Origin of the sequence: Parabacteroides sp. AF21-43, from assembly GCF_003635435.1 — a bacterium.
GTDB classification, from domain to species: Bacteria; Bacteroidota; Bacteroidia; order Bacteroidales; family Tannerellaceae; genus Parabacteroides; species Parabacteroides distasonis.
Genome location: NZ_QTMG01000017.1, coordinates 57672 through 107813 on the forward strand (window position 1 = coordinate 57672; position 50142 = coordinate 107813).

A 50142-nucleotide genomic window follows, 5' to 3' on the forward strand; every position below is an offset into this window, starting at 1 on the left:
AAGCTTTGTATCATTTGGCTTATTTATGCGGGAAGGTGGGCGCCAGTCATGTACCCGCTTTCTTCCTTAGAGGCAACCACGAGATACGCAACGCTTACTCGATCGGCCTGCGTGCCTTGTTTGACTATGTGGGCGATAAGACGTATGGGGCGTTCAACTGGGGAGATACCCGTTTCGTCATGCTGGATTGCGGCGAGGATAAACCGGATAGCACATGGGTGTATTATGGCCTGAACGATTTCACCGGTCTCCGGAAAGATCAAGTGAGTTTCCTCTCGAAAGAATTGAGCGGCAAGGAGTTTAAGCAAGCCTCGAAGCGGGTTTTATTGAACCATATCCCTATCTACGGAAACGGGGATGCCTATGAGCCTTGTCCGGAGCTTTGGGGAAGCCTGTTGGCGAAAGCCCCTTTCAACGTGAATATATCCGCCCATACGCATCAATACGCCTTCCACCCGAAAGGCTCGTTGGGAAACAACTTCCCGGTGATCGTAGGCGGGGGGTATAAGCTCGATTCGGCTACGGTGATGGTATTGCGGAAGAAAGGAGACGAGATGAGTGTACAAGTGTTGAACGCAAAAGGGGAGACCTTATTAGACTTGAAATTATAAGAGACAGGATGAATACGGATTTGATTTACGGGATCGATGACCGTCCGCCTTTGAAAGAGACGCTTTTTGCCGCCATCCAACATCTGCTGGCTATTTTCGTTGCGATCATAACACCTCCCTTGATTATCGCCGGGGCGCTGAAACTGGATCTGGAGACGACCGGTTTCTTGGTTTCCATGGCCCTATTCGCCTCCGGGGTATCCACATTCGTTCAATGTCGTAAATTAGGACCGGTCGGGGCGGGGCTGCTATGTATCCAAGGAACCAGCTTCTCGTTTATCGGCCCGATTATCACGGCTGGTTTGGCGGGAGGGCTTCCCCTTATTTTCGGCGTTTGTATCGTCGCCTCTCCGGTAGAGATGATCGTGAGCCGTACTTTTAAATATCTGCGCTCGGTGATTACTCCCTTGGTATCGGGTATCGTGGTGTTGCTCATCGGCTTGAGCTTGATCAAGGTAGGAGTGGTCGCTTGCGGCGGGGGGTATACGGCTATGGATAACGGTACGTTCGGTAGTTTGCGTAATATCGGAGTAGCTGTGTGCGTCTTGTTGAGTGTCTTGTTCTTCAATCGTTGTAAGAACAAGTACTTGCGGATGAGTTCCATCGTGCTAGGGTTGTGTATCGGTTATGCGATCGCTTTCGCCATGGGGATGGTGGATATGGAGGCTGTCTCCTCGCAAAACCTGAGAGGGTTTAATATCCCGGTTCCTTTCAAATATGGATTGGATTTTAATATCTCTTCATTCGTGGCGATCGCATTGATCTATCTGATCACGGCGATCGAGGCTACGGGGGATATTACGGCCAACTCGATGATATCGGGAAAATCGATCGAGGGAGAAGGCTACCTGAGGCGAGTCTCCGGCGGGGTGCTGGCGGATGGGGTGAACTCATTTATCTCCGGTGTTTTTAACTCTTTCCCGAACTCTATCTTCGCCCAGAATAACGGGATCATCCAGCTGACGGGAGTCGCCAGCCGGTACGTGGGGTATTATATCGCGGGTATGCTGATCCTGTTGGGATTATTCCCGGTTGTCGGCGTTATCTTCTCCTTGATGCCCGATCCGGTGCTGGGAGGAGCTACCCTGCTGATGTTCGGTACGGTGGCGGCAGCAGGTATCCGTATTATCGCCGCCCAAGATATCAACCGGAAGGCCACGTTGGTGTTGGCGGTTAGTTTGTCCTTGGGGTTGGGGGTGGAGCTGATGCCGGATATTCTAGGGGCCGCTCCTCAAGTGATCCGTGGCATTTTCTCCTCCGGCATAACGACGGGTGGCTTGACGGCCATTCTGGCGAATTTATTTATACGTGTAAAAGAAGATCAAACAGAATAACAAATTATGGAATTATTGAAGCAACGCATCTTGCAAGACGGCCGCTGTTATCCCGGCGGTATCCTTAAAGTGGATAGTTTTATCAACCATCAAATGGACCCGATGTTGATGTATAAGATCGCCGAGGAATTTATCCGTCGTTTTCAAGATCGTAAGATAAACAAGATCGTGACCATCGAGGCGAGCGGTATCGCCCCGGCCATTATGGTGGGTTATATCATGCAGTTGCCGGTGGTCTTCGTAAAGAAGAAGAAACCGAAGACGATGGAGAACATGCTCTCTACCGTGGTCCATTCCTTCACGAAGGATCGTGACTATACGGTATGTATCAGCAATAACTTCTTAACCCCGGAGGATCATATCCTGTTTATCGATGATTTCTTGGCTTACGGAAACGCCGCCATGGGAATGGTCGAGTTGGCGGAGCAATCGGGAGCCGTGATCGAGGGTATGGGTTTTATTATCGAGAAGGCGTTTCAAGATGGCGGGAACCTGCTGCGTGAAAAGGGCATACGTGTGGAGAGCCTCGCCATTATCGATAATCTGGATGATTGTAAGATAACGGTTCGTTAAAGGAAAAGATATGGATGAGAGAATAAAAGAAAAGTTGATTAACCGTGCGAAGACGAATCCTTATGTGAATTTTCTGGGGATCGACTTCACGGTTATCGAGGAAGGTCGTGTAGAGGCGCATATGCCCTTGCATGACGAGCAGAGACAATATAGCGGCGTGACGCATGGGGGTGTCTTGGCTGCTTTGGCGGATACGATCGCCGGTTTCGCCGCCTATACGATGACCCCGCTGGAGAAAGACGTGCTGACGGCAGAGTTGAAAATGTCTTTCTTACGGGCCGCTTGGGGTAATGAGCTGATCGCCAAGGGTACCGTGATCAAGGCGGGACGGAATATACATTTTTGTGAGTGCGAGATTTATTGCGACGATAAGTTGGTGAGCAAATCTTCCGGCACCTTTTGTGTGGTCCATCCCCAAGTATAGAAAAGATGTTACTTATTTATCAATATCATGAAGATTTCAAATGTAAAAAGAATCCTTTGCGGCTGCCTGTTGTTCGCCGCTACGTGGCCGGCATTCAGCCAGCCTGCCACGAATCCCCGCCTGATCATCCGTGCGGATGACATGGGGTCGTTCCGTTCCGCCAATATAGCGTGTATGGAAGGGTATAAGAATGGGGTGGAGACCTGTATAGAGGTTATGGTTGTCACCTCGTGGTTCCCCGAGGCCGCCCGACTGTTGAGGGAGAACCCGGGGATAGATGTCGGGCTTCACCTGACGCTGACCAGCGAATGGGATAACGTGAAATGGCGTCCGCTGACGCATTGTCCCAGCTTGACCGATAGCAATGGCTATTTTTTGCCGATGATGTCTCCGAATCCCGCCTACCCGGGTCTGGCCATTCTGGAGAATACATGGAGCTTGGCCGAGATCGAGCAGGAGGCCCGGGCCCAGATAGAGATGGCCTTGAAGAACATTCCCCAGATCAGCCATATCTCCGGTCATATGGGATCGACCGGTTTCGATCCGGAGGTGGTGAAGTTGATGCGCCGCTTGTCCGAGGAATATCATCTGCCGGTCGTGGATCGGGTAGAGGCGATGCAGGAATACGATTTCACCTATTCCGGGTATGATGGAGCCTCCAAGACTCCGGCCGAGAAGGAGGCCAGTTTCATCCGGATGTTGGATAAGCTGGAACCCGGTAAACGCTATATGTTCTTGGATCACCCGGCCTTGGATAACGAGGAGATGAAAACCGTCGGGCATATCGGCTACGAGAACGTGGCGATGGACCGTCAAGGCGTGACCGATCTTTTTACCAGTCCGAAGGTGAAGCAAGCCTTGAAGGATAAGAACATAGACCTGATCAGCTATAACGACCTGACCAAGGAACTCCCTCGTGCGGAAGCCTCGAAAACCTTGGATAAAGCGTTTGGCAATTACCTGCGGGCGGTGAAAAAGGCGGATCAAGACTTGCATAGTATCATGATCCTCCAGCATGGAAAGGTCGTAAAGGAGCAATGGCTGGGTGAGGGCGACCGCCATACGCCGCATGTCTTGAACTCCGTTAGCAAGACCTTTACGGCTACGGCTATCGGTTTCGCCGTCGCGGAGGGTAAATTGAAGGTCACGGACAAGGTGATCTCCTTCTTCCCCGACCAATTACCGGCCGAGGTAAGCCCTTGCTTGAAAGAGCTGGAGATACGTCACCTATTGACCATGTCCTCCGGCCATGATGTCGATCCCACCGCTTTAGTACGGCAGAAGGGGAACGAGAAGGCCGATTGGGCAAAGCTCTTCCTCTCGGCGCCGTTGGTACATAAACCGGGAACCTATTTCGTATACAACAGCCTCGGCACGTATATGCTTTCCGCTATCATCCAGAAGGTGACGGGGGAGAAGGTGATCAATTATCTCTATCCCCGTCTGTTCCGTCCGCTGGGTATCGTCGGCGCTACTTGGGAAGAGAGTCCCCAAGGCGTCAATTGCGGTGGTTGGGGTTTGTATCTCAAGACCGAGGATCTAGCGAAAATGGGTCAGTTTTTCCTGCAAAAGGGAAAATGGAACGATAAGCAATTGCTCCCCGAAAGCTGGATAGAGGAAGCCACCACCTCCAAGATAGCCTCTTTGCCCGCCGGTATGAGACCGGAGAACTTGAAGATGAAGCCGAAAGATAGCGACTGGTTACAAGGCTACGGTTACCAGATGTGGCGTTGCCGCCATAACGCCGTTCGTGCCGATGGAGCCAATGGACAATACATTATTATATTGCCCGAGCAAGATGCGGTAATCGCCATGACCGCGAATATCGGCGATATGCAGGCCGAGATCAACTTGATATGGAAATATATCTTGCCTGCCTTGAGATAGGAACTGTAGGCCCTACGTCCGGGAAACCAATAAGAGGCCCCGGACGTAAGCCTATGTGACTTGTTGGGCGTAAGCGAATGGTTTACGGTATGTAAGTCAATGGATTACGGGAAAAACTCAATGATTCCCACCCCGTAAACCATTGGGTTACAAAAAAAGAAAAGCCTTCCGGTCTATGACCAGAAGGCTTTTTTAGTTGCGGAGGCAAGACTCGAACTTACGACCTTTGGGTTATGAGCCCAACGAGCTACCACTGCTCCACTCCGCGATATAGTTGCTATCATTTCTTGATTGCGAGTGCAAAGGTAGGGATATTTTCTTACAAAACAAATTTATTGCAAGTTTTTTTTAATATACTTGGTAGATACGATCTTTTTTAAGTACTTTGCGCACAGTTTTAATCAAAATGTGCAATACAATGCCGATGACAGTTTCTAAAACACGTGACATGTTGGTGGATGTGGCCAGACAATTGTTTGCCCGCATGGGGGTTGATAACACAACGATGAACGATATTGCACAGGCATCTCGTAAGGGGAGACGTACGCTTTATACGTACTTTAAAAGCAAGAACGAGATCTATTTGGCGGTAGTGGAGTCGGAGCTGGACCAGCTTCATAAGATGCTGGTGGACGTGGCCAGCAAGGATCTGCCGGCGGACGAGAAGCTGCTGACGTTTATCTATAGCCGCTTGGACGCTGTAAAGGCGTTGGTGTTTCGGAACGGTACGTTGCGGGCTACCTTCTTCCGTGATATATGGCGGGTGGAGAAGGTACGCAAGAGCTTCGACCTTCGGGAAGTGGAGATCATAAAGGGAATATTGGACGATGGCGTGAAGGAGGGTATATTCAGCATGCCGGACACGGACATTACCGCCCTCGTGCTCCATCATGCCTTGAAAGGGCTGGAGGTGCCCTATATCCGGGGGATCATGGGTGATAATATCAGCCAGCGGATTAAACGTAGAGACAATGTGATGAATTTAATATTCAACGGAATAAAGATTAAGTAAATCAAAGACACTAAGGAATGTTTATTAATGCGACAGGGTTTTATGTGCCTGAAGAACGGGTAGATAACCAACATTTTCTTGAATTGAGCGGGTTGACAAGTGAGTGGATTGAGCAACGGACGGGAATTCATACCCGCTCGAAAGCGAAAGAGGGGGAGAATATCAATACCATGAGCCTTGAGGCCGTGAAGGACGCTCTTCCCAAATTGCCTTACGATATCACGGAGGTAGACTTGATCGTCTCCGCTTCGTATTCTCCTTATGATACGGTTGCGACGGCCGCGCATACGGTTCAACATGAGTATACTATCGCTGACGCGAAAGCTTTATATCTATCCTCGGCTTGTTCTTCTTTCTTGAACGCCTTGGAGGTTGTGGAGGGATATTTCGCCATGGGGAAGGCTTCCAAGGCTTTGGTGCTTTCCGCTGATAAGAACTCCGCTTATTATAATGAGACAGACCCGAAGGCGGGCCATTTATGGGGTGATGCCGCTGCCGCTTTCTTTATCTCCAAGGAGCGGATCGGTGAGGGCGACGCTGAGATCGTAGAGGTCTACACGCAAGGTCTCGGCCATTTGTCGAAAGCGATGGAGGCGGTTCACTTGCGTCCTCGTGACGGCGGTATCTTGATGCCGGAGGGGCGTGACGTATTTATCCAAGCTTGTACCTATATGCCTAAGAATGTCCTTCATTTGTTGGAGAAGAACGGTTATACGCTGGATAACCTTACTTATTTCATCGGCCATCAGGCGAATATGCGTATCATGGCGAATATCGCCAAGCAATTGAACTTGCCGGACGAGAAATTTTTGCACAATATCGAGGAGCTGGGAAATACGGGTTCCGTAAGCTCGGCCTTGGTATATGCCCAGAACGATAAGAATTTCAAGAAAGACGACTTGATCGCTATCACGGTATTCGGCGGTGGCTATTCAACGGGAGCTTGCTTGATTAAACATTGATATTAAAAAATTTGAGTAATATGAAACTATTAGAAGGTAAAGTGGCTGTCGTAACAGGTGCCGCTCGTGGTATTGGTAAGGCTATCGCCTTGAAGTTCGCCCAAGAGGGCGCTAACATCGCTTTCACGGATCTAGTGATCGATGAGAATGGCTTGGCTACACAGGCCGAGATCGAGGCCTTGGGCGTAAAGGCGAAAGGATACGCTTCTAACGCCGCTAACTTTGAGGAGACTCATAACGTGGTGGCCGAGATCGTAAAGGATTTCGGACGTATCGATATCTTGGTGAACAACGCCGGTATCACGAAAGACGGCTTGATGATGCGTATGAGCGAGGGACAATGGGACGCTGTGTTGAACGTGAACTTGAAGTCCGCTTTCAACTTTATCCATGCTTGTACCCCGGTCATGATGAAGCAACGTGCGGGTAGCATTATCAATATGTCTTCTGTCGTAGGTGTTCATGGCAACGCCGGACAAGCGAACTACTCCGCTTCCAAGGCCGGTATGATCGGCTTGGCTAAGTCTGTCGCTCAGGAGTTGGGTTCTCGTGGCATCCGTGCGAACGCTATCGCCCCGGGATTCATTATTACGGATATGACCGCTCAGTTGTCTGACGAGGTACGTGCCGAGTGGTGCAAGAAGATTCCTTTGCGCCGTGGCGGTACGGTGGAGGATGTGGCTAATATCGCTACCTTCTTGGCTTCGGATATGTCTTCTTATGTATCCGGACAGGTTATTCAGGTTGACGGCGGTATGAACATGTAATATGGAGGTTATTTACGAGGATAATCATATTATAGCGGTAGATAAGACCTGCCGTGAGATCGTGCAAGGCGACAAGACGGGCGATAAGCCTCTCTCGGAGATGCTGAAGGCATGGCTGAAGAAGAAGTATTGCAAGCCCGGTAACGTCTTTGTCGGTGTCACGCACCGTCTGGATCGTCCGGTGAGCGGGGTCGTGATTTTCGCCAAGACGAGCAAGGCCCTCTCTCGCTTGAACGAGATGTTTCGTGTCGGTGAGGTGCGCAAGACGTATTGGGCGATCGTCAAGAACCGTCCCCCGCAGGATGAGGGTGAGTTGGTGGATTGGCTGGTGCGGAACGAGAAGCAAAATAAGAGTTACGCTTACGATACCGAGCGGCCGAATGCCAAGAAAGCCATCCTGCGTTATAAATTGATCGCCCATTCGGATCATTATTATCTGTTGGAGATCGATTTGAAGACGGGGCGGCACCATCAGATCCGCTGTCAGTTGGCGAAGATGGGATGTCCGATCAAGGGAGATCTGAAATATGGTTTCGATCGTTCCAATAAGGATGGAGGCATTAGCTTGCACGCACGTAGTGCGGAGTTTATCCATCCGGTTTCAAAAGAGAACGTGCGAATTGTCGCTCCCGTACCGGACGATAATTTGTGGAAAGCGTTGTCGGTTGATCAATAAGATAATAGATGAAGATCTGGTATCTGTGAAATCCTTTCGGATGGAAAAAGCATTTCATTCGAAGGGATTTTTATTTTTAAGTGTAGACTTTCCCGGCTGGTTGTGGATTTATTCCCCAGTTGGATATGCCCTAATTTTAGTATAAATGTTAACATAAACGCTATACGGTTTGTTATTAAGTGAAGTAACGTTAATTATCGATGTCCTCGAGAAAAATGGAATGATTCTTTCTTTCTTAAATGACAAATGTGACATAAGTAATTTATATAGGTAGAATGAGCAAGAAAAGATTGGCAAAAGTACAGGTTATCTTGATAGCCCTTGTAGTAGCGATGACGGGTTGCCACCATAAGGAAGAGCAGCAATTGCCCATCGTGATCGTAGACAAACCCTCAAAAGAAGACGTGCAGATTTATGGTGAGTACGTGGGACGTATCCGTGCCGCCAGCTTTGTCGAGGTACATGCCCGTGTGGAGGGATTCCTAGAGAAAATGTTGTTTGAGGAAGGTAAACGGGTGAAGCAGAATGAGCCCCTGTTTATGATTAATCCCGATAAATATCGTGCTAGGGTAGAGAAGGCGAAAGCCCAACTGAAGAAAAGCCAAGCCCAAGCGGCCAAGGCCCGGCGTGATGTGGAACGCCTGAAACCGTTGTACGAGCAACACGCCGCCAGCCAGCTGGATTTGGATAACGCCACGGCCGCTCTGGAAGACGCCGAGGCGAATATCGCCATGAGCAAGGCGGATCTGGATCAAGCGGAGATGGAGTTGAGCTATACGGTAGTGACCTCGCCGCTGTCCGGGTATATCAGTGAGCGTTTCGTGGATGTGGGCGCTTTGGTGGGCCCGGGTGTCAATTCGAAATTGGCGGCTGTCGTGAAGAGCGACACGGTATTGGTCGATTTTAAGATGACCGCCTTGGATTACCTGCGTGCCGAGCGTCGTAACGTGAAGTTTGGCGAGCGGGATACGACCCGTTCGTGGCAGCCTACCGTGACGGTTACCTTAGCGGACGACTCTGAATACCCGGTAAAAGGTATCGTGGACTTCGCCGATCCGCTGGTGGACCCGAAGACCGGTACGTTTGGCGTTCGTGCGGAACTATCCAACCCGAACCAGAAATTATTGCCCGGACAGTTCACGAAAGTGAAGCTCCTGCTGGATGTCCGAGAGCGTTCGATCGTCGTTCCCCGGAAAGCGCTCTCGATTGAGAAAGGAGGTGCGTTCATCTATATCATCCGTAGGGACGATATCGCCGAGAAGCGTTTCGTGCAGACCGGCCCGGAGATCGGCAACAAGGTCGTGATCGAACGGGGCTTGGGCGAGAACGAGCGAGTGGTGGTAGAGGGTTATCATAAATTGGTGCCGGGCGTGAAGGTACATGCGGTAGAGGCCGGCGACGAGAAGGCTATCCAAGCGCTTAGAGAGGAGGAAGAACAATGAAACCGGGATTCTTTATAGACCGTCCTGTCTTTTCGACCGTCTTATCGATCCTGATCGTGATTGTCGGAATCATCGGACTGGCATTATTGCCTGTGGACCAGTATCCGCAGATTACGCCCCCCGTGGTGAAGATCAGCGCCACGTATCCGGGAGCGAGCGCCCTGACAGTGTCTCAAGCGGTCGCTACCCCAATCGAGCAGGAGCTGAACGGTACGCCCGGCATGATTTATATGCAAAGTAGTAGCTCGAACTCGGGTAGCTTGAATATTACGGTGACCTTCGATGTATCCGCCGACGCGGACTTGGCGGCTGTCGAGATCCAGAACCGTGTGAAACTGGCCGAGAGCCGTTTGCCCGCCGAGGTGATCCAGAATGGTATCACGATCGAGAAGCAGGCACCCAGCCAGTTGATGACCTTGAGCTTGATGTCCGACGATCCGAAGTTCGACGAGATCTATCTGAGTAACTTCGCCACGATCAACGTGTTGGACGTATTGCGCCGTATCCCGGGCGTAGGCCGTGTATCGAATATCGGTAGCCGTTATTACGGTATGCAGATCTGGGTATATCCGGATCGGTTGGCCAATATGGGATTGACGGTAAAGGACTTGCAGGATGCCTTGAAAGACCAGAACCGGGAATCGGCGGCGGGCGAGCTGGGTAAGCAACCTGTGCTGGACGTGGATGTCACCTTGCCTATCACGGCCCCGGGACGTTTGTCCACCGTGAAGGAGTTTGAGGATATCGTGGTGCGGGCGAACCCGGATGGCTCGATCGTCCGGATGAGCGACGTGGCCCGGGTATCGCTGGAGGCTTCCTCGTATTCTACGGAGAGTGGGATCAACGGGAAGAACGCCGCTATCTTGGGTATCTATATGTTGCCGGGAGCGAACGCTCTGGAGGTCGCCACGAAGGTGAAAGAGGCGATGAAGGATATCAGCAAGAACTTCCCGGAGGGCTTGGAGTATAATTTCCCGTTTGATATGACGGAGTATATCTCCCAGTCCGTGCATGAGGTGTATAAGACCTTGTTCGAGGCCCTCTTCTTGGTTGTTCTCGTGGTGTTCCTCTCGTTGCAGAATTGGCGTGCGGCCTTGATCCCGACGATCGCTGTCCCGATCTCCTTGATCGGAACGTTCGGTTTCATGTTGATCTTCGGCTTCTCGTTGAATATGCTAACCTTGCTGGGATTGATCTTGGCGATCGGTATCGTGGTGGACGACGCTATCGTGGTGGTGGAGAACGTGGAGCGTATCATGGCCGAGGAGCGTGTGACCGCCCGTGAGGCTACGCATAAGGCGATGCGGGAATTATCCGGCGCCTTGATCGCTACCTCCATGGTATTGGCCGCCGTGTTCGTGCCGGTGAGTTTCTTGGGAGGTATCACGGGGCAGTTGTACCGTCAGTTCTCCGTCACGATCGTGGTTTCCGTGTTGCTGTCCACGGTAGTGGCCTTGACGTTGAGTCCGGCGATGTGCGCCATCATCTTGCGTCCGTCTCATAAGAAGAAAGCGTTTATTTTCCGTAAGATCAATCTGTGGTTGGCGAAAGGAAATAAGAAATATACGAAGTTGTTGCGTATCTCCATCGCTAATCCCCGCCGTATCTTGGCAGGGTTCGGGATGGTACTGGTGGCTATCTTCGTCTTGAACCGGGTGTTGCCTACCAGCTTTATCCCGGAGGAGGATCAAGGATTCTTCACCGTAGAGCTGGAGATGCCCGAGGGTACTACCTTGGAGCGTACACGTGCCGTGACAGACCGTGCGATCGAGTTCCTCGACCATCATCCGGCCGTGGCCTACGTACAGAACGTAACCGGTAGCAGTCCCCGTGTCGGTACGAACCAAGGGCGTGCCACGCTGACGGTGATCCTGAAACCGTGGGAAGAGCGTAAATCCTCCGGTATGAAGGTAGAGGACGTGATGGCCGATGCCCGCCGGGAATTCTATTATTACCCCGAGGCTAAGTCGTACGTGAACCGTCCGCCGGTAATCCCGGGCTTGGGCGAGAGCGGTGGCTTGGAGATGCAGTTGGAGGCTAGGGGAGACGCTAGCTGGGATAATCTGGTAAGCGCCACGGATACCTTCCTGTATTACGCCTCGCAGGCGCCGGAGCTTCAAGGCGTATCTTCCGCCATGCAGAGCGAGATCCCGCAGTTGTATTTCGACGTGGATCGTGACCGGGCGAAGTTCCTCGGCATCCCTTTGTCCGATATCTTCTCGACCATGAAAGCTTATCTGGGCTCTGTGTACGTGAACGACTTCAATATGTTCAACCGTATTTACCGTGTATATATCCAAGCGGAGGCGCCTTACCGGGCTACCCGGGATAATCTGGACTTGTTCTTCGTGCGCAGCAAGGACGGGGCGATGGTTCCATTGACCGCCTTGGGTACGACCCAATATACGACCGGTCCGGGAACGATCAAGCGTTTCAATATGTTCACCACGGCCTCGATCAATGCCGTAGCCGCCCCGGGATATAGTACGGGCGAGGCGATGGCGGCGATGGAACGGATCGCTAGGGAGCATCTGCCCGATAATATCGGTCTGGAGTGGAGCGGTCTTTCCTATCAGGAGAAACAGGCCGGCGGGCAGACGGGATTTGTCTTGGCGTTGGTATTCTTGTTTGTCTTCTTGTTCTTGGCGGCCCAGTATGAGAGCTGGATCGTGCCGATCGCCGTATTGCTTTCCTTGCCGGTCGCCACGCTGGGTGCCTACTTGGGCATCTGGACGACGGGGTTGGAGAACGATATCTATTTCCAGATCGGTCTGGTAACCTTGATCGGTTTGGCGGCGAAGAACGCTATCTTGATCGTCGAGTTCGCCAAGGTGCAGGTAGATAACGGGGTAGATGTGGTGAAAGCCGCTATCCATGCCGCCCAGATGCGTTTCCGCCCGATCTTGATGACCTCGTTGGCTTTCGTGTTGGGTATGCTTCCGATGGTGTTGGCCAGCGGGCCGGGCTCGGCTTCCCGCCATAGTATCGGTACGGGCGTGTTCTTCGGTATGTTGGTGGCGATTACGGTAGGTATCGTGTTGGTTCCCTTCTTCTTTGTCTTGATCTATAAGATAAAGGGAAAGATGCGGATGGAACGTATCGCTCAAAAGAAAGAAGTGGTAACCGTGGTGTGTGTCGTTTCTATGCTGGCGTTCTCTTCCTGCAAGATCGGAAAGCGGTACGCACGTCCGGAGTTGAACCTGCCGGACCGGATCGAGGCTTATACGGATACGACCGATACGGCGTCCGTGGAGAATATCCCTTGGGAGAGCCTTTACGCCGATGAGACCTTGAAAGATTTGATCAAAAAGGCTCTGGATAATAATAAGGATATGAAGATCGCCGCCGCCAAGGTGAAGGAGATGATCGCCGCCAAACGGATCTCTTTCGCGAATATGCTGCCGGAGGTGGGTGCGAATATCTATGCGCAAAAGGAACGCTTGAACTATGGAGGGGATGATCCGAAGCCCGATCCGGAGTTTGGGGCGAAGTTGACTTTGTCTTGGGAATTGGATTTATGGGGTAACCTCCGCTGGGCGAACGAGGCTACCATCGCTTCCTATATGCAGACCGTGGAGGGGCAGCGTGCCTTGCGATTGACCATCATCGCCGAGGTAGCCGCCAATTATTATCAACTTTGCGCCTTGGACCAAGAGTTGTCGATCGTACAACAAACCTTGGACGCACGTCGTGAGGGTGTCCGCTTGGCGAAGCTTCGCTATGAGGGCGGACTTACTTCCGAGACGGCTTACAACCAAGCCCAAGTGGAGTTGGCCCGTACCGAGACCTTGATCCCCTCGCTGGAGCGTCAGATCAAGATCAAGGAAAGCGACCTCAGCATGCTGTTGGGCGAATATACGGATGATATCCCCCGTGGCCTCTCCTTGAGCGACCAGCACCTGCCGGATGCCTTACCGATCGGCTTACCGTCTTCTTTGCTGGAGCGCCGGCCGGATATGCGTCAAGCGGAGTTTAAGCTTCGGGCGGCGAACGCTCAGGTGGGTGTGGCGCAAACGGACTTATTCCCGAAGATCCGTTTGACAAGTAATTACGGTTTCGAGAGCGATGAGTTAAGTAGTATCTTGAAGAGTCCGGCAGGTTTTATTGCCGGAAGCCTGTTGCAGCCGATCTTCGCCATGGGGAAGAACAAGGCGAAAGTGAAAGCGGCGAAGGCTCGTTACGAGCAAGAGGTCTATAGTTACGAGAAGAGCGTATTAGGCGCTTTCAAGGAGGTGAACAACGCTATCGTGACCGTCCGCAAGGTGAAGGAGATCCGTGCTTCCCGCATGAATCTGGAAGCCTCCGCCAGTAAATATCTGGAACTCGCCCAATTGCAATACATCAACGGTGTCATCAGCTACATGGACGTATTGGATGCCCAGCGTGGTTTGCTGGACGCCCAGATCGGTTTGAACAATGCCGTGCTGGATGAGTTGCTGTCGGTGGTATACCTGTATAAGGCTTTAGGGGGAGGGTTTTGATAGCGCATCCTCCTCATAGAGGAAACTATCTCAATGGAATATGCCCCGTAAATCAATGGAATCTATTTCGTATTCCACTGATTTACGGGGCATATTTTACTTGTTTTATAATTATGTATCAAGTAAAATATCAACCTCTTGCCTTAATAAAGGCAGATGGTTGACAACGATACTCCAAAGAATATCAACAGATAGACTGTCATAACCATGTATAATGTAGTTTCGGGCATCTACTATCTTTCGGGAATTGGTGATCGCTATTGTCGGAGACGTTTTTAATATCCGGTTCATGGCCTCTCCGATAATCTCGATATTTCTTTCTATTGCCCGTCTAAGACGTAAGTCTTTGCAGAAGTTTTCAAATAGCTTGGGCTGATCATCGAAAAAACTTTCGATCTCGTCAATCGCCGTAGCTATATCTTGTAAATGCTTTTTGATGAAGTTATCCATAGATTAACATCTTTGTGGTATCAATATTTTCCTTGAGATAAGGATTATGGATCGCTTGTTCTTCCAGCAAGTCTACTTCTCTTTCGAAAAGACTCTCCAAGGCATATTTCAAGTCAAAGAAATTAGAGAAGTAATCATCTACGTTGGTCTTGTCAAAATCGACTACCAGATCTATGTCGCTTTGCTCATTAAAGCGATTGGTAAGGACAGAGCCGAAAGCAAATAGCTTTTTTACTTTATGTCGTTTACATAAAGCGATGATCGCTGGAAGATAATTGCCGGGAAAGTTCATGCCTATATATCCTTTTATTAATCTGTTCAACGCTCCAAATATAATGAAAAATCTCATTACTCTACCTATTAAGAGCAAATTCTATCAAGATATGGGTCTGGATATGTTTTGGGTGCGGTTTCTCTTTCCCGTGGTATGCGCCGTTTATTTCGTCTTACCATCGTTGAGAGTCCGTAACTTATTCCTGCTTTGTTATTGCTGACAAGTACGGTTATCACTTACTTGGCTGCTCGTGGAATCGGGCATTTTCCGGATCACTGGAAAAAACGTGCTTGCTTGGTGATGAGCTTGATTCTACGGAGCCATCTTGCGATACGGTTTATGCAGACCGTAAAGAAAGAGTTGAACTTGGCGATGATGGATACCTACTCGCCAACCTCGTGGACGAGATTTTCGACCTCACGGTCTTCAATAACGACGAGATCGCCTTCACGTGGCGGATAAATACCCCCGAACTTGTCGAGGCCTATCAAGAAGGACACCTCAAAGGCAAGCTAAAGGAGATCGCTGCGGGTATGCATGAGGAGGATAACCCGGTGATCATGGTGGCGAAGTATAAGCGATAATGAGAAAATTCTCATTATCTTTGCGCTCATATAATAATCAGAGATAGAAAATGCCATTAAATTTACAAAAGAACTTACCGGCTATCGAGCTGCTGAAGAAGGAACATATCTTCGTGATGGATTCCTTGCGTGCGTCGGAGCAGGATATCCGCCCCCTTCGGGTAGTCGTATTGAATTTGATGCCCCTTAAGATAACGACCGAGACGGACTTGGTTCGCCTCCTCAGTAATACACCCCTGCAAGTGGAACTTGATTTCATGAAGATCAAGGGACATACGCCGAAGAATACGCCCATCGAGCATATGCAGGAATTTTATAAGGATTTCGATGAGATGGCGGATGATTTCTACGACGGGATGATCGTGACGGGCGCTCCCGTGGAGCAGATGCCTTTCGAGGAAGTTAGTTATTGGGAGGAGATCACGCAGATATTCGATTGGGCCCGTACGCATGTTACCTCCACGCTCTATATCTGCTGGGCGGCGCAAGCGGGGCTATACCATTTCTATGGGGTGCCTAAATATGATTTGCCGGCCAAGATGTTCGGTGTCTTCCGTCATTCGCTCCGGGAACCGTTTGTTCCGATCTTCCGGGGGTTCGATGACGAGTTCTTCGTGCCTCATAGCCGTCATACCGAGATTCGCCGGGAGGATATCATGAAGGTGCCCGAGCTCACCTTATTGTCCGAGAGCGAGGAATCCGGCGTCTATATGGCGATGGCTCGTGGCGGACGGGAATTCTTCATCACCGGCCATTCCGAGTATTCGCCCTATACGCTGAATGATGAGTATATGCGTGATTTGGGGAAGGGATTGCCCATCAACAAGCCTCGTAATTATTACCGGAACAACGATCCGGCGCAAGGCCCGGTGGTACGTTGGCGGGGGCACGCGAACCTGCTGTTCACTAATTGGCTGAACTATTACGTATACCAAGAGACCCCGTTCCGCCGGGAAGATATCAAAAAACTAGGAAGCTTGTAAATGAGAAAAGAACCCCGTTCGATAGAACTGTTATCTCCCGCTAAGGATCTGATTTGCGGCAGGGAGGCGATTAACCATGGTGCCGATGCCGTGTATATCGGTGCCCCGAAGTTTGGAGCCCGTGCCGCCGCTGGTAATACGCTGGACGATATACGGCAGCTTTGCGATTACGCCCATCTCTATTCGGCTCGTATTTACGTGGCCTTGAACACTATCTTGAAAGAAGAGGAGCTGGCAGAGGCCGAGCAAATGATCTGGCAACTTTACGAGGCCGGGGCGGATGCCTTGATCGTTCAAGACATGGGTATCACCCAGTTGAACCTTCCGCCTATCCCCTTGCACGCCAGTACGCAAACGGATAACCGTACGCCGGAGAAGGTGAGATTCCTGCAAGAGGTAGGTTTCACGCAAGTCGTATTGGCGAGGGAGCTATCGCTGAACCAGATACGGGAGATCGCCGAGCGAACGACCGTGCCTCTGGAGGTCTTCGTACACGGGGCGCTGTGCGTAAGCTATAGCGGCCAGTGTTACCTGAGTGCCGCCTTGAGCGGACGAAGCGCCAACCGGGGGGAATGCGCCCAGTATTGCCGCCTGCCTTATAGCTTGATTGACGCGGACGGGAAGGAGATCGTATCGGGTAAGCATCTCTTATCCTTGAAGGACATGAACCGGGGCGAATACTTGGAGGAGTTGTTGGATGCCGGTGTCTCTTCCTTGAAGATCGAGGGTCGTTTGAAGGATGTATCTTACGTGAAAAACGTAACGGCTTGGTACCGGAAGAAACTGGACGCTATCTTGGCCCGTCGGCCGGAATACCGTCGTGCCTCGGCCGGGCATAGCACTTACACGTTCGAACCTGTGGCGGAGAAAAGCTTCAACCGGGGTTTCACGCCTTTCTTATGGAAGGAGCGCACGAAGGATATCACCAGCTTTGATACGCCTAAGTCCTTGGGGGAGCCGGTGGGTACGGTGAAGGAACTGAAAGGAAACTCTTTCACGATCGCCGGACTGAAACAATTGAATAATGGCGACGGGCTTACCTTCTTCAATGAGAAAGGGGAGTTGGAGGGCTTCCGGGTAAACCGTGTGGAGGCAAACCGGATCTTTACGCTGGATCGCCCGGCGATCCGTCCGAAGATGCCTTTGTACCGGAATTTCGATCAAGAGTTTGATAAACTGCTATCCAAGCCATCCGCCGAGCGGAAGCTCTCTGTCCGGATGGAATTTCAAGATAATGCCTTTGGCTTCACGTTAAGTATGACAGACGAGACAGGAGCCCGTATCATGCTTACCCAGCCGTTCGAGAAAGAACCGGCCCGGCGGGATCAGGCGGAGAATATCCGTACCCAGCTCTCTAAGTTGGGAAATACGCCTTTTGAGGCGGCGGAGGTCACCGTGGCGATGTCCGATAACTGGTTTGTCCCTTCTTCTTTATTGGCCGAGATGCGTAGGCAAGGGGTGGAGAGGCTTATCTCTACCCGGCGGATTCGTTACCGCAGGGAAGAGGCTCGTCCGGTAAAGCCGTGTGTAGGCGAGACTTTGGAAATCCCTTTCCCAGAGAAGCGTCTGACTTATTTAGGGAATGTCTCCAATAGCAAGGCTGGTGCCTTTTATAAGGCGCATGGCGTGACTGCCGTGGAAGACGCTTTCGAGTTGTCTCCCCGGAAGGATGTTCCTTTGATGTTCACGAAACATTGCCTGCGGTACAGTATGGGATGGTGCCCTACTTACCAGAAGCAGAAGTCTCCCTATAAGGAGCCTTACTTGCTGTGCTATAAGGAAACGCTCTTGCGTTTGCGCTTCGACTGCAAGAATTGCCAGATGTTGATCTATGCGGAGGAATAACCGGCTTTGTAACTACTTAATCCGATAAATAAAACAGGTATGAAACGACAAATTTTCTCGCTGTTCCTGCTCTTGCTCACGTTGGTAGCTTGTGGGGATAAGCCTTTGGACCCGAATAAACCCGTATATGTGAAAATCAAGACGACGATGGGAGACGTCACCGTCCTGCTATACGACGATACGCCTCTTCACCGGGATAACTTCATCAAGCTTTGCCAGTCGAACGAGTATGAGGGTATGCTTTTCCACCGTGTTATCAAGGAGTTTGTCGTGCAAGGTGGTGATCCGGAGAGTAAGGCGCATGAGCCGGGTGCCTTGTATGGGGATGGCGATGGTGGTTATACCGTTCCCGCCGAGATATTACCCAATCATTTTAATAAGAAAGGCGCTTTGATCGACGCGAAAGAGATCGATGCCGTGAATCCGGAACGTGCCTCCGCCGGTACGCAGTTCTGTTTTGTGCAAGGGAAAGTCTTGGACGACAAGGAGCTTGCGGAGAAAGAGGCTCGTATCAATGAGATCCGCCGCAACTGGTTGTACTATAAATTCCGGGATGAGCTGAAAAAGCAAGATCCTTCCTTGGCCGCCGATTCCTTGGAGAATGAGTTACATGCCCGTGCGTCCATCTTGGTAGAAGATACGTTGGCGGTATTAGGCCCGGTAGTGATCCCGGCCGAACGGCGTGAGATTTATAAGACGATCGGTGGCGTTCCGCATCTGGATGGCTCGGTAACGATCTTTGGCGAGGTAGTGGAAGGCTTCGATATCGTAGAGAAGATCTCCGTGGTAAAGACGGATAAGAACGATCGTCCTTTACACGACGTGATGATTAAATCGACGAAGGTTTTCCAGAAATAATAACAATGCCCATTGTAAGCTCCTTATAATGGGCATCGTAAGGTCTTTACAATGGGCATCGTAAACACTTTAGAATGGGCATTGTTAAAACCATCGGATAGCTCTTGTTATACGAGGCTGATCGCTAGCTTGTTATACTAAAAGTTTCATCGATCATATTTGGCTCTCGAGCCATTCCAGATACTTCTTTACTCCCTCCGTATCTTCCGCCTCGGGGCTCCAAGGCGCTAGGTTCTCCGGTGCTAGCGGTGCGAACGGCCCTTGCTTTATCTCATAAATAACCGATCCGGATTCCAGTACCAGAAGCCCGTGCCATGTTCCGGCCTTGATCTCCGCTCCATAAGCGCCTTCCTTTGGATTCAGTATCGTTTTCTCCGTGATATTCCCTTCCTCGTCAAACAAGAATACCGCTACCTTCCCACGTAGCAACAAGAAGATCTCGTCTTTCGCCGGATTTAAATGCCGGTGCGGACGCAAATACGTACCGGGCTCCATGGCATTCAGTAACCGATTGATCGGATCATCCAATCTCTCATGGAAATTATAGTTCATTCGCAGGCGGGGAGACTGCAAGGCTTTGGCCTGGGTCTCGTCGAGTAATTGTTCGTTGATTATCTTCATCTCTGTATCTTATTGTATTTCTGAGCCACGAATATACGAAATATTTATTGGTCAATGCTTGATATTCCTTATCTTTGCGCCTTGATGATACATATTCTTGAGTCTGAAAATTAAATATTTATGTTATTTAATTCCATAGAGTTCCTTATATTCCTGCCATTGATTTTCTTTGGTTACTGGTTTGTTTTCAAGTCTTTGCGGTGGCAAAATCTATTTGTGGTAGCTGTTAGTTACCTGTTCTACGGATGGTGGGACTGGCGCTTTTTGCTGCTGATCCTGTTTACGTCGTTATGCAGTTACTTGAGTGGAGTCTATTTGGAGAAATGCGCTGGCAACCGGTCGGTCCAAAAGTGGATAAGTGCCGGCAATATTTTACTGAACCTTTCGATCTTGGGTGTGTTTAAGTACTTTGATTTTTTTACCGAGAATTTGGTAAATGTCCTTCACCTATTGGGCTGGGATGCCGATTACGTGACGTTGAATATCTTGCTCCCTGTCGGGATCAGCTTTTATACGTTTCAGGCTTTGAGCTATACGATTGATGTTTACCAAGGTAAAATCAAGGCGACTCATGATATCGTGGCATTCTTCGCTTATATCAGTTTCTTCCCCCAATTAGTGGCGGGCCCGATAGAACGGGCTACCCATTTGTTGCCTCAGTTTCTCCGGCCTCGTAATTTCGATTGTGATCTGGCGTTGGATGGTATACGCCAGATGCTTTGGGGATTTTTCAAGAAAGTGGTGGTTGCCGATAACTGCGCTTTGTTCGTGAACGGTGTGTTTGAGAATTACCAGACGTTGGATGGGAGTACCTTGTTTCTGGGGGCTTTCTTCTTTACGATACAGATTTACGGTGATTTTTCCGGATACTCGGATATAGCGATCGGCTGTGCCCGGTTATTTGGCATAGACCTTATGCAGAACTTTAAGTATCCTTATTTCTCCCGGGATATAGCGGAGTTTTGGCGGCGTTGGCATATATCGTTGACGACTTGGTTCCGGGATTATATCTATATACCGCTAGGGGGGAGCCGGGCCGGAAAATGGAAGAGCTTCCGGAATACCCTTGTTATTTTCTTGGTAAGTGGATTCTGGCATGGGGCTAACTGGACGTTTGTGGCATGGGGAGCGTATCATGCGTTGTTGTTTCTGCCATTGCTATTGTTGGGTCAAAATAGGAGGTATAGAGATTCCGTGGCGGAAAACAGTTTCCTTCCCTCTGTGAAGGAATTGACACAGATGGGAGTTACGTTTCTACTGGTCTTATTGGGATGGATTCTGTTCCGGTCGGAAGATATATCTCAAGCGGCTGTGTACCTCGAGCGGATGTTCAATGCCTCATTATTCTCGGCTCCTCAACTTGTGGGCTTGGGATTCGGGCAACTCCTGCTGAAGAAATGTTTCTTTTTCACGGCTCTTATGTTCGTCGTGGAATGGATCGGCCGAAAACAGGCGCATGGGTTGATGATAGAGGACCTGAGCCTTCCGGTTCGGTATGTTATCTATACGGTATTGCTGATTATCATCTATGGTTTCGACGCCAGTAATCCACAAGGTTTCATTTATTTTCAATTCTGATAAGTATGAGAAGGTTCTTTATAGCTATATTCCGGTATTTAGGGGTGGTAGGATGTTTAGGGTTGCTTAGTTGTCTGTTGATCCGCTCCTATTTTCATATAAGCGTACCCAGCCTCAAGAGTGATCCGGAAGTAGAGGTATTGATTTTGGGAGATTCCCATCCTTTACATTCGATATCCGCCGATATGCTGGGGAAATCGAGGAATGACGCTAAATCCAGTGAGAATTATTTCAATACCTATATCGATTTATGCTTGAAAGCGCCTTACCTTCCCCATTTGAAAACCGTGATATTGGGGTTTGGTTATCACACGTTTACCGTGGCCGATGATTCCTATCAGGATGAGTTTCCTGCCTATATGTCTATTTATCCCCATCTGAAGGAGCGGGAGGATTTGCGACCCTTGGTACAGGAGGCTGTTTCGCCGGTAACCCGTAAGGAGGTCATGTATTCATATGAGTTTGGCGTTCCGTTCAAGAATTGCGTAGCTGAGATTAAAAGGAATGTGATCGAGCGTATTTTCACAGGGGCGACCGGGGGAACACTAGACGTTATTATCGATCGTCATTACTATGATGATAAGGGTGCTTATTTATTGCCATCCTCATTTCAACAAGAGATGTTGGGGCGAATCGTAGAGGAATGTAAGAAGCGGGATCTGTCTCTTATTTTGTACAATGCCCCTGTTTCCACGGAATATATGGAACGGGTTCCTCCGAGTTATCGAGAATTGACGGATTCTTTGGCTCGGGAATACGTGGATGATAAAACGGTCTTTTATTTAAATTATACGGCTGTATCGCTACCTGATTCTTGCTATAGGGACGCTGATCATTTGAATGAAATCGGTATCCATAGATTTACCCCGTTGTTAAAAGATACCTTGACTTGTTTGGGGGTAATTTCGGAATAGTTTTCGTATATTTGTAGAATAAACGATCGAATTAAATATACCACATGAAAGGAAACCCGCTTTATATCCTGCTTTGGCTATCCCTTATTCTTTGCTTTGCCTGTTCGCCCGGTAAAAAAGAAAAGAAATATGTCATCGGTGTATCTCAATGCTCGATGACGGATATTTGGCGTCAATCCATGATACGTGATATGGAAGTAGAGGCTTTAAATCATCCGGAGATCGAGCTGGTCGTAATGGATGCTAGTCAGGATAATGATACTCAGATCAGCCAGATAAAAGGTTTTATCAAGAAAAAGGTGGATTTGCTGATTATATCGTCGAATGAGACCGAGCCTGTTACGCCTGTCGCTGTTGAGGCGTACAGGGCTGGTATTCCCACTATCATATTGGACCGGAAAATTAATAGCGATGAATATACGACGTATATTGGAGCGGATAATTACGAGATCGGTCGCTCGATCGGAATGTACGTCAGCTCCTTGATCAAGAAGGAGACAACGATTTTAGAGATATGGGGGCGGAGAGGCTCTTCCTCCGCTACAGAAAGACATCAAGGTTTTGTCGATGCGATGTCTATTGATCCGAATGTGAAGATCCGGGAGTTGGATGGGTATTGGTACAGGAAGAATGCCTATGAGGAAGTCTTGAAGCTGGATTCCATAGAGGATGTCGATATCGTTTTCGCTCATAATGATATGATGGCCTTAGGGGCCCGTGAGGCGATTGAGGAGCGAGATTCGTCGCTGGTGGGGCACGTGGAATTTATAGGCGTGGATGGACTCTTGGGAGGAGGCTTGGGCGTGGAGGCGGTTGCGCAGGGTAAGTTGGATGCCTCTTTTTATTATCCGACAGGTGGTGGGGTGGCTATTAAGGTAGCTTGGCAGATCTTAAGCGGACAAGCTTATACGAAAAAGTATGCGTTAAGCACCGCTATGATCGATAAGACCAACGCCGGTACCCTTTATTTACAATCAGACCGGTTGGCAGAATATCAACGCCAGATCGAGAAACAGCGTGCGAATTTGTCGCAATTGCTCTCGAAATATAACTTTCTTTATAGTTCCTTGATTATTATCTTGATATTGGCGCTTTTATTGGGTGGTTCTGCTATTTACATGGTTTATATTAATCGTAAAGTGCGCCAGAATAATCTTTTGTTGAATGAGAGAAATCGTTTGGTACAACAACAGAAAGAGGAACTCTCGGTAGCAAACCAGCGCATCGAGCAAGTCACGACACAGAAATTGCAGTTCTTTACGAATGTATCTCACGAGATAAAGACTCCTTTAACCTTGATTCTCGGGCCTCTGAACAAGATGGCGCAAGATGCCCCGGCAGGCGCTTTCGCGGATGATATCCGCATCGTTAAGAAGAATGCGGAACGCTTGAAACGTGTGATCGACCAATTGCTGGATTTCCGGAAGATAGAGAATAATAAGATGGGATTGCGGGTTATTAAGATGGATTTGGTCTTTTTAATCCAAGAGGTGAAATCTTATTTTAATAATCTGGCCCAGAGTAAGCGAATTGATTATACCTTCCTGCATGAAATGGATTCTCTTTTTGTTTGGGTGGATACGGACAAGATGGAGAAGATATTAACGAACTTGCTCTCGAACGCCTTTAAGTTTACCCCGGAGCAGGGGAAGATTACGATTCGTTTGCGGGAGGAGGAGACGGAGGTTGTCTTATCGGTGGAAGATAATGGAGAGGGTATTCCCCCGGAAAACCTAGCCTCCGTATTCGAGCGCTTTTTTACAAGCGGGCAAAGCTATGCTCCGGGAACGGGTATCGGACTGCATTTGACACGGGAATTTGTCCTTATGCATAAAGGCTCGATCCACGTGGAAAGCGAGCAAGGCGAACGGACAGTGTTTACCGTTCAGATCCCGAAAGGTAAATCTCATTTTGATGAATCTTGTGTCTTTCTGTCGAATGCGACGGAATCGTCCTCTGGTGTAGCGCATTTGGATATATCCCAAGTTCAAGAAACGTTGAATAAGAAATATGATTATACGATCTTGATCGTTGAGGATGATTGGGATATTCGCGCTTATTTACAGCATGAGTTGTCCGGGAATTTTAATGTACTTGTAGCGGAGAATGGTGCCAAGGCCTTGGATATTCTATTGAAGGAAAATGTATCACTGGTCGTCAGTGACGTGATGATGCCGGAGATGAATGGCTTCGAGCTTTGCCGCCGGGTTAAGTCGGATATGGCCCTCAGTCATATCCCGGTAATCTTGCTTACGGCTCTTTCGGATGACAGTCAACGCTTGTATGGATTTGAGGGGGGAGCGGATGAGTATATCCAGAAACCGTTCAATATCGAGATCGTGAAATTACGTATCATTAAGTTGTTGGAAGAACGTAATCGTTTGCGGGAGGTTTTCTTGAAAGAGTCTCAATCGCCTGCGGGACTTTCCATCGAGACAAAAGGGAAGGTGGAGAGTCTGGATGATTTGTTTATGCGTAAGTTTATCGCTTTAATAGAGGAGAATTATAGCGATCCCGATTTCAGTATAGAGAAAGGCAGTGAGAAACTGGGCCTGTCTCGTGTGCATTTATATCGAAAGGTGAAGGAGTTGTCCGGGATTACCCCTACGGACTTTTTGCGTAACTATCGTTTGAAAAAGGCATCCGCCCTATTGAAGCAGCGATCCGGAACGATTAGCGAGGTTGCTTATGCCACGGGATTCGGCTCGCCGGCCTATTTCTCCAAATGCTTTAAGGCGGTTTATAATATAACGCCAACCGAGTTTATAGAGTCTTTGTAAGGATGCTGCTAGTACAGATGTTACATGCGGGTAACGTCTGTTATTGTCCCTTGGAAATAAATCTTTTATGTAACTTGTGTGATTTATCTTGTAGCTATAGTTATCGTTGTATTTATAACGATGATATACTTTTGCGGTGTCGATAAGTACGAAAGTTGTTTTTAATAGAAAGACCATGGAACAGGTGACTGAATCAAGACGTAAACCAATTGTCGTTGGGATTGGAGAATTATTATGGGATATGCTTCCTTCCGGGAAAAAGGCTGGGGGTGCCCCGATTAATTTTGTCTATCATGCGTCTTGCCTAGGTGCTGAGGGATATGCTATCAGCGCTGTCGGAGATGATGAGTTGGGTAAAGAGATCGTTGATGAGTTGGATAAGAATCATATCCAGCATTTGATCGAGAAAGTGCCTTACCCGACGGGAACCGTTCAGGTAGAGTTACGAGAAGGTATCCCTACTTATACGATTCATGAGCGAGTGGCTTGGGATCATATATCGCCTACATCCGATGCGATTGATTTGGCGGAGAAAGCGGACGCTATTTGTTTCGGTACATTAGCCCAGCGTTCCCGTCAGTCCCGGGAGACAATACAAGCGATCTCGTCGTTTGCGCCGAAAGACGCTTATCGTTTGCTGGATATCAATCTTCGCCAGCGATACTATGATAAGGAGTTGATCGAGGAGTCTTTGTACTTAGCGAATGTGCTGAAGGTAAATGATGAGGAGTTCGATGTACTTCGGGATTTGTTCGGTTTAGAGGGAACCGAGAGGGATATCGCTTTATGGTTTATTGAGAAGTATGACCTTCGGATATTTGCCTTGACTGCGGGGAGTTCCCATAGTACTATTTATACGAGGGAGGAGACTTCTACTTTGCCAACGCCGGAGGTCACGGTGGCGGATACGGTCGGGGCGGGGGATGCTTTTTCGGGGGCTCTAATCATCTCGCTCTTAAAGGGGAAGTCCTTAAGCGAGGCCCATCATTTCGCTGTAAAGACAGCGGCTTTCGTTTGTACGAAAGAAGGTGCGTGGCCTGTTTATGAAGAGTAATTCGTTTATATCATATGTGTTTAGATGTTTTGAGTTTATACAATTTCGAATAGGTATTACGTTTTTAAGGTAAAAAGGTTGTTAGGATATAAGAAGAGAAAGGCAAAAAGAAAAAGATGGTTTTTGTTTTAGGTTAAGTTAGATTAGATTGGTGAAAAGTGGCTCGGCTGTTGAAGTCGGGCTATTTTTATGTCCTTATGTTTCCTTCAAATAGAATGGTCTCGATAACCTGCAAGATTCTTCTTACAGGCTAACGAGACCTTCCGCTTTTATCTTTTCTGATAGCTTACAATTAATAAGCTCTCTCCAATAACCAAGCGTCTTGGAAGTTAGGAGCGTATTTCGCCTTGATGGCATCACGGCTATCGGCGGCGTCCGCTTTATTGTCGAAACTAGCGACGATCACACGCAACATACCTTGCTCGTTCTCGCCCAACACTGCGTTATAGCCATCATTCTGCATACGTTCTTTTAATGCGTAAGCGTTTGTCTTATTCTTGAAACTACCGACAACAACGCTATAACGTTTCAGACGGCTAGCGTCCTCGCCTTGAGCGGCGTTGATTTTTTCCGTACGAGTGGTAGCCGTAGAGGTTCTGGGTTTTGAGACAGGAGCGACCTCAACAACTTCTTCCTCTTGTTCTACAACCTCAACAGGAGCCGTCGACTCTTTTTCTTTGGCCTGTTCGTAAGCAGCCTTGTACGCGCTCTGTTTAGGTTTACATGAGCCGAGTGCTAATACCATACATACAGCGGCTCCAAATAACCAAATCTTATTCATACTGTTCAGTTCTTATAATTAGTAACGCGAAGATATAAATTATATTTAGTACTTTCGCACTCAAATTGTAATATATTATAACGGCATGAATAAATCTATCGGAACAATGATTATGGCAACATCTCTACTGTTAGGTGCTTGCAATCCGGCTACGGATGTGAACGTGAAGGAGACCGGTGATAAGAACCTTATCGGGAAGTCGGACATCCGGATCAAAGACGGTCGCATGACCCCGGAAGCTTTGTGGGCCATGGGACGTATCGGCGGTATGAACGTATCTCCGGACGGGAAAAAAGTGGTGTATACGGTGGCGTATTATAGCGTACCGGAAAACAAGAGCAACCGTGAGGTCTTCGTGATGAACGCTGACGGATCGGATAATAAGCAAATCACGAAAACCGGATTCGCTGAGAACGAGGCCGTATGGATCAAAGGAGGAACCAAGATCGCTTTCTTATGTAACGAGAGTGGTAGCAGCCAGCTTTGGGAAATGAATCCGGATGGGACGGACCGTAAGCGACTTTCCGATTATGGTAAGGATATCGAGGGTTTCGCTTTCTCTCCCGATGAGAAAAAGGTCTTGTTTATCTCGCAAGTGAAAACCGTGAATAGTACCGCTGATAAATATCCGGATTTGGATAAGGCGACAGGTGTTATCATTACGGATTTAATGTACAAGCATTGGGATGAGTGGGTGACTACCGCTCCGCATCCTTTTGTCGCCGATTTCGATGGCAAATCGATCAGCAATCCTGTGGATGTAATGGAGGGCGAGTTGTTTGAGAGCCCGATGAAGCCGTTTGGCGGTATCGAGCAATTGGCTTGGAACACTACCTCGGACAAGATTGCCTATACCAGCCGCAAAAAGACGGGTAAAGAATATGCGATCTCTACGAATTCGGATATTTATGTATATGATCTGAATACGAAGCAAACGACCAATATAACGGAAGAGAACAAGGGATATGATACGAATCCCACCTATTCTCCGGACGGAAAGAGTATCGCTTGGCTAAGTATGGAACGTGATGGTTACGAGGCGGATCAAAATCGCTTGATGGTAATGAATCTGGAGACGGGTGAGAAAACATTCGTAAGCAAGGATTTTGACTCCAACGTGGATTCTTATTGCTGGAGCGCTGATTGCAAGCGTATCTATTTCACGGGCGTTTGGCATGGCGAGTCGCAGGTTTATCAGATAGACTTGGCGAATGGCAATAAGATTACCCTGCTGACCGAAGGTATGTACGATTACGCCTCTGTCGCTCTTCTGGGCGATAAGCTGATCGCTCAACGTCATTCCATGAGCATGGGAGACGAGATCTATTCGATCGATTTGACAGGGGATCATACGGTAACTCAACTTACGTTTGAAAACAAACATATTTACGACCAGCTTACGATGGGTAAGGTAGAGGAACGTTGGATGAAGACGACGGATGGCAAGCAGATGCTAACGTGGGTTATCTATCCGCCTCAGTTCGATCCGAATAAGAAGTATCCTACCTTGTTGTTCTGTGAGGGTGGCCCGCAAAGCCCTGTGAGCCAGTTCTGGTCTTACCGTTGGAATTTCCAGATCATGGCGGCTAATGACTATATTATCGTGGCACCGAACCGTCGGGGTCTTCCCGGATTTGGCTTGGAATGGAATGAGGCTGTCAGCGGCGATTATGGCGGACAATGCATGAAAGACTATTTCACCGCTATTGACGAGGTAGCCAAGGAACCGTATGTAAATAAGGATCGCTTGGGTTGTGTAGGCGCCAGCTTCGGTGGATTCTCCGTATATTGGTTGGCAGGTCATCATGATAAACGTTTCAAGGCGTTTATCGCCCACGATGGTATCTTTAATATGGAAATGCAGTATCTGGAAACGGAAGAGATGTGGTTCGCCAATTGGGATATGGGTGGAGCGTACTGGGAAAAGCAAAACGCTACGGCTCAGCGTACATTCGCGAACTCCCCGCATAAGTTCGTGGACAAATGGGATACGCCTATCCTTTGTATCCATGGAGAGAAGGATTACCGGATCTTGGCTAATCAAGGAATGGCAGCGTTTAACGCCGCGGTTCTTCGGGGGGTACCGGCCGAGTTGCTGATTTATCCGGATGAGAACCATTGGGTATTGAAGCCCCAGAATGGCGTTCTATGGCAACGCACATTCTTTGAGTGGTTGGATATGTGGTTGAAGAAATAAAATTTGAAGGCCGTCCCCAAAGTATATAGCTTTGATGGACGGCCTTCTTTTCTCAACGCAATAACAAACTAAGCGATAGTAATATCCTTATCCAAATAAATATCTTGAATTGAATGAAGTAACTCCACGCCGTCTTTCATCGGACGTTGGAACGCCTTTCTTCCGCTAATCAGCCCCATGCCACCCGCACGTTTGTTTATGACAGCGGTGACGACAGCGTCTTTAAGATCTGAGGCGCCATGAGATTCCCCACCGGAGTTGATAAGCCCGACACGTCCCATATAATTATTAGCAACTTGGTAACGGCAGAGGTCGATCGGATGTTCTGTCGTTAACTCTGTGTACATCTTTTGATCGATCTTCCCGAAATTGATAGCGGTGAAACCTCCGTTGTTCTCCGGTAGCTTCTGCTTGATGATATCGGCCTTGATCGTGACGCCAAGGTGATTAGCCTGTCCGGTCAAATCGGCTGCCGCGGAATAGTCGATGCCATCCTTTTTAAAAGAGCTGTTTCGTAAATAGCACCATAATACGGTCGCCATACCTAGTTCATGGGCATACTCGAATGCGTCGGCAATCTCGACTAGCTGACGTCGGCTTTGCTCTGATCCGAAATAGATCGTGGCCCCTACAGCTACGGCGCCCATATTCCATGCTTCCTTCACCGTGCCGAATAAGATTTGATTGTAAGAATTCGGATAAGTAAGAAGCTCATTATGATTTAGTTTTACCAAGAATGGAATCTTATGGGCATATTTTCGTGCGACTGACCCTAGTATGCCGAACGTAGAAGCGACTGCGTTGCAACCACCCTCGATCGCTAATTTTACGATATTCTCCGGATCGAAATAAATGGGGTTTGGAGCGAAGGAAGACCCTGCGGTATGCTCGATATCTTGATCTACCGGGAGGATAGAAACATATCCGGTGTTAGCTAATCTTCCGTGCCCCAACAAGGTTTGCAGACTATTGAGAGTCTGTATGTTTCTATCTGAATTGACCCACACATCGTCCACGCAAGTGGGTGATGGAAGATGAAGCAGCGATTTATCAATAGTCTTACATACGTGATTTAAATAATAATCACTTTTGTCTCCTAATAAACTAATAATCTTAGATGTATCCATATAAATAAATATTTACTTAGTAAACAATCACTGTCAAAAATAAGTTCCATAGTTTTTATCGATTAACACATAGAATTAATCTATCGATGAATTATGGTAGTATCGGATAGTTTAGTTAATTTTGTGCCATACAACCAATAAAAATTTTGCGATATATGAAAAAGAAATGGATTTGCACAGTATGTGGTTATGTACACGAAGGTGATGAGGCTCCTGAGTTCTGCCCTCAATGTAAACAACCGAAAAGCAAATTTAAGGAATTAGTAGAGACAGAAGGTGCGTTGCAGTTCGTTGACGAACATGTACTAGGTGTTGCTAAAGGTGTAGACCCAGTGATTTTGGAAGGTCTGAACGCTCACTTTATGGGAGAATGTACCGAAGTTGGTATGTATTTGGCCATGAGCCGTCAAGCAGACCGTGAGGGTTATCCTGAGGTAGCTGAGGCATTCAAGCGTTACGCTTGGGAAGAGGCTGAGCACGCTGCTAAGTTTGCGGAGCTTCTTGGTGACGTTGTTTGGGATACGAAGACTAACTTGAAAAAGCGTATGGAAGCTGAGGCTGGCGCATGCGAGGACAAGAAACGTATCGCTACATTGGCTAAACAACAGAATTTGGATGCGATCCATGATACCGTACATGAGATGTGCAAAGACGAGGCACGTCATGGCAAAGGATTTGAAGGTTTATATAATCGTTATTTCAAGTAATTTAGAGGTATTAGTTATATGTTTTAAAGAGGGGCGTTCTGTGAAGAATGCCCTTTTTTGTATTTGATAAAGTAATTTTAGCCTTTCAAGAGAATAACGATACTATATTTTATGTACTTTTGTACACGTCAACCACAAGGAAAGATGCCGGAGTGGTCGAACGGGCCGCACTCGAAATGCGGTGAGCGGGTAACCGCTCCCTGGGTTCGAATCCCAGTCTTTCCGCTTGATAACTATAACTTATTCACGCAGAATACTAAATGAAGCATATCGATATTGCGATAATGTTTTATGAAATTTGCGATTTCCCTCATATCGTTTCTTAGTGCTACTTTTTGAGAGGGGATATTTGTGTCCCGTATGATGGAGTATACTTTGTCGAAGTTAAGGATATTGAAGGCGTATTCCTTACAAGCTATGGCGGCTTCGGTAGCATAACCTTTATGCCAGTATTCCGCCCTAAGCAAATAACCGATCTCCGGAACCTGTTGACCATTGAATTCTTGATAGGTGAGACCACATTGACCGATAAGCTCTCCGCTGTCTTTCTCTATCATCCCCCATAAACCAAAACCATCGTTTTGATACCTCCTTAATTGCTTATCAAGCCATTCTTGTACCTCTTTTTTACTGAACGCTCCCTCGTAAGCGTACATTACAATCGGATCTTGTAAAAGCTTACAGATATTATTAAAATCATCTTGTTTTAATTCCCTTAATAGGAGTCGCTTTGTCTCTAATATCATCTCTTTCATACGATATTTCTTTTTGTCTTCTCAAATTGTTGGATGACTAGTTAGAATATATCGCTCAAGGAATACCGGAGTTGATCCATCATCAACGGCACTTCCGCCTCCTCGATTCCCGCTACAAGAAGATCGGGAATATCTTGATTGAACTGCTCTTGGAACTTCGAGAAATCACCGGACTCTTTCTCCACGGCTTTTTTATAAAAAGCAAGCGCTCCCTTGATATTCTGTAATGCCCATTCCGTATGTCCCGCATTCAAGAAATCTTGGGTGTTGGGTTGATTATCCATGATCTTTTTGTAATAATTACGGGCCTGATCGTATTTACCGGTCAAGAAAGAACACCAAGCTATTGGACGCCAAGCCTTCGTACTTTTATTGTCCAGATAATCTACCTTGAAATAATATTTCAGCGCCTCATTATAATTCTTGAGTTCAAGATGGCAGTGGCCGATACATATTTGGATCGATAAATCATCCGGATTGAAAGCCTCGTAACGATGATAGTATTTCAACGCTTCTTCCGGTTGCTTTAAGGTACGGTAACAACCGGCGATCCGGCGAATAACCCATTTACTGTCTGGATTGATAAGATCCGCATGTAAATAAGCCTCCAAGGCGCCTTGTATATCGCCATTCATTTGTTTGCAGTAACCGATTTTCTGGAATAAGATATCACTTTCTTGATTTGCGTCGGATAAGCGATTGTAGATCGTGAGTGCGTCAAGGAAGTAATTCTTCCGGAGATAATACTCCGCTATAGTTGTCAAACTTTCCTCATCACTGACGTAAGGCTGCAAAATTGGCAGGTTATGAAAGTCTAGCGCAGATGTAAATATGTCATCAAAATCCAGATGTCCCGGATAAAGTTTGAAGAAACGATACAAGTCCTGTATGTACTGTCCGGATATGATTTCCAGTTTTCCCCGTTTACTGATTAATTCCTCCTTTGTTTGCTGAATCATCTCGGAGGCTTGACTACCAAACTGTCCCATCATCATTTGACGGGCTTGATCCGGCAATTGCATCATACTGAAATATAAGGAATATTTATCGGAATTACACATGAATGCCGCAAGAGTCATGGAATCTAGCATATCCTTTTCCGTTTGATTCTTGCTCAACTGATTGCCAAAAGCGGAATGCTCGGTCGTGAATGGCATGAACCAGTTACCCAGTTCCCGGAAAAAGGGGAAATGCTTTAGATGCACGAAAGTAGAGTGCATTACGTCCGCGCCTTCTTGTTGCAGTTCGCTGAACTCCTCCATTTTCTTCCCTAAGGAACTGTTCGATAACATATTCTGCCACTCCGGATTCATCTCGTTTCCGAGAAGTTCCGGATTGATATCCTTTAAGTTTATCTTTTGACTGATTTTAGGGCCTAGCTTGATCATCTCCGGAATGATCTCGTCTTGTAGCTTACGGGTGATCTTCTCTGTCTCACGGGCTAGGATAAAACGAAGGGTAATCGTGCGGATCGCTTTCGTGAAATTAGGAAATCCCTCGGATAAAGCCGCTAGTCGATCCGCTATCTGCGGATATAACGCCGTACGTTTCCTATAGGTATAGAGCGTCAAGAGAATCCCGATCAACGCGCGGTAACGAATCTCATCTTCTTGGAGATTGGCCGCATCGAATAATAATAGCAGTTTCTCCTTATCGAAAGCGGCTTGCAATCCCAACATTAATGCCGATACGATTTGGCTACCGATGATAAAAGGCAACTCTTGGTCATTCAATAGGTTCCTGATGGAGGCTATTTCTTCCTTATTGAGAGGATTCGAGGTCCAGATCTTATTGAATAATAGGATCGTGGCGGATTCGATTTGCTGCTGCTCCGTGATGGTTCCGGTCGGAGTCTCTATCTTCACCAGAGAGGCGTTTCTCAAGACCTTGTGGAGCTGGTCATAGTTGGTAAGCTCCTTTTGCATCATTCGCCTACGGCTATAATAGGAGAGAGGCGAATCTACCGATAAGGCCTTGTGCTTCACTATATCCGCGAACTCATAGCTGGATGCGATCAAGTTGTTGTATATCTGGTCTTGCATCGGATCTTTAGCCCCCTCGATCCGGTATCGCAACATATATTTATAAGTATCTTGTAGCTCGTTCAACCTGTCTTGGAATGAGTACTCACGTATTCCCGCTATTAGACTTTGGAGAAAATCGAACGCGTTCTTTAGCTCCTTTTCGTCTAATGAACCGATAATTCGGTTGTATGCTTTATTTATTTCTTGTATTGTCATATACTATTAACAACAAATGGTATGCCAAAAGTATAGTATTTAGGCTAAATTTCCTATCTTCGCGTACCTAAAAATAAATTTAGCAGATGAAGAATATCCGCAATTTCTGTATTATTGCTCATATTGACCATGGGAAAAGTACCTTGGCAGACCGTTTGCTTGAGTATACCAAGACAGTAGAAGGTAAAGACATGCAAGCTCAAGTCCTTGACGACATGGATTTAGAGCGTGAGCGTGGTATTACGATCAAGAGCCATGCGATCCAGATGAAGTATAATTATAAGGGTGAAGAATATATACTGAACCTGATCGATACTCCGGGGCACGTGGACTTCTCGTATGAGGTTTCCCGTTCTATCGCCGCCTGCGAGGGTGCGTTGCTGATCGTGGATGCGGCCCAAGGTATTCAGGCGCAAACCATCTCTAACCTGTATATGGCGATAGAGAATGACTTAGAGATTATTCCGGTGATGAACAAGATCGACCTGCCTAGCGCCATGCCGGAGGAGGTAGAGGACCAGATCGTGGAACTGTTGGGCTGCCCTCGTGAGGATATCTTACGGGCGAGCGGAAAGACAGGTGAGGGAGTGACTGAGATCTTGAATACGATCGTGGAGAAGGTCCCGGCCCCGAAAGGTGATCCGGAGGCCCCGTTGCAGTGTCTGATTTTTGACTCCGTTTTTAATCCGTTCCGTGGTATTATCGCTTACTTCAAGGTGGTAAACGGCGTGATCCGTAAAGGTGACCATGTGAAGTTTATCGCTACAGGAAAAGAGTATGACGCCGACGAGGTAGGTATATTGAAATTAGATATGTGCCCCCGTGAGGAGATCCGGACGGGAGACGTAGGATATATCATTTCCGGTATCAAGACGTCCCGGGAGGTGCGTGTCGGTGATACGATCACTCATGTGTCTCGCCCGGCTAAAGACGCGATCGCCGGTTTTGAGGAGGTGAAGCCGATGGTCTTCGCCGGTGTCTATCCAATTGATAGCGAGGATTTCGAGAACCTTCGTGCGTCATTGGAGAAATTGCAGTTGAACGACGCTTCCTTGACTTTCCAGCCGGAGAGTTCCGCCGCGTTGGGTTTTGGGTTCCGTTGCGGTTTCTTGGGCTTGTTGCATATGGAGATTGTTCAGGAGCGTTTGGATCGTGAGTTCAATATGGATGTGATAACTACTGTACCGAACGTTTCTTATATCGTGCATACAAAGAAAGGGGAGGAGATCGAGGTACATAATCCGGGAGGCTTGCCGGACCCGACTTTGATTGATCATATCGACGAGCCGTTTATCCGTGCTTCCGTGATCACGAACACTACCTATATCGGCCCGATCATGACACTCTGTCTGGGTAAGCGTGGCGTCCTGCTTAAGCAAGAATATATTTCAGGTGATCGTGTCGAGATTCATTATGACTTGCCGTTGGGCGAGATCGTAATCGACTTTTATGATAAGTTGAAGAGTATTTCAAAAGGGTACGCTTCTTTCGATTACCATTTACATGATTTCCGTCCCAGTAAGTTGGCTAAATTAGATATCCTGTTGAACGGTGAGCCGGTAGACGCTTTGTCTACATTGACGCACGTGGATAATAGCGTTACTTTCGGACGTCGTATGTGCGAGAAACTGAAAGAGTTGATCCCCCGCCAGCAATTCGATATCGCTATCCAAGCGGCGATAGGCGCTAAGATTATCGCTCGTGAGACAATTAAGGCTGTCCGTAAAGACGTGACGGCGAAATGTTATGGAGGCGATATCTCCCGTAAGCGTAAATTGCTGGAAAAACAGAAAGAGGGAAAGAAACGAATGAAGCAGATCGGTACGGTAGAAGTTCCGCAAAAAGCGTTCTTGGCCGTATTGAAGCTGGATTAGAAAGTCAATGGAATCCGTTCGCTAACTCAATGGATTTATAAAGAAAAGTCAATGGATTCTGTAACGGATTCCATTGACTTTTTTTATATAAATGGGTCACTTCTCGTTCACGAGCCGTATCCCGCCATCTTCCAGCGTGATAAGATGTTGCTTATAGAGTGCCCCGATCGCTTGTTTGAAAGCTTTCTTGCTACAGCGGAATAAGGAATAGATCACGTCCGGATCGCTCTTGTCGTGTACCGGGATGTATCCCCCTTGTGTTTTCATCGCTTCCAGAATGACGCCGGCGATCCCCTCTACCTTTTGGTAGCCTTGCGGCGTTAGGCTTACGTCTATCTTATCATCCTCACGTACCTCTTTTATATAGCCTTTCAGATGCTCACCTTTCTCAAGACGCTGGAATACCTCATTATAATAGATCAATCCCCAATGCTGGTTATTGATGATCACCTTATAGCCAAGATCCGTCTCATCGGCTACCAATAACTGAACCTCTTGATTCTGCTCGTAATCGATAGGGGTATTGTTCAAGAACTTCTCGATACGTGCGGATGCCATGATACGTCCTGTCACATGATCCAACCGGACGTAGACTAAGTACCATTTTCCCTCTCTCATCGGCATTTTCTGCTCCTTGAAAGGAACGAGCAAATCTTTCATGATACCCCATTCCAGAAATGCGCCGGCATTATTCACGTCTTTTACCTCCATGAACTGGAACTCCCCGACCGTTGCCAGAGGACGTGCGGTAGTAGCGATCAACCTCCCTTCATTATCATGATAAATAAACACCTCGACCTCATCCCCGGGTTTCACGTTTTTAGGTACGTAACGAGTCGGCAACAAGATCTCCACCCCGTTACCTCCATCCAGATAAATCCCGAAGTCAAGGTCTTTCACTATTTTCAGCGTGTTGTATTTTCCTATCTCAACCATATGTTTTTGTTTTGTCACAAACTTACGCAATAATCATGAAAAAGCGGTAAAAACAACTATAATTTTGATTTAGCATGCAGCAATATCTAGACAATTGCATCGTTATAGAAGTATCTTTGGACTTACGGGTGCTTTATGCCCTTGAGTTCAACTAAAAATTGTATATTTGCATCTTATTTGAAGAAAACAAAGATTATGAGAATTAAATTAATATCAGTAGTGATATTGTTTGTCTTGTTGCTAGGGGCTTGTTCCGCACCTAAAGACGTAGTGTATTTGCAAGGAGTAGATACTTTGACTCCAGAACAGATTAGTCAAATGAATCAAACTTATACGTCTCGTATCAGTAAAGATGATTTACTGGCGATATCTGTTACAGCTCCGGATCCGTCCGTGACGACGCCATTTAATCCCCCTGTTTTTGCGTATGCGCAGCAAGGTGACCAACCTATCGCTGCCTCTCAATCAATGTATACTTACCTTGTTGATTCGGATGGTAATATAAATTTCCCAGTATTAGGGAAGATTCATGTCGCAGGTTTATCAAAACAAGAACTGTGTGATGAGCTACAAAGTAAATTGTCAAAATACATAGAAAACCCATTGGTTAACGTGCAGATTACAAATTATAGAATTACGGTAATGGGAGAGGTAAATCGTCCCGGTACTTTTACTATAAAGAATGATCGAATCTCTATTTTAGATGCGTTTGGGTATGTTGGAGATTTGGCGATTACAGCCAATAGGAAGAATATTTTGCTGATAAGAGATAATGATGGGCAAAAAGAATTTGTTCGTATGGATATAACTGATCCTTCGCTATTTACATCTCCCTATTTTTATTTAAGGCAAAATGACGTTATTTATGTTGAGCCCAATTTGGCAAAGCAGCGTAATTCTCGATTTAGTCAAAGCAAACAGTATAATATAACTGTGTTCTCCTCGATAATTAGTGCGATTTCTGTTATTTCTTCGATGGTGATCACGATTATTAATATTAAGAAGTAATTGTTTAGCTATGGATTCAACAAATATAGGAAATGAGACTATAAGTTTAAAGTCTATTCTAATAGGGTATCTGAGGCACTGGAGATTATTTCTAGGCACTTTTGTTATATCTCTAATACCAGCTGTATTATATTTGATTTATTATCCGACAACTTACGAAGTAATGGCTCGTTTTAAAGTTCAAGATGATACTTCCATGTCCTCAGGAAATATGTCTTTGGGAGATGCGGCAGGTTTGATGAAATCTTTTGGTTTGAATGGAGGAGGTAGTGCGGGTATTGTTATTGATGATGAATTAGCGGTGTTAAAATCTCATACTTTATGGTATGAGGTTGTTTCAAAATTAGGCTTAAATGCAGAGTATGTTGAACCGTTAACTTGGAAATATAAACAGTATGTAAATACCCCTTTTCTGATGGTTGCAGATTCTAGTACATTGAAATCTCAAGAGGAAACAATAGAGTTTTATGTCCGGGAAGATCGTGAGGGAAAAATAAAGATCGAAGGGAAGACAAAAAGTCAGAAGCGGTCTTATGAGTTTTCTTCATTACCTGCGATCGTTGAATTCGGTGATAATCGGTTTGTCCTAAGTTATGGAACTAACCATAAATTGGGAGAAAGCATGAAACTTTATATAACCATGAGGCCGGCTGGTTTTGTTGGAGATGATTTTGCGCAGGATATAGAAATTGAGACTTACTCAGATAATTCAAATGTTATAGAATGTACTTTGAGGGAATATGAGAAAAAACGAGGCATTGACGTTTTAAACGCATTAATGTTTGAATATAATAATCGTGCCGATTCAATAAATAATAAAGAAGCTCGTGCTACAATACAGTTTTTGGATGAGCGAATCAATAAGGTAATATCGGATTTAGCTAATGCTGAACGATCTATAGAGATCTATAAGAAAAATAACCAAATGACTGACTTGACAGCCGATGTGCAATTTTATGTGGATCAAATGAAAGAGATCCAAACGAAAATTGTTGAGATGGAGGCTCAAGGGCATGCTATTAGATTTATGGAAGACTTCGTGCAAAATCCTGCTAATAAGTATAATTTGGTACCCGTATTGATGAATGTCCAAGAAGGAGAGAAAGGCGGTTCCATAACTACTTATAATGAGTTGTTGGTAAATCGTCAGCGAATGTTGCAAAACTCGAAAGAGGACAACCCTTTATTTACTGTGATGGATAAGCAATTAGATCAAATGCGTAAGAGTGTTGCCCTTACGATCAAGAATGCGCAAGAAAGCCTGAATTTGACATTGAAAGATCTCAAGTCTAAGGAGAAGGCTATTTTGGATAAAATGGGTAACGTTCCAACTCAAGAACGAGAATTCATGAATTATAAGCGTGATCAAGAGATTGCTCAAGGTGTTTATTTGATATTATTACAAAAACGAGAAGAGGCATTATTGAAATTAAATAAAAGTATGAATAGGGCATTGATTGTTGATGAGGCATTTGTGAAGAGTACACCCGTGGCCCCTCGTAAACTATATGCTGCTCTCGCCGTGTTTTTATTGACAATTGTGGTTCCTGTCGTATATTTATTCTGTAAAGAGCAACTTATAGAACTAAAAAGAGAATACGATAAAATAAGGAAACAAGCTGGCGTGATATAATGGATACTGATATATATATATGTTCTAAGCCATTGCAATATTTTAATGTAAGAAATATTGGATATGGAAATGCATCTTCAAAAAAGGTTCTAATTATTTTAGGACATTTTAGGGATGCGGAATTGTTCTTTCATCAAGTTAAGACATTTGATGATACATGGAATGATATATTATATTTCAAAGATTTGTTTCATTTGGATTTATATTTGTTTTTTCACCCAGTAAATACGTTGTTCGTAGAGGTAGATGCTTCTTTTGTTTATGGAATATTTTTTAAGCTATCCCGATTTAAACGAATGTATATGTTTGAAGAAGGATTCGGAAGCTACAGAAGAGATCGTTTTGATAATTCAAAAGGCTTGAAGAATATAATAAATAAGCTTACGGGTGTTGGTGACCATATTGGTTTTTCAAAGTTTCTTACGGGGCAGTTTCTTTATTTGCCGGATTTGTATAGGTCTCAGTTCCCAGGATATTCAAAATCTTTGAAATCATTCCAGAAGCCCTTTGTTAAGAGGTTAAGGGAAGAATTACCATTGTTTTTGAATTTTTCTACGGGATATGAAGAATTTTTATCTGTGAAAAATAAATCGGTTGGAATTTATTTAACTAATCATCAAATTAATGTAAACATATTGAAAGCTCTGGATAAAGAGAAAAATGATTTTGATTATGTTTATGTGAAATTGCATCCTCATATAAAAAAAACAGAGGATTTGTATCAATATGGATTAAAAATAGTACAATCAAACATAATGGTTGAGTTTTTAATTCTAATCTTGTTGGATAATGGAAATAAACTTTCTGTTTTTCATGAAAATAGTACATCAGTGATTTGGTTTCAGGATCGTATTATTAATAAAAATATGGGACAACCATTTGAAGAGTATGATATTGTAGCTTCTTATATACAATCGAAGGAGTTATAGAATAGATATAAATAGAAGTAATATGTTAAATGAAAAGTCTGTTTTAATTACTGGAGGAACAGGTTCTTTTGGTAAAAAATTCGTGGAGACAATCCTTCGTGATTATCCTCAAGTGAAAAGAATTGTTATTTATTCACGTGACGAGTTGAAACAGTTTGAGCTGAAGCAAAAATACCCTGCGTCAAAGTATCCTCAATTACGTTTCTTTATTGGAGACGTCCGGGATGGAGAACGTTTGGAACGTGCTTGCGAAGGCATAGATGTAATTATTCATGCTGCGGCTATTAAGCAAGTGGATACGGCCGAATATAATCCGGATGAATGCATAAAGACAAATGTACATGGAGCTCAAAATGTGATTAATGCAGCCTTGCGTACAAAAGTAAAGCATGTTGTGGCTTTATCTACGGATAAGGCTTGTGCTCCGATTAATTTATATGGGGCTACAAAGCTGACTTCTGATAAGTTGTTTGTTGCCGCAAATAATATTAGTGGTCCGCGGGATATCAAGTTTTCAGTGGTCCGTTATGGCAATGTTATGGGATCAAGGGGCTCTGTTATTCCTTTTTTCATTAACAAGAGAGATTCAGGTGCGGTAGAGTTACCTATTACGAATATGAAGATGACTCGTTTCAATATTTCGTTAGAAGCGGGAGTTGCTTTGGTCATGTTCGCTATCGGTCATCATTTAGGAGGTGAGATTTTTATTCCTAAGATTCCATCTTATCGAATAGTGGATGTTGCGAAGGCTATTGCGCCTAACCTTCCATTGGTGGAGGTCGGTATACGCCCCGGGGAAAAATTGCATGAGGAAATGATTACGGTCACGGATGCCATGAATACTATAGATCTAGGTCCTTATTATGCGATCTTGCCCTCTGTTGCGTTTAATCATAAATATGAAGACTATGTAAATCATCATAATGCGGTTAAGGTTCCAGAGGGATTCCATTATAGTTCTGATACGAATACGGAATGGGAGACTGTAGAGTCTATGCGGGAAAAAATAAAGAAATATGTAGATCCTAATTTTGAGATAAAATGATTACTAAACCTATTCCTTATGGACGTCAGCATATTACGGATGAGGATATTCAATGTGTAATAGATGCCTTAAAGTCGGATTATTTAACTCAAGGGCCAAAAATAAAAGAATTTGAGGAGGCTTTTGCCTCTTATGTCGGCTGTAAATATGCTATAGCAGTTAATAATGCTACGGCGGGTCTTCATTTAGCGGCTACGGCACTTGATGTGAATCTGGGTGATAAAGTGATTGTGACTCCTTTGACTTTTGCGGCTAGTGCTAATTGTATTCGCTATCGGGGAGGCGAGGTTGTCTTCTGTGATGTAGAAGAAGATACCTATTTGATGGATATAAAGAAATTAAGCCGTTTATTGTCGCAATCTCCTAAAGGCACTTATAAAGGAATTGTTTTGGTAGATTTTGCGGGTTATCCAGCCAATTTGGAGGCCTTTCGTCAATTGGCGGATGAGTACGGCTTATGGATTATAGAAGATGCTTGTCATGCGCCAGGTGGATATTTTATTGATAGTAAAGGTGAGAAGCAGCTATGTGGCAATGGGAACTTTGCGGATGTTAGTGTTTTTTCGTTTCATCCGGTAAAACATATTGCGACTGGCGAGGGGGGGATGGCTACGACAAATTGTAAGGAATTATATGAAAAACTTTGTCTATACCGTACACACGGCATTACCAAGAACCCGGCACTTTTACACGAGAACCATGGTGGCTGGTATTATGAGATGCAGGAGCTTGGATATAATTATCGAATTACTGATTTTCAGGCAGCTTTAGGGATATCTCAATTGAAAAGAGCCGATATGGGATTAGCACGGCGGCAAGAGATTGCCCGGCGATATAGGGAAGGTCTTTCCGATCTGAAGGGGGTTAAGCTTCCTTTTGTATCGGATCAGGTCTTTCATGCCTATCATTTATTTATAATCCAAGTGGAGGACAGATTAGGATTATATGATTATTTGCATAAAAGTAATATTTATGCGCAAGTTCATTATGTTCCTTTGCATCTGACCCCTTATTATAAGCAATTAGGAAATAAAGAAGGCGATCAACCTGTAATGGAGGAATACTATAAGCATTGTTTGAGTCTGCCGATGTATCCGACATTGACGGATGAAGAACAGGAATATGTAATTGTGAAGATCAAAGAATTCCTTTCTTAAAAAGAAATTGTAAGATGAACCAAAAAAATCCTGCGGTAAGTATTGTTATCCCAGTATTTAACGTGGAAAAATACATTGGGAAATGTTTGGATTCATTGATATCCCAAACATTGCATAACATTGAGATTATCTGTGTGAATGATTGTTCTACTGATAAATCATTAGATATACTTCGGGATTATGAGGCAAAGGATAATCGTATTGTTGTTATTGATTTACCTCGGAATATAAAACAAGGGGGAGCCCGTAATGCCGGGATAAAAAAAGCGAGGGCTCCTTTCCTTGGTTTTGTTGATAGTGACGATTGGGTTTCTCTTGATATGTATGAAAATCTCTATACATTAGCGGTTACGCATGATGCGGAAATGGTTTGTGGTGACTATTTTCAGTATTATAGTGAACAAGATATTCGTTTACGGATTAACTGTAAGCCTGAATGGTTTTCATTGCCTGAACATGAGAGAAATAAGCGTTTTATTGAAGGTGAATGTCGGATTTGGACTAATATAATCAAAAAAGAAGTCTTTATCAGAAATAAAATAGAATTTCCTGAGGAGTTATTCTATGAAGATAATGCGATTGTAACTGCTCTATATTTGAGCGCGAGAAAGATCGTGAAGGATACCCATCCTTATTATTATTATCGTTGTAATAATATTTCTACGACTCGGAGTATTAATAACTATCGCTTTTTTGACCGTTTGAAGACTTCTAAAATGTTTTTGGATAATATGCGTAGATTAGGTATCTATGAGATATATCCGGAAGAAGTAGAGTTTCGATTTACTGAGCTTTTTTATGTAAACTCAATTCTAGGTGCCATATCACAGTTTGATCCTCCTGAGAAAAAGTATGTGAATCAAATCAAGCGGGAGATGGAAGAGATATTTCCTTGTTTCATGAAGAATAGTTATTACAAGACAAAAGTTCCATTGAAACTTCGTATATTGCTTCGTGCTATTTATTTTCAGACTGATTTGGGCATAAGCTTGTATCAGATTTTGGTTAAATTAAGATCATAAAAATAACGAAAAAATGAAATGTTTGGCAATAATACCAGCACGAGGAGGTAGTAAACGGATTCCTCATAAAAATATAAAACCTTTTTTGGGCAGACCGATAATAGCATATTCAATAGAGGCCGCTCTTGGTACCGGACTGTTTGAGGAGGTGATGGTTTCGACGGATGATGTGGAAATCGCCGAGATAGCCCGTCAAGAAGGGGCTTCTGTCCCTTTTCTGCGTTCTACGGAAAATGCTAATGACTATGCTACATTGGCGGATGTATTGGTCGAGGTTGTCAATGCCTATAAAGGGAGAGGGTATGAGTTTGACTTGATCTGTTGTTTGCTTCCAACAGCCCCATTGATTTCTTCCGAGGATGTTCGTTCTGCTTATGATCAGTTAGTTATGTCTACCTTTGATTCTATCTGTCCGGTGGTCGCTTTCTCATATCCGATACTGCGTTCTTTATCGATAGATGAAAAAGGAAATTTAAACATGAATTGGCCAGAGTATAGATTTAGCCGGAGTCAAGATTTGCGCCCCGCCTATCATGATAGTGGTACGTTTTATTGGATAAAGACCTCTTCTCTATTAAAAGATAAAAAATTGCTAAGTGAGAATGGCACGGCGATTGTTCTGGATGAGTTTCGTGTACAAGATATTGATACGGATACAGATTGGGCTTTAGCGGAGATGAAATATAAACTACTTCATATGAGTTGATATGAGAGTTCTGATTTTAACTGAGGGATATTCGCACACAGGCTATGGGCATATTTCCCGTTGTACGGCTATTGCCCAAGTATTTCGGGAGAGAAACGCAAATGTAACCTTTATTGTGAATGGGGATGAGAGTGTAAAAAATTTAGTACAATCTTATCCTCTGTTTGTCTTTAATTGGTTGGAGAACACGGAACGTTTGCTTGAGTATCTATCTCAAGATGACATAATAGTTATTGATTCCTATTTGGCAGGAAAAGGACTTTATACCGAAATAAGACAGCGGGTAAAGGTTGCTGCTTATTTAGATGATTTTAATCGTTTGGAATATCCGGAGGGAATCATCATAAATGGGACAGTCGGTGCGGAATTGATTCCCTATAAACGGAATCTTGGACAACGTTATTTGTTAGGAAAGGATTATGTGATTTTACGTGAGGTATTTAAAAACTTATGTGGTCATAGAGAAATCCGGGAGAAAATAAAGACTGTCCTAATTACTTTCGGAGGTAGTGATCCTTTAAATCTAACGCCAAAAATTTTGGAGAAGTTGACGAATTGCTATGCTAATTTGAGGAAAATCGTTATCTTAGGGCCAGTATTTTCTCATAAGGCAGAAATAGAGAGGATGGCGGATGATAATACGGTTATATACCGTAATGTAGAGGCTGAAGTGATGAGAGATTTGATGTTAGCTGCGGATCTTGCGATCTCTGCGGCTGGACAGACGATAAACGAATTGGCGATAACAGGTCTGCCATCCGTTATCTTTAAGGTGGCTGAAAACCAAGGTAACAATATTGCGGGGTGGAAGAATATTGGCTTTGTCGATGAATTTATTGATGCCACAAAAGATTGGCATATAGATGATCTGGATAAGATTATATTAAAATTTGAGAACTCCGAATATCGGCGGGAGATTTTTTGTCGGGGGATAAGTCAAATCGATGGAAAAGGGGCTCATCGGATTATGAAAGCTGTAACCCGGATGTTTTATGAGATGAATATGGATATGAGATTGGCTAAAGAAGAAGACTTACTACCTCTGTTCGAGCTTACGAATGATCGGATGGTACGGCAAAATTCTTTTTCGACCCATGCTATATCATTGGATGAACATAGAAATTGGTTTTATGCGACCTTAAAGAATAGAGCGAGAAGACTATTTGTCTTTTACGAGAAAGAGAAATTAATTGGACAAGTCCGTTTCGATATTGAGGAAAATAACAGTGCGGTGATTAGTATAAGTATTGGAGCTAACTACAGAGGATTTGGACTTGCTCCTTGCTTATTGGAAAAGGCTTTGAGACATTTCCATGACCGTGAAAGGCAAATAAGTAAGATTTACGCATATGTGAAAACCGAGAATATGGCTTCAAGATATGCGTTTATTCGTGCTGGTTTTAAGGATTGTGTTAGTGATAATAAACATGCGTTGAAGTATTGTTATGTGTATGGAAACTAATTTATTCGAATATTTTGGTCTTGATCGGGAAGATTCCGATCGGGTATTTATTATAGCGGAAATGTCTGCGAATCATAATCATGATTTCAACATCGCCGTAGAGACCGTGAAAGCAGCCAAGGCTGCTGGTGCGGATGCCATCAAATTGCAAACCTATACGGCGGATACTCTTACATTAGATTGTGATAATGCTTATTTTCAAATAAAGCAAGATACTTTATGGGATGGAACCACATTGTATAAATTATATCAGAACGCCTTTACTCCTTGGAAATGGCAACCTGAATTAAAACGTATTGCGGAAGAGGAAGGTCTGATTTGTTTCTCATCTCCATTTGACAAAACATCTGTGGATTTCTTGGAGGCTATGGATGTTCCGGCATATAAGATCGCTAGCTTTGAGATTACGGATATTCCTTTGATCGAGTATGTGGCCTCAAAGATGAAACCAGTCATAATATCAACGGGAATAGCTACTTATGAGGATATTGAGGGGGCGATAGCCGCTTGCAAAAGAGTCGGTAATGATCAGATTGCCTTATTGAAATGTACATCTTCTTATCCGGCTCCTGTGGCGCTTGCGAACTTAAGGACGATTCCCGATATGAGAGAGCGTTTCAAACTTCCTGTAGGACTTTCAGATCATACGATGTCTAGTTCGGTGGCGATAGCCTCGGTTGCGTTGGGTGCTCGAATTCTCGAGAAGCATTTTATTTTGGATCGGGGTATTGGAGGACCGGATGCGGCCTTTTCTATGAATAAGGAGGAGTTCTCCGAAATGGTTCGATGTGTAAGAGAAGTCGAGATGGCATTGGGAAAGCCAACCTATGAGTTGACTGAAAAGGTGAGGAATAACAGGAAATTTGCCCGTTCCTTATTTGTCGCTCAAGATATGTATGCTGGTGATACAGTAACAGAAGAAAATGTTCGTTCTGTTAGACCCTCTGATGGTCTATCGCCTAAGTATTTACCGGATATATTGGGCAAAAAGGTGAAATGTGATATAAAAAAAGGAGAACCTTTCAAGCGGGAGTATTTATCAGATGATTAACTAAAGTTAAAATATATGCTTTATGAAACACCATCTACTTTTATTTATTATGGTATTTTTATTTCCTTTTATGGCTTGTGGTGATGATGAGCTAAAGGAAATATATAACCCGAATTTGCTTCGCAGTACGTCTATTGACGATAGTAGCCTACATTTGGCTTTTCCTGCCATTGCGGGGAATAAGGATCGAAGTAAGATTATCGTGGTTTATAGAGAAGGTTCGAGCCACGTTAGTTTTGATAGTAAGTTAATACAGATGGAGAGTTTCGATAAAGGAAAAACATGGGTTAACAGGAAGGTTATATTTGCTCCAGTTAAAGGGCATGACGTGAGGGATCCTCAGCTTTTAGTATTACCTAATAACGGTATACTTTGCCGTTTCTTTGAAAGAGAATCGGAGACGGAATCCATTGTGAAAAGCATTTGTTCGGAGAATTGGGGTATTTTCTATGGATCGCCTGTTTTATTTCCTTTTCCAAAAGACGAGACATTTGCGGCAGCCCGTGGGAATATGGTTATAATAGATGATGTAATTTATGCGGTATGTTATAATCGATGGGCTGTTACATGGTTGGAAAAATCGGAAGACTTTGGGAGGAGTTGGGAGGTTGTATCTTGGTTAGATGAGCGTCTGTGGACAAATCAAATAGAATGTGGACGTATTAATGAGGCCTCGCTGGGGTATTATGATGGGAAAATGTACGTCGTGGGTCGTCAACAGTCAGAGAATGGAGACAATCGTCTTGAGATTGGAGTTAGTGAGGATTTAGGGGTGACTTGGACATGGAGTTTTTTACCGATAGAAGGGCATGCTCCTTCTTTAACTCCTTATAAGGATGCTTTTATACTAACTTACCGGAATGTTAAGGACTCCAATCGTGGTAAATATAGTTTTGATACGGTACTTCTTAAAGATGGGAAGTTGGCTAGTAATCCTGCTAGTCTTTTTGAAAGCGATAATTTTGATGTTGGCTACGGAGATGTTCTTACTTTACCAAATAGTTTCTTGGTTTGCTGTTATCAACCGGGCTCTATCCGTTGTTATGAACTGAAATATGATGTTTTCAATTATAGATGATATGGATAGGAGAGAAAGGGATTATTCGATTGATTTTGTGAAGGGAGTTGCCATTCTCTTTGTGATATTGTTGCACAATATGCCAAATGAATCTATTTACTCAATTGCTTACATTGGGCAGGCTGTTCCTTTATTTTTATTGGTGTCATCTTATTTGACTTATGGTGGTTTTCAGCGAAAAGGTTTCAACGGTTATTTCTCTGCTAGGAATGTGAAGAAGATGTTAGATCGTGTTTCTCTCCCATTCTTTCTCTTAATTTTTTCTCAATGTGCAATCTTTTATCTTCTTAAAGGTGGAGTAGATTGGCAGCGGCTTTATATGCAAGGTGGCTTTGGTCCAGGATCCTATTATCCATGGATCTATTTACAGTGTTGGCTGATATTACCTTTTGTTATTTTTCTGGTTAATTGTCTTTCTTTTAGGAGGTCTTTTGTGTTATTTGTTGGGATTTGTGCTTTGGGTGTATAGACTTCTTTTTTATCGATATTTATTTCTTTTGTATTTAGGCTGTGTTATTTTGAAGTTTAAAATAAAGTTGAACGTTTGGGTTTGTGGATTAGCTCTTATAGCCTTGTTCTTGGCTATTTTAGAGATATATACTTCTGTAGATTTGATGCCATATCTTACGAACCAATGGAAAGGATATCATTGGGTTGATTATTTTTATACTTTATTTGTGTTTTTCTTGCTGGTGAAACTATATAATTATATAATGAAGTCACGACTATCTGTTTTCTTTGTAAAATTGGGTAATTACTCATATGAAGTGTTTCTTTTCCAGATGTTGGTGTTTAGTTTGATTAGTGAGAAAAGATTTTTCTTTATCGAGAATGAGGTGTTTAGAAACATAGTATATGTGTTGACAACTATTGTGTTTTCTATTGTTCCTGTACTTGTTTATAAGGAGTACATAAAGAAATTGTATGTTAGATGATCAAATTGTAGAAAATGAAAATAATTATTAAAATGATGTGCTTATTCTTCTTGTTGGCATGTACTAAAGATGAAATGAATACATTTGAAGGAGCGATTCCTTTTTATAAGGAAGGTATATCCAATTTAAGATCGGATATATTAGATAAAAAGGATGGTGTTCAAAATAGTCTGTTTACTTTTATCTCAAACGTTTATACGGATGAACTATCCCAAGAAGTAATTATTCGTATATTATCAGATGATATAGATTTATCGGTAGGAAAAGATTTAGGATTTATGAATATTTATAAGGAACGAGTGGATATTTATAAATCCAATAAGGATTATCAAGCTGCCTTAAATGAGTCTCTTCCTTTGTCCTTTACACTTAATAAGGATATGTTATATTCGATAGGTTTTGATAAAAGGGAAGATAGTGTTTCTTTTTTTATAAGGGAGATAGAGGCTGACAAAAACGTACTAAAGGAATTTAAGCGGACTTATTCTGCGCAAAAGGATCCTTATCAACTTTTGATGTGGGGGAAACCTTTCTTTGCGGTGAGGCGTGGTGAAGTAAAGCTCTTAGATTCATGGATAACAGCTCCTTTTCATAACCCTGTATTGAGTATTTTTGGAGACTCTTTTGTAGAGGGGACAATGTTACTTATTAATGGTATAGATCGAAAATATCGTTGGAGTTCGATGCTTACTTCTGTATTGGGAAAAGAACGATGTTTGATAGATGGTAAAGGAGGAGAGATGATGTCTGATGAATTTATTAATCGATTTAAGATAGAAAATTCTTGGTATAAAACTAAGTACGTTATTTTAGCCTTAGGTACAAATAATTACCTTGATGTTGAGAAATATAAGAAATATATGTTACAAGCTATATCTATTTTAAGAAATAATGGACAAATCCCGGTTTTACTCACAGTCACTCCTCGTAAGGATCGTGACTATGAGCCTGTTAAACTAATAAATGACTGGATTAAAAGTATGAATATTAAATATATAGATATGCATGAGGCTGTGACAAAAGAAAATGATCCAACCCAATGGAGAGATGGTTATTTATTTTATGACGGTATACATCCAACTCCGAATGGATATAAAGCAATGTATGAGCAAGTCTTGAAGGATTTACCAGAAATCTTTAAAGAAGATCATTTAAGTATGTCATACCAAAATTCATAACTCCTTATTATATTGGGGATATAACAACTTACTAAAAAAGAGCCATTCATGGTTAGTACATCTGCATATCCTATGTCCATGTCCATATTACTATATAAAGTAACAGGGGTAGAAGCTATTTGGCCATTTTTCCAAAAAGCGAGATCTAAAGAATAGCCAGAAGCTGTAACATTTGCTTTATTCTTTTTGACATGATACAGATTTACTTCAC

General features: G+C 44.9%; 41 protein-coding genes, 2 tRNA genes and 2 pseudogenes (1 of these 45 cut by a window edge). 35 read left to right on the forward strand and 10 right to left on the reverse strand.

Going from position 1 to position 50142, the window contains the following annotated elements; translation table 11 throughout:
* The 5 genes in view from DWX84_RS12820 to DWX84_RS12840 are tightly spaced (at most 27 nt apart) and all read left to right on the forward strand, a layout consistent with a single transcriptional unit that may run on beyond the window.
* Nucleotides 1–611 carry the 3' end of an endonuclease/exonuclease/phosphatase family protein gene (locus tag DWX84_RS12820; RefSeq protein WP_122297601.1) on the forward strand. The gene continues 1276 nt to the left of window position 1, outside the view, so 611 of the gene's 1887 nt are visible here — the last part of the coding sequence; its start codon lies off the left edge, out of view; its stop codon occupies nt 609–611.
* An 8-nt stretch (nt 612–619) separates the two neighbouring features.
* Complete coding sequence (locus tag DWX84_RS12825; RefSeq protein ID WP_048928283.1) at nt 620–1945, forward strand: nucleobase:cation symporter-2 family protein; 1326 nt, start codon at nt 620–622, stop codon at nt 1943–1945.
* Between the two features lie 6 nt (nt 1946–1951).
* Nucleotides 1952–2518, forward strand: a complete 567-nt coding sequence (gene xpt / locus DWX84_RS12830; protein WP_005855972.1) for a xanthine phosphoribosyltransferase — start codon at nt 1952–1954, stop codon at nt 2516–2518.
* A 10-nt stretch (nt 2519–2528) separates the two neighbouring features.
* A complete protein-coding gene (locus DWX84_RS12835) occupies nt 2529–2942 on the forward strand; it encodes a PaaI family thioesterase (protein WP_005855973.1) in 414 nt (137 codons plus the stop codon).
* 27 nt (nt 2943–2969) lie between these two features.
* Nucleotides 2970–4829, forward strand: coding sequence for a serine hydrolase (locus DWX84_RS12840; RefSeq protein ID WP_048928284.1), 1860 nt, complete (start codon nt 2970–2972; stop codon nt 4827–4829).
* A gap of 196 nt (nt 4830–5025) precedes the next feature.
* Here the strand turns inward: DWX84_RS12840 and DWX84_RS12845 are convergent.
* Nucleotides 5026–5097: transfer RNA gene (locus DWX84_RS12845), tRNA-Met, on the reverse strand.
* 150 nt (nt 5098–5247) lie between these two features.
* On the opposite strand from DWX84_RS12845, the gene DWX84_RS12850 reads away from it, so the two are divergent.
* From DWX84_RS12850 to DWX84_RS12875, 6 genes are all read left to right on the forward strand, one after another.
* Nucleotides 5248–5841 carry a TetR/AcrR family transcriptional regulator gene (locus DWX84_RS12850; protein ID WP_005855975.1) on the forward strand — a complete coding sequence of 198 codons (594 nt, stop codon included), beginning with the start codon at nt 5248–5250 and terminating at the stop codon, nt 5839–5841.
* Between the two features lie 17 nt (nt 5842–5858).
* A complete protein-coding gene (locus tag DWX84_RS12855) occupies nt 5859–6803 on the forward strand; it encodes a 3-oxoacyl-ACP synthase III family protein (protein ID WP_005868085.1) in 945 nt (314 codons plus the stop codon).
* Between the two features lie 20 nt (nt 6804–6823).
* A complete protein-coding gene (fabG, locus tag DWX84_RS12860; protein ID WP_005855977.1) occupies nt 6824–7570 on the forward strand; it encodes a 3-oxoacyl-[acyl-carrier-protein] reductase in 747 nt (248 codons plus the stop codon).
* A 1-nt stretch (nt 7571) separates the two neighbouring features.
* Entirely contained in the window at nt 7572–8246 is a 675-nt protein-coding gene (locus DWX84_RS12865; protein ID WP_008780327.1) for an RluA family pseudouridine synthase, read from the forward strand.
* Between the two features lie 275 nt (nt 8247–8521).
* On the forward strand, nt 8522–9688 hold the full coding sequence (locus DWX84_RS12870) for an efflux RND transporter periplasmic adaptor subunit (protein WP_008778262.1): 1167 nt from the start codon (nt 8522–8524) through the stop codon (nt 9686–9688).
* Nucleotides 9685–14169, forward strand: coding sequence for a multidrug efflux RND transporter permease subunit (locus DWX84_RS12875; protein WP_122377528.1), 4485 nt, complete (start codon nt 9685–9687; stop codon nt 14167–14169). Before DWX84_RS12870 ends, DWX84_RS12875 begins: the two co-directional genes overlap by 4 nt.
* A gap of 111 nt (nt 14170–14280) precedes the next feature.
* Here the strand turns inward: DWX84_RS12875 and DWX84_RS12880 are convergent, their stop codons facing one another.
* Together DWX84_RS12880 and DWX84_RS12885 are read right to left on the reverse strand one after the other, a co-directional pair.
* A complete protein-coding gene (locus DWX84_RS12880) occupies nt 14281–14619 on the reverse strand; it encodes a DUF86 domain-containing protein (protein WP_122144642.1) in 339 nt (112 codons plus the stop codon).
* Nucleotides 14612–14911 (reverse strand): nucleotidyltransferase family protein, encoded by a 300-nt coding sequence (locus DWX84_RS12885; RefSeq protein WP_122144643.1) that lies wholly within the window; start codon nt 14909–14911, stop codon nt 14612–14614. The genes DWX84_RS12880 and DWX84_RS12885 overlap by 8 nt, the downstream gene beginning before the upstream one ends.
* A gap of 398 nt (nt 14912–15309) precedes the next feature.
* On the opposite strand from DWX84_RS12885, the pseudogene DWX84_RS12890 reads away from it, so the two are divergent.
* The 4 genes and pseudogenes from DWX84_RS12890 to DWX84_RS12905 form a co-directional block, all read left to right on the forward strand.
* Nucleotides 15310–15477, forward strand: a pseudogene (locus DWX84_RS12890) (6-bladed beta-propeller); the annotation flags it as partial.
* Nucleotides 15478–15527: 50 nt separating this feature from the next.
* Entirely contained in the window at nt 15528–16460 is a 933-nt protein-coding gene (gene metA, locus DWX84_RS12895) for a homoserine O-succinyltransferase (RefSeq protein WP_005855991.1), read from the forward strand.
* The gene (locus DWX84_RS12900) at nt 16461–18305 is read left to right on the forward strand and encodes a U32 family peptidase (protein ID WP_121960869.1); all 1845 of its coding nucleotides are present in this window, start codon (nt 16461–16463) and stop codon (nt 18303–18305) included.
* Nucleotides 18306–18344: 39 nt separating this feature from the next.
* Nucleotides 18345–19163 (forward strand): peptidylprolyl isomerase, encoded by an 819-nt coding sequence (locus tag DWX84_RS12905; RefSeq protein WP_005855996.1) that lies wholly within the window; start codon nt 18345–18347, stop codon nt 19161–19163.
* Nucleotides 19164–19316: 153 nt separating this feature from the next.
* On the opposite strand, the gene DWX84_RS12910 is transcribed toward DWX84_RS12905, so the two are convergent.
* Nucleotides 19317–19784 (reverse strand): WbuC family cupin fold metalloprotein, encoded by a 468-nt coding sequence (locus tag DWX84_RS12910; protein ID WP_005855998.1) that lies wholly within the window; start codon nt 19782–19784, stop codon nt 19317–19319.
* Between the two features lie 120 nt (nt 19785–19904).
* On the opposite strand from DWX84_RS12910, the gene DWX84_RS12915 reads away from it, so the two are divergent.
* The 4 genes from DWX84_RS12915 to DWX84_RS12930 all read left to right on the forward strand — a co-directional run bounded on the left by DWX84_RS12915 (nt 19905) and on the right by DWX84_RS12930 (nt 26110).
* Nucleotides 19905–21362 carry an MBOAT family protein gene (locus tag DWX84_RS12915; RefSeq protein ID WP_121960868.1) on the forward strand — a complete coding sequence of 486 codons (1458 nt, stop codon included), beginning with the start codon at nt 19905–19907 and terminating at the stop codon, nt 21360–21362.
* Between the two features lie 5 nt (nt 21363–21367).
* Nucleotides 21368–22276 (forward strand): hypothetical protein, encoded by a 909-nt coding sequence (locus DWX84_RS12920; protein ID WP_121960867.1) that lies wholly within the window; start codon nt 21368–21370, stop codon nt 22274–22276.
* A 44-nt stretch (nt 22277–22320) separates the two neighbouring features.
* Nucleotides 22321–25056, forward strand: coding sequence for a substrate-binding domain-containing protein (locus tag DWX84_RS12925; protein WP_121960866.1), 2736 nt, complete (start codon nt 22321–22323; stop codon nt 25054–25056).
* 175 nt (nt 25057–25231) lie between these two features.
* Complete coding sequence (locus tag DWX84_RS12930) at nt 25232–26110, forward strand: carbohydrate kinase (RefSeq protein ID WP_008771815.1); 879 nt, start codon at nt 25232–25234, stop codon at nt 26108–26110.
* A 292-nt stretch (nt 26111–26402) separates the two neighbouring features.
* On the opposite strand, the gene DWX84_RS12935 is transcribed toward DWX84_RS12930, so the two are convergent.
* Nucleotides 26403–26891 (reverse strand): SPOR domain-containing protein, encoded by a 489-nt coding sequence (locus tag DWX84_RS12935; protein ID WP_005856008.1) that lies wholly within the window; start codon nt 26889–26891, stop codon nt 26403–26405.
* An 85-nt stretch (nt 26892–26976) separates the two neighbouring features.
* Here DWX84_RS12935 and DWX84_RS12940 point away from each other — a divergent pair, with 85 nt between their 5' ends.
* Nucleotides 26977–29088, forward strand: coding sequence for a S9 family peptidase (locus DWX84_RS12940; protein WP_199703911.1), 2112 nt, complete (start codon nt 26977–26979; stop codon nt 29086–29088).
* A 68-nt stretch (nt 29089–29156) separates the two neighbouring features.
* Here the strand turns inward: DWX84_RS12940 and DWX84_RS12945 are convergent, their stop codons facing one another.
* Complete coding sequence (locus tag DWX84_RS12945) at nt 29157–30215, reverse strand: class I fructose-bisphosphate aldolase (protein WP_008771817.1); 1059 nt, start codon at nt 30213–30215, stop codon at nt 29157–29159.
* 155 nt (nt 30216–30370) lie between these two features.
* On the opposite strand from DWX84_RS12945, the gene DWX84_RS12950 reads away from it, so the two are divergent.
* Both DWX84_RS12950 and DWX84_RS12955 read left to right on the forward strand, forming a co-directional pair.
* On the forward strand, nt 30371–30922 hold the full coding sequence (locus DWX84_RS12950) for an NADH peroxidase (RefSeq protein WP_005856013.1): 552 nt from the start codon (nt 30371–30373) through the stop codon (nt 30920–30922).
* A 138-nt stretch (nt 30923–31060) separates the two neighbouring features.
* Nucleotides 31061–31147 (forward strand) — tRNA-Ser (locus tag DWX84_RS12955).
* A gap of 8 nt (nt 31148–31155) precedes the next feature.
* On the opposite strand, the gene DWX84_RS12960 is transcribed toward DWX84_RS12955, so the two are convergent.
* Together DWX84_RS12960 and DWX84_RS12965 are read right to left on the reverse strand one after the other, a co-directional pair.
* Complete coding sequence (locus DWX84_RS12960) at nt 31156–31677, reverse strand: GNAT family N-acetyltransferase (protein WP_005868101.1); 522 nt, start codon at nt 31675–31677, stop codon at nt 31156–31158.
* Between the two features lie 41 nt (nt 31678–31718).
* On the reverse strand, nt 31719–33917 hold the full coding sequence (locus DWX84_RS12965; protein ID WP_121960864.1) for a tetratricopeptide repeat protein: 2199 nt from the start codon (nt 33915–33917) through the stop codon (nt 31719–31721).
* A gap of 86 nt (nt 33918–34003) precedes the next feature.
* Here DWX84_RS12965 and lepA point away from each other — a divergent pair, with 86 nt between their 5' ends.
* Nucleotides 34004–35791 carry a translation elongation factor 4 gene (gene lepA / locus DWX84_RS12970; RefSeq protein WP_005856098.1) on the forward strand — a complete coding sequence of 596 codons (1788 nt, stop codon included), beginning with the start codon at nt 34004–34006 and terminating at the stop codon, nt 35789–35791.
* A 96-nt stretch (nt 35792–35887) separates the two neighbouring features.
* Here lepA and DWX84_RS12975 read toward each other — a convergent pair whose 3' ends face one another.
* Nucleotides 35888–36727: a S1 RNA-binding domain-containing protein gene (locus DWX84_RS12975; RefSeq protein ID WP_121960863.1), complete on the reverse strand. Its 840-nt coding sequence runs from the start codon at nt 36725–36727 to the stop codon at nt 35888–35890.
* Between the two features lie 195 nt (nt 36728–36922).
* Here DWX84_RS12975 and DWX84_RS12980 point away from each other — a divergent pair, with 195 nt between their 5' ends.
* The 12 genes from DWX84_RS12980 (at nt 36923) to DWX84_RS13035 (ending at nt 49931) form a co-directional block, all read left to right on the forward strand.
* Nucleotides 36923–37735 (forward strand): polysaccharide biosynthesis/export family protein, encoded by an 813-nt coding sequence (locus DWX84_RS12980; RefSeq protein ID WP_008778266.1) that lies wholly within the window; start codon nt 36923–36925, stop codon nt 37733–37735.
* A 10-nt stretch (nt 37736–37745) separates the two neighbouring features.
* Nucleotides 37746–39368, forward strand: coding sequence for a GNVR domain-containing protein (locus DWX84_RS12985; RefSeq protein WP_121960862.1), 1623 nt, complete (start codon nt 37746–37748; stop codon nt 39366–39368).
* A complete protein-coding gene (locus DWX84_RS12990) occupies nt 39368–40297 on the forward strand; it encodes a hypothetical protein (protein ID WP_005856106.1) in 930 nt (309 codons plus the stop codon). Before DWX84_RS12985 ends, DWX84_RS12990 begins: the two co-directional genes overlap by 1 nt.
* A 22-nt stretch (nt 40298–40319) precedes the next feature.
* A complete protein-coding gene (gene pseB / locus DWX84_RS12995) occupies nt 40320–41342 on the forward strand; it encodes a UDP-N-acetylglucosamine 4,6-dehydratase (inverting) (protein WP_005868112.1) in 1023 nt (340 codons plus the stop codon).
* Nucleotides 41339–42499, forward strand: a complete 1161-nt coding sequence (pseC, locus tag DWX84_RS13000; RefSeq protein WP_121960861.1) for a UDP-4-amino-4,6-dideoxy-N-acetyl-beta-L-altrosamine transaminase — start codon at nt 41339–41341, stop codon at nt 42497–42499. Before pseB ends, pseC begins: the two co-directional genes overlap by 4 nt.
* A 14-nt stretch (nt 42500–42513) precedes the next feature.
* Complete coding sequence (locus tag DWX84_RS13005) at nt 42514–43521, forward strand: glycosyltransferase family 2 protein (RefSeq protein ID WP_057326654.1); 1008 nt, start codon at nt 42514–42516, stop codon at nt 43519–43521.
* A 13-nt stretch (nt 43522–43534) separates the two neighbouring features.
* A complete protein-coding gene (pseF, locus tag DWX84_RS13010; RefSeq protein ID WP_009276749.1) occupies nt 43535–44227 on the forward strand; it encodes a pseudaminic acid cytidylyltransferase in 693 nt (230 codons plus the stop codon).
* Nucleotide 44228: 1 nt separating this feature from the next.
* Nucleotides 44229–45689, forward strand: a complete 1461-nt coding sequence (locus tag DWX84_RS13015) for a bifunctional UDP-2,4-diacetamido-2,4,6-trideoxy-beta-L-altropyranose hydrolase/GNAT family N-acetyltransferase (protein ID WP_121960860.1) — start codon at nt 44229–44231, stop codon at nt 45687–45689.
* Complete coding sequence (gene pseI / locus DWX84_RS13020; RefSeq protein WP_305036251.1) at nt 45679–46740, forward strand: pseudaminic acid synthase; 1062 nt, start codon at nt 45679–45681, stop codon at nt 46738–46740. The genes DWX84_RS13015 and pseI overlap by 11 nt, the downstream gene beginning before the upstream one ends.
* A gap of 22 nt (nt 46741–46762) precedes the next feature.
* Nucleotides 46763–47818, forward strand: a complete 1056-nt coding sequence (locus DWX84_RS13025) for a sialidase family protein (protein WP_005868120.1) — start codon at nt 46763–46765, stop codon at nt 47816–47818.
* Between the two features lies 1 nt (nt 47819).
* Nucleotides 47820–48287: an acyltransferase family protein gene (locus tag DWX84_RS21860; protein ID WP_233573938.1), complete on the forward strand. Its 468-nt coding sequence runs from the start codon at nt 47820–47822 to the stop codon at nt 48285–48287.
* Nucleotides 48288–48767: 480 nt separating this feature from the next.
* Nucleotides 48768–49931 (forward strand): SGNH/GDSL hydrolase family protein, encoded by a 1164-nt coding sequence (locus DWX84_RS13035; protein ID WP_057326655.1) that lies wholly within the window; start codon nt 48768–48770, stop codon nt 49929–49931.
* Here the strand turns inward: DWX84_RS13035 and DWX84_RS21865 are convergent.
* Nucleotides 49901–50142: pseudogene (locus DWX84_RS21865) on the reverse strand (hypothetical protein); the annotation flags it as partial. The gene DWX84_RS13035 and the pseudogene DWX84_RS21865 overlap by 31 nt on opposite strands.

What these genes read in the sequence shown, in the direction of transcription:
- DWX84_RS12950 (WP_005856013.1), top strand. Translation starts at nt 30,371, where the DNA reads ATGAAAAAGAAATGGATTTGCACAGTATGTGGTTATGTACACGAAGGT.
- pseF (WP_009276749.1), top strand. Translation starts at nt 43,535, where the DNA reads ATGAAATGTTTGGCAATAATACCAGCACGAGGAGGTAGTAAACGGATT.
- DWX84_RS12915 (WP_121960868.1), top strand. Translation starts at nt 19,905, where the DNA reads ATGTTATTTAATTCCATAGAGTTCCTTATATTCCTGCCATTGATTTTC.
- pseB (WP_005868112.1), top strand. Translation starts at nt 40,320, where the DNA reads ATGTTAAATGAAAAGTCTGTTTTAATTACTGGAGGAACAGGTTCTTTT.
- DWX84_RS12935 (WP_005856008.1), bottom strand. Translation starts at nt 26,891, where the DNA reads ATGAATAAGATTTGGTTATTTGGAGCCGCTGTATGTATGGTATTAGCA.
- DWX84_RS12875 (WP_122377528.1), top strand. Translation starts at nt 9,685, where the DNA reads ATGAAACCGGGATTCTTTATAGACCGTCCTGTCTTTTCGACCGTCTTA.
- DWX84_RS12900 (WP_121960869.1), top strand. Translation starts at nt 16,461, where the DNA reads ATGAGAAAAGAACCCCGTTCGATAGAACTGTTATCTCCCGCTAAGGAT.
- lepA (WP_005856098.1), top strand. Translation starts at nt 34,004, where the DNA reads ATGAAGAATATCCGCAATTTCTGTATTATTGCTCATATTGACCATGGG.
- DWX84_RS21860 (WP_233573938.1), top strand. Translation starts at nt 47,820, where the DNA reads ATGGATAGGAGAGAAAGGGATTATTCGATTGATTTTGTGAAGGGAGTT.
- DWX84_RS12990 (WP_005856106.1), top strand. Translation starts at nt 39,368, where the DNA reads ATGGATACTGATATATATATATGTTCTAAGCCATTGCAATATTTTAAT.
- DWX84_RS12925 (WP_121960866.1), top strand. Translation starts at nt 22,321, where the DNA reads ATGAAAGGAAACCCGCTTTATATCCTGCTTTGGCTATCCCTTATTCTT.
- metA (WP_005855991.1), top strand. Translation starts at nt 15,528, where the DNA reads ATGCCATTAAATTTACAAAAGAACTTACCGGCTATCGAGCTGCTGAAG.
- DWX84_RS12930 (WP_008771815.1), top strand. Translation starts at nt 25,232, where the DNA reads ATGGAACAGGTGACTGAATCAAGACGTAAACCAATTGTCGTTGGGATT.
- DWX84_RS12825 (WP_048928283.1), top strand. Translation starts at nt 620, where the DNA reads ATGAATACGGATTTGATTTACGGGATCGATGACCGTCCGCCTTTGAAA.
- DWX84_RS12975 (WP_121960863.1), bottom strand. Translation starts at nt 36,727, where the DNA reads ATGGTTGAGATAGGAAAATACAACACGCTGAAAATAGTGAAAGACCTT.
- DWX84_RS12985 (WP_121960862.1), top strand. Translation starts at nt 37,746, where the DNA reads ATGGATTCAACAAATATAGGAAATGAGACTATAAGTTTAAAGTCTATT.
- DWX84_RS13015 (WP_121960860.1), top strand. Translation starts at nt 44,229, where the DNA reads ATGAGAGTTCTGATTTTAACTGAGGGATATTCGCACACAGGCTATGGG.
- pseC (WP_121960861.1), top strand. Translation starts at nt 41,339, where the DNA reads ATGATTACTAAACCTATTCCTTATGGACGTCAGCATATTACGGATGAG.
- DWX84_RS13025 (WP_005868120.1), top strand. Translation starts at nt 46,763, where the DNA reads ATGAAACACCATCTACTTTTATTTATTATGGTATTTTTATTTCCTTTT.
- DWX84_RS13035 (WP_057326655.1), top strand. Translation starts at nt 48,768, where the DNA reads ATGAAAATAATTATTAAAATGATGTGCTTATTCTTCTTGTTGGCATGT.
- DWX84_RS12945 (WP_008771817.1), bottom strand. Translation starts at nt 30,215, where the DNA reads ATGGATACATCTAAGATTATTAGTTTATTAGGAGACAAAAGTGATTAT.
- DWX84_RS12865 (WP_008780327.1), top strand. Translation starts at nt 7,572, where the DNA reads ATGGAGGTTATTTACGAGGATAATCATATTATAGCGGTAGATAAGACC.
- DWX84_RS12960 (WP_005868101.1), bottom strand. Translation starts at nt 31,677, where the DNA reads ATGAAAGAGATGATATTAGAGACAAAGCGACTCCTATTAAGGGAATTA.
- DWX84_RS12920 (WP_121960867.1), top strand. Translation starts at nt 21,368, where the DNA reads ATGAGAAGGTTCTTTATAGCTATATTCCGGTATTTAGGGGTGGTAGGA.
- DWX84_RS12840 (WP_048928284.1), top strand. Translation starts at nt 2,970, where the DNA reads ATGAAGATTTCAAATGTAAAAAGAATCCTTTGCGGCTGCCTGTTGTTC.
- DWX84_RS12870 (WP_008778262.1), top strand. Translation starts at nt 8,522, where the DNA reads ATGAGCAAGAAAAGATTGGCAAAAGTACAGGTTATCTTGATAGCCCTT.
- DWX84_RS12910 (WP_005855998.1), bottom strand. Translation starts at nt 19,784, where the DNA reads ATGAAGATAATCAACGAACAATTACTCGACGAGACCCAGGCCAAAGCC.
- fabG (WP_005855977.1), top strand. Translation starts at nt 6,824, where the DNA reads ATGAAACTATTAGAAGGTAAAGTGGCTGTCGTAACAGGTGCCGCTCGT.
- DWX84_RS12965 (WP_121960864.1), bottom strand. Translation starts at nt 33,917, where the DNA reads ATGACAATACAAGAAATAAATAAAGCATACAACCGAATTATCGGTTCA.
- xpt (WP_005855972.1), top strand. Translation starts at nt 1,952, where the DNA reads ATGGAATTATTGAAGCAACGCATCTTGCAAGACGGCCGCTGTTATCCC.
- DWX84_RS12885 (WP_122144643.1), bottom strand. Translation starts at nt 14,911, where the DNA reads ATGAACTTTCCCGGCAATTATCTTCCAGCGATCATCGCTTTATGTAAA.
- DWX84_RS12940 (WP_199703911.1), top strand. Translation starts at nt 26,977, where the DNA reads ATGAATAAATCTATCGGAACAATGATTATGGCAACATCTCTACTGTTA.
- DWX84_RS12855 (WP_005868085.1), top strand. Translation starts at nt 5,859, where the DNA reads ATGTTTATTAATGCGACAGGGTTTTATGTGCCTGAAGAACGGGTAGAT.
- pseI (WP_305036251.1), top strand. Translation starts at nt 45,679, where the DNA reads ATGGAAACTAATTTATTCGAATATTTTGGTCTTGATCGGGAAGATTCC.
- DWX84_RS13005 (WP_057326654.1), top strand. Translation starts at nt 42,514, where the DNA reads ATGAACCAAAAAAATCCTGCGGTAAGTATTGTTATCCCAGTATTTAAC.
- DWX84_RS12980 (WP_008778266.1), top strand. Translation starts at nt 36,923, where the DNA reads ATGAGAATTAAATTAATATCAGTAGTGATATTGTTTGTCTTGTTGCTA.
- DWX84_RS12850 (WP_005855975.1), top strand. Translation starts at nt 5,248, where the DNA reads ATGCCGATGACAGTTTCTAAAACACGTGACATGTTGGTGGATGTGGCC.
- DWX84_RS12905 (WP_005855996.1), top strand. Translation starts at nt 18,345, where the DNA reads ATGAAACGACAAATTTTCTCGCTGTTCCTGCTCTTGCTCACGTTGGTA.
- DWX84_RS12835 (WP_005855973.1), top strand. Translation starts at nt 2,529, where the DNA reads ATGGATGAGAGAATAAAAGAAAAGTTGATTAACCGTGCGAAGACGAAT.
- DWX84_RS12880 (WP_122144642.1), bottom strand. Translation starts at nt 14,619, where the DNA reads ATGGATAACTTCATCAAAAAGCATTTACAAGATATAGCTACGGCGATT.